The sequence below is a fragment of the Jejuia sp. G7-7 genome, from assembly GCF_055808955.1.
This window is the reverse complement of the sequence record NZ_JBVVSZ010000002.1, coordinates 173,015-230,685: the sequence shown is the minus strand read 5'-3', so window position 1 is coordinate 230,685 and position 57,671 is coordinate 173,015. Positions and strand designations below refer to the sequence as shown.

Sequence of the window (57,671 nt, the reverse complement as noted above, 5' to 3'; positions counted from 1 at the left end):
GATTTACAACATCCTGTGCTTTTACAGTATTTGTAAATAAGTGCAAAACTACACAGACTATGACAAGAATGGTTTTGTTTATATAATCCATTTGAGATAATTTATTAGATAAATGGTGTATTGGCTTTTGAAATTTTTAGACGTAATATTACGGTGTTGTCGTCATAAATTTAATAATAATTAGTCTTTTAGACTGTATTAATTGACATCTATCAATTTACCATTGTTTTTGTAGTGCAAATACCTTCTATTGATTTTTTAACCTTTCATTAACAACTTAATTTCTTTGTTAACTCGCTGTTAGTGTGAGGTAATTTTACAATGTTCAAACTAAAGTTATCAATTAAACTAAATTTTTATGAAACAAGTAATACCTATTTTCTTAAAAAATGCTAGAACTACATTTTTTAAGGTTTTCCTATTATTGATTGTTTTTGCATTCCAAAGTCATTTGAGTGCACAAACAACAATTAATGGAAAAGTAACTTCTGCAGATGACGGAATGCCACTTCCAGGAGTAACTATTGTTCAAGAAGGAACTAGCACAGGAGCAGTAACTGATTTTGATGGTAATTATACCATTAATGTATCTGGGCTAGATTCGAAACTTTCATTTTCTTATGTAGGATTTGAGAAGCAAACCATTGTAGTGGGTAACCGCTCAACAATTGATGTTGTATTGTCCGTAGATACCGAACAGCTAGATGAGGTTGTGGTTATCGGATATGGTGAGGTAAAACGGAAAGATGTAACGGGTTCCGTTGTCTCATTAAAAGCGGAAGATTTAAACCCTGTACAGGCTGTATCCTTTGAGCAAGGCCTTGTTGCTAAGGCTCCTGGGGTACAAATTACCACGTCACAAGGTGAGCCTGGTTCAGCATCTAAAATTCGAATACGAGGAGGCACCTCAATTAATGCTAGTAACGACCCTTTATATGTTATTGACGGGTTTCAGATATTAGGAGGAGGTAACTCTGCTAGTCTTGGTCTGGGAAACAGTTTTTCTAGCCCACTAAGTTCTATAGACCCTGCGGATATAGAATCTATTGATATATTAAAAGATGCATCAGCAACAGCCATTTACGGTGCAAGAGGAGCTAATGGTGTTATTATAATAACAACCAAGAAAGGTAAGGCTGGAAGGTCTGAATTAAATTTTGAAACCTTCTCGGGTGTATCTCATGTAGTTAGAAAAATTGATGTATTATCCGCTCAGGAATTTATTGACTGGAGGAATGAATTTTTTCCATACAATCCTGATGCTGAACCGAATGAATTTCCACTAGATTCTTTTAGAGATGAATTTGGAAATCCTTATGCTGCCAATGACGATAGAGTAATAGTTTCCGATTGGTTAGACGAAGTATTAAGGCCAGCAACAGTTAATAACTACAGGTTAAGTTTTAATGGAGGTAACGAAAAGACCAAATATAACGGTGCTGTAAGTTACCTAAATCAAAATGGTATAGTAGAAGGTTCTGATTTTGAAAGATTTTCTGCAAATGTGAGAGTAGATCAAAAAATAAAGGAAAAATTGAGTGCAGGTATATCAATAAATGCTGGTTTTACTAAACGAAACGGTGTTGTTTCAGCATCTAGCAATAATGGTAGTGGTCAAAACGGTTTATTAACCTCGGCTTTATTATTCTCTCCAGTACAAGGACCTTATAATGCAGAATTTATTGAAGGTGCAGAATTTGACGAAAGAGGACGAGTAATATCTTTGAGAAGTGGAGATATTGTTAGTCCCACAGTAAGACTATTTGGGGATTCTAATTTGCGCAAAGAATTCCAAACATTTGCACAATCGTATTTATCCTATAAAGTGGCCGATGGTTTAACTGCTAAAGCTACTCTAGGAGGTAGTTTATATTCTACTAGAGGCAAATCATACTACTCGGAGAAATTTGGTTGGGGAGCCAGTGCTGGTGGTAGAGCCTTTTATCAGCATTATCAAAGCACTAATATTATAGGAGATATTAATTTAACCTATAATAAAAGGTTTGGTGACCATAGTATAATAGCCACAGCTGTTCATGAACGTCAGTTTGCTGTTAATGAAGATTTAAGAGCAAGTTCTGATGGGTTCGATATTCCTGGTGTAAATATAGATGCGTTAGAATCCGCTTCGACTACCAATAGAACAAGAACTTCTAGAGGGGAACGTAGTGTGGTGTCTTATTTAGGGCGTTTAAATTACAAGTTCAAAGACAGATATTTACTTACAGTAAGCGGACGTTATGATGGGTCGTCTAATTTCATTGAAAAATGGGGTTTCTTCCCTTCTGCAGCCTTAGCTTGGAGGGTGAGTGAAGAGCCTTTTTTGAAAGATAATAAAACTATTAGTGATTTAAAATTGAGGGTAACATATGGAGAAACAGGAAATAATTCTTCACCCACTTATGGTGCCTTGGCTAGGGCGGTATTTGCTCCATATACGCTAGGCGGGAGTGATACTAGTGCAGGAGCAATATTAGATAACCTTCAATTTACCAACCTAACTTGGGAAGTAACACAACAGACAGACTTTGGGTTAAACATAGGGCTGTTTGATAATAGAATTAATATGGAGGCTACCTATTACAATAAAACCACAGATAATGTTATCCTACAAAAGCCAATCCCAGAAACATCAGGTTTTACCACCGCACTTGAAAATGCAGGAGCCATCAGTAATAAAGGTTTTGAGTTTTCTGTAAATACTGTAAATATTGATAAGCCTAATTTTAAATGGACTACCAATTTTAATATTAGTTTCAATAGAAATGAAATTAAAAGTTTAGCAGGGGTTGATGAATTGTTTTTCAACGGTTTTGGTAATAAAGCTACTTCTGATTTTATTTTGAGGGTTGGTGAACCACTCGGGTCATTCTTCGGTTATGAGAGAGATGGTGTGTATTCTTTTGATGATTTCGAAGAGTTTGATGGTCTTAGTAATCAGGATGCCGCTGCTTTAATGTATGCTAACGGTGGTGTGAACGGATGGTTTACTCAATTTTACACCCTTAAAGATGGCACTCGTGACGTCTGCTCCTTACAGCCAGTATAGGCCAGGTATGCCTAAATTTGTGGATCAAAATGGTGATGGTGTAATTGATGATTCTGACAGGGTTATTTTAGGAAATACACAGCCAGATCATTATGGTGGTTTAACCAATAACTTCAAGATACATAATTTTGATTTGGGAATTGTTATGAACTGGTCGTATGGTAACGAGGTATATAACAAGAATAGGCAAAAAGGTGGAGCGCAAACCATTCCTCAACTAAATAAATTGGGTTGGATTAGAGATAGATGGACACCAGATAACCCAGACAGCGATATTATGTCTATTCGTGGAGATGCTGACGGAGACTTTGGTTTCGCAGCAAACTCTACACAGGTTGAAGATGGAAGTTTTTTAAGGTTGGCTAATGTTACTCTGGGCTACAGTTTTTCTAAGGAAATTATGGACAAAATAGGATTTCGATCAATAAGATTGTATGCAGCAGGGGATAATCTTTTCCTACTTTCTAACTATACTGGATATGATCCCGATGTTAGTGTAGGTAACAACCAAATAACACCAGGGCAAGACGCAGATTCCTATCCAAGATCTAGACAATTTAGAATTGGTGTTCAGATAGGCTTTTAATATAAAAAATATAGATATGAAAATAAATAAATTTAAAAGTTATGCCATTGTAACATTGTTATCTCTAGTATCAGTGGCATGCGAAGATGAAAGTTTTTTGGCTGAAAAACCGACGACGTTTGCCAATCCAGGTTTGTTAGTTACAGATTTGCCAACGGCAGAGTTGTATTTAAACGGTGCTTACGATCTTACTAGAGATAATTTAAGCCATGGTTCCCAGAATTCCTTAGGAGGCACAGGTATGGCTAATCACTGGGGTATCTACGGTACAGATGAGATGGTGCCATATGTATGGGAAAAAGTATATGGGGAATTTCACCAACATATTATTTCTGCACAATCACCTGTTTTATACAGTCATTGGTCTAAGAGTTTTAAAGCTATTAACCAATGTAATAGTGTAATTGGTAAAGTAGGTGCTTTAAGCGATACGTCCATTGATTCTGATGAAAGAGCAAGGATTATTGGTGAAGCTAAGTTTTTAAGAGCGGCATTGTATTTTTGGGCGGTACAAGCTTGGGAAAATATTCCTTTGTTAACTCAGGAAACCGAAGGACTTGATAATATAAATGTAGAGCAAACAACACCAGATAAAATCTACGAGCAAATAGTGCAAGACTTAAAAGATGCGATTGATGTCTTAGAAGAAGAACAAGGCGGCGGACGTGCAACGAAAGGATCTTCTCAGGCGTTGTTGGCCAAGGTGTATTTACAAATGACGGGGTATCCTTTATTTGATAATTCTGGTTTTGCATTAGCTGAAACGCAATTAGATGCCGTTATTTCAAGTGGTATTTACAACCTTTTGGATGAATACAAATGGGTTTTCGATTTAAATCATGAACAGAGCGAAGAAATTGTTTTTGCTTGGGGAATGGATGGCCCTGGACTTCAATCAGGAGGAGGTCTTAGTACTTTTGCGGGGCCAAGAGGAGCCTTAGAAAACGGTGCTGGTTGGGGTTCTCATTTCGTAAATCCAACTTTAGAAGCGGCTTATGAAAGACAGGATGTACGTAGGTGGAATAATATTGCATACCACAATGCCAACGATTATACTCCAGAAGAAGCAGCAACTGATGACCCTGAAGTAGAACGTACTACAAACCCAGCACAATTTTTTGGATGGAAATGGCATGCAGAAAAACCAAATAATTATGCGAATGACACGCCGTTTGATAATCCATTTATAAGATATGCTGATGTATTATTATTGTATGCTGAAGCATTACACGGTCAAGGAAAATTAACCGCAGCAGTTTGGGATCAATCTGTTAATAGACTAAGAGATAGAGCAAATGCAACACCTGTTGATTTTGGTAGTTTGGCAGGGGCAGATGAAATTACAGATGCGCTTTTAAATGAACGAAGGCTTGAAGGCATGCTTGAGGGATGGAGAAAAGCAGATTTAATTCGTTTTGGAAAGATGGAAGAGGTTATATTGGGAATTGATGTACAAATAGGTGGAGCATTTCCTAATCCAGCACCTAATTGGGCATCTCACAAGTTACGGTGGCCAATACCTTTAAGTGCTTTAGATCGAAACCCTAAATTGAATCAGAATTCTGGGTATTAAACGAAATAATTTAAAATATTGTAACATGAAATTAAATAAATTGAAAATTAGAATTTTACAACAAATAGCATTATTAGGCTTGATGATTCTTGTGGCATTTAGTTGTGATGAAGGTAGTAATGCTTTTGATTTTAGAGAGACTACTTTTAAGCCAACTGCCGATAAAAGAATCACTACAGCAGGAAATCAATTAATTTTTATTGATTCATCTAAGGCGGTAGTTTCAAGGATGTGGACATTTGAGGGGGGTCTGTATCTTCATCAGATCAAGCTCAGGTTTCTGTAACCTATCCCAACCCGGGAACTTATCCTGTTGATATTGAAGTAACAGATGATTCTGGAGAAATAAACGAAAGACGATTTAATGTTAAAATTTGGAATCCAGTAGTTGCAAACTTTTCCCCAGACCAAACTACGGCAATGTTTGGAAGTACTATAAAATTCAACAATCTATCCAGAAGTCTAGATCACGCTGGAGCTGAAATGGATTTTGATAAATTTGAGTGGACATTTGAAGGTGGTGAGCCGGAAACAAGTACTCTAGAGGAGCCTAGTATATTTTATTCTAATGTAGGTAAATTTAATGTAACTCTTAAAGCCGTAAGAAGCTTTCCTCCAGATAGTATGACGATAACTAAGGAAGAGTTGATCAATATTGTTGATGTTCCAGTAATTAATCCAGTTTCGGCTAAACTTTCTAAAGTAGGAAAAGAAGTCCACTTAGTTTATGCAACGAATGTTGAAGCACTAGATACTAGTGATAAAGATGATTTTATGGTTACAGTAAATAGTCAAGAATATAGTTTGACCTCTGCTGAATTAGACCCAGCTGATGCTGCAAAAATAATCTTAACGTTAGACAACAATGTTATGGAAGGTAATATTGATATTGCAGTTAACTATAATGGAAATCTTGAAGCTGCCGATGGTTCAGCGGTATTAGGAGGCATATCTGGCTTACCAGTAGAAAACAATATCATTAATTTATTTGGTACCCGTGATGGTGTAGCATACAGCGGTTTTGAAAATGATGATGTGGGTGTTTTTCCTGCTGGTTGGGGTGCTTGGAATGGAACAGCTAACAGAGACGATTATGTAGTAGTTGATACTGAGGCTGTTTCAGGTAATAAGTCTTTAGAAATAAAGTTATTCAACGATGTAGGATTTGAAGGATGGGGAGTTGAAGCAAAAGGATGGTCTACTGCAGACGATGTACTTCCTGATGGTAAATATCAGGTTCAAGTTTGGGCAAAAAGTACTGTTGCTGGAAAAAGGTTAACTATTGGTACACTTGCTAATGGTTGGGCGCAAGCCGATGTTGGTAATGTATTTTTAACAACTGAATGGGCATTATATACTTATGATTTTGAGGTTGTTGATGCCTTACCGAGGTACTATTACCAACAATTAAGGGCAACAGAGGATTACACTGTATGGATTGACGATATAAAATTGTACAGAGCAGATTAATATTTTGTTTTTTTACTCATAAGTTTGAGTTAGTTAGTTTTAGTTTATAAGAAGCCCATTCATAACCTCAGATGGGCTTCTTTGTTTTAATTTATTTTTTTAATGAAAACAGTTCAGTTTTTCTTTGTTTGTTGCCTTATGGCGTGTACATCTAAAAAACCAGATGTTAAGGCTGGTATTGATGATAATATTGATATGACCTTATTTGAACTAATTGATGCGTCATACAGCAACGTTACCTTCAATAACCATGTTGAGGAAAATTTCACCAACTTTTTTGCGATTTTTCAAAATGTGTATAATGGTGGTGGAGTTGCTATTGGAGATATAAATAACGATGGACTATCAGATATCTACTTTACAGGAAATGAAGTGAAAAATAAACTGTATCTCAATAAAGGTGATTTCAAGTTTGAAGACATCACGGAAAAGGCTGGGGTCTCAGATGATGATGGCTGGTGCAATGGCGTTGTAATGGCCGATGTAAATGGCGATGGATTTCAAGATTTGTACATTAGTAAAGGCGGTCCAAAATCTGAAACTAAAAACAGAAGAAACAGCCTATTTATAAACAATGGAGATTTAACGTTTATGGAGAGAGGAAAAGCGTTTGGGCTTGACGACAATGGCTATTCCATGATGGCATCGTTTTTTGACATGGATAATGACAACGATTTGGATATGTATCTCATTAACCGCCCTGATGAATTCTTTTTAGGTTATAAAAAGGTGCTAAAGGGTAAAATCGAAGAAGATAATCTTTATAGGGACAAATTATTTGTTAATGATAATGGAGAATTTAAAGAAATTGGGCTTGAAGCTGGTATACGCAATAATTTTTCCTTTGGTCTAGGTATTGCCACATCTGATATTAACGGTGATGGATTAATAGATGTTTTAGTCTCAAATGATTATTTGGAAAACGATTATCTCTACATCAATCAAGGCAATAATAAATTTAAAGAAAGTATTAAAGACTATACTAACCATACGTCTTTTTATGCCATGGGTATTGACGTGGTTGACATCAATAATGATGGACTTGAGGACATTATAGAGCTTGATATGACTTCTGAGGATTATTACCGTTCTAAAACAACTATGGCTTCTATGGATATACCTCAATTCGAAAATTTGAAGAACAATGGTTTTCATACACAATATATGCACAATACTTTGCAACTAAACCAAGGCAACGGTTTTTTTAGCGAAATAGGTCAGTTAGCTGGTATAGACAAAACCGACTGGAGTTGGTCTTGTTTGGGAAGTGATTTTGATAACGATGGATACCGTGATTTACTGGTTACCAACGGATATAGACGAGATGTTTGGGATAAGGATGTTGATGCTTTCTTTAATAGGTATATGAAAAGTCAAACCATTAAGAAACGTTCCAATGAGGAAAATGCAGCATATATTATCAACCTTTATAAGCCTAATAAACTTCCTAATTACATTTTTAAAAATAATGGGGACTATACTTTTACAAAAAAAACGAAAGATTGGGGACTTAATACTGATAGTTTTTCAAACGGAGCTGCGGTAGCTGATTTAGATAATGATGGCGATTTGGATATTGTAATCAATAATTTAGAAGGGCAGGCATTTATATATAAAAACAAGGCAAACGAACTTGATAACAATTTTATTAAAATTAAGCTAAACGGGCCAAAAAGCAACATCACGGGTTTAGGGGCTAAAGTAAGTATACATTACAATGGTAAAACTCAGTTTCATGAATTTAAAACGGTTAGGGGCTATTTGTCTTCAGTAGAGCCAATTGTTCATTTTGGGGTGGGTAAATCCAAAAAGATAGACCATATTAAAGTGCAATGGAATGATGGCAAAATAAGCCAAAAACAATCCGTAGATGTCAATCAAACACTGGATATCAAATACACTGAAGCCATTCAGCCTATAGAAAATAAAGATAATAACGTTCAAAAAATACTATTTACTGAACAAACGAAGCAAGCCATAAAACAGCCCTTCAGACATGTAGAAAATGAATATGATGATTATAAAGACCAAATTTTATTACCCCACAAATTATCTCAAAGTGGTCCGTGCATTTCTGTTGCAGATGTTAACGGAGATGGACTAGATGATTTTTTTGTAGGAGGCGCTATGGGGCAAGCAGGAGTCATATACACACAAAATGAAACTGGTGTATTTGAAAAAACCAAGCAAACTATTTTTATTAATGATAAAAGACACGAAGATGTGGGAAGTGTGTTTTTTGATGTCGATGGGGATAACGATTTGGATTTATATGTAGTTAGTGGGGGCAATGAGTTAACAGATGTTCCTGATTATTTTCAAGACAGACTTTACCTCAATAACGGTCAAGGACATTATATTAAATCAGCTAACCTACCTATAGTTTCTAGTAGTGGTTCTTGTGCCATACCTCTAGATTATGATAATGATGGCGATTTGGATTTGTTCGTTGGAGGTAGAGTGGTACCCAATATATATCCATCTGCTCCCAAATCCTATATTTTAGAAAATAATAATGGAATATTTAAAGATGTAACACAAACTCTTGCTCAAGAATTAAGCAAAGTTGGGATGGTAACTTCGGCAACATGGACAGATATTAATGGTGATAAATACAATGAACTCATTGTTGTAGGAGAATGGATGCCTATTAGCATATTTAGATTTAATGGCAACAAATGGATAAATATTACAGACGAATACGGACTTTCTAAAACCAGCGGTTGGTGGAATAAAATAGAGCCCTTTGATTATGGTGGCGATGGGGATACCGATTATATTGTTGGAAATCTTGGGCTGAATTACAAATTCAATGCGTCAGAAAAAAAGCCTTTTTTAGTGTATGCGAATGATTTTGATAATAATGGGACTAACGATATTTTTCTCGCCAAATTTAATGAAGACAACGTAGTACCTATTAGGGGAATAGATTGTTCATCTCAACAAATACCTGGCTTAACTCAAAAATTTAGAAGCTATGATCAGTTTGCAAAATCTAATCTGCAAGAAATTTTAGGTAAGAAAAAAATAGATGAAGCTTTAAAATATGAAGCACACATGTTTGCCAGCATTATTTTAGAAAATAACAATGGAACATTGCAGATAAAGCCTTTGCCAATGGAAGCACAATTCTCTGTAATAAATGGCATTGTTTCAAAAGATTTTAACGGTGATGGGAATTTAGACATGTTATTGGCTGGAAATAAATTTGGTGCAGAGGTAGAAACAACTCGTGCTGATGCCTCACCAGGATTATTTATTAAAGGGAATGAGAATGGAGGGTTTGATGTGTTAAAGCCCTTTGAAAGCGGATTCTTTGTGCCCTATAATGTAAAGGATATTCAGTTGATAGAGCATACCAAAGACGGTGCTAAAGGTATATTAGTGGCTATTAATGATGGCGAGATTAAATATTTTAAAGTTGATAAAAAACCTGCCAAAGATTCGCTTTAGATTAAAAAAACAGTAATAATGAAAAGAACAATCTCCATATATAGTTTCTCTTTTTTCTCTTGTTAGCACTCGCACTCCTAATGGGGCAAGGGTTTGTAGAAATAGCAGAAACATCTGAAATTACAGCCTATGCCCATGATGAACGTATGATGAGTGGAGGTGTGGCGTTTATAGACTTTAATAATGATAATTATCAAGATATTTTCGTTATTGGTGGAGAATACAGCAATGCGCTTTATCAAAATAATTGGGATGGCACATTTACAGATATTACCCAAGAGGCGGGCTTGTTAACCACACATGTAGTATGTATGGGGGTTGTGGTAGGTGATTTTGACAATGACGGATATGATGATCTTTTTGTTACCACCAATGAAGCAGCTTCTAATTTATTGTACAGAAACAATGGAGATGGTACGTTTAATAATATCTCAAAGGATGCAGGAATTTTAGATATAGCTTGGAGTGCTTCTGCATCAGTAGGAGATTTTAATTTGGATGGCCTTCTCGATATTTATGTGGTTAATTACGTAGATTTTGTAAACCCACCATTTGATATGAATATTGAAAGGGGGCAAAAGAATTTCCTTTATCAAAACCTGGGAGATAATGTTTTTAAAGAAGTGGCGGAAATTTATGGTGTTGCTGATGCTGGCTGTGGGTTAGCTACCACATTTACTGATTGCGATGGTGATGGTGATCCTGATATTATGGTAGCAAACGATTTTGGATATAAGTTTCTGCCTAATGAACTTTATATTAATCAATACCCCATTCCTAATTTTAAAAAAATAGCTAAGGAAGCCAATGCCGATGCCAGCATTAATGCTATGGGTGTTGCCATTGGAGATTTTGATAAAGATTTAGATTTAGATTATTATATCACCAATATGAGTGACAATCCTTTTTACGAAAATACAGGAGGCGGTTTGTCCTATCAAGATATTAGTAATGATAAAAATTTAATTAACAAAGAAGGTACAAGCTGGGGTACCGTATTTTTTGATTATGATAATGATACTAATTTGGATTTGTTCGTTGCTAACGGAGAAATCCTGAAACTAACTAACCAAAACCAAGAAAACAAATTATATAAGAATACAGGTAATGGTAATTTTGAAGATGTCTCCGAAGCAATGAATGTAAATACTCCAAAAAATTGTAGAGGATTAGCTTGTGCGGACATAGATAACGATGGAGATTTAGATGTTTTATTAGGTAACGTGGCCAATGGTGAATCAATTGATCCGCGTACATTACTATACAGAAATGATATTCAAACAGATAATCATTTCCTAAAAGTAACGTTACAAGGTACTTCAACAAATATTAATGGAGCTGGCAGCCATATTTCTGCAGTACTAGATGGAGAAAAGCTAATCAGGGAAGTTGATGGCGGCTCTAGCTATCTATCTAGTCATGCCAATTCAACACACTTTGGTATTGGAGAAAATACAATTGTGGATGAGTTACAAGTGAATTGGTTGGGAGGTTTGCAAGACACCTATATCAACGTACCCACCAATATATCTATAAAACTAATTCAAGGTGAAAGTGATTGGATAGAATTAAGAAATGAATTAATAACCATTGAAGAAGGTGATAGTATAAGGGTTGGTGACCCTTTTAAAAAGAATGCTGGTATTTATAAAACGATTACTTACAATAGTAAAGGTAAGGACAGCATTCACCACTTTACTAAATTGGTAGTAAGTAAAAATAGAGAAGGTGATATAACAGATAAAAAGTTTGTTCAACCCATTCTATTCCCAAACCCTATTACAGATAAATCAGTTATTAAATTCAGTCTCGAAACCGATGCTGAAGTGGAAATTATGGCTACAGATATTTTAGGAAGAACACAGACTCTTTTTAAAGGAGTTAAACAGGGTGGAGAACATACTTTAGGGACGACTATTTTTAACAGATTAAATAAAAACCCGAGTATCTATTTTTTCAGAGTAAAAATAGCTAATAAGAATTTTTATCTAAAAGCGCTTTTGCCATAAATTAAACTATGCCATATTGTTTTTAGGTTTACTTAAAAAGTTATCGTTGCGGTCGAATTTCAAACAAATAAACAAGAGTTGTTCATATACCTGTGAGTTTTAATGTAAAATACCATTGTTTTGCGCGTAAGCAGTTGTTCATGGAATGTGTTTCTATATAAAAATAAAGACAGCAAAAAATATATTTACATAAATCAAACTCATATTAAACTTAAAAAAATAGTGTTTAGAACTATGTTATCTTCAAATAAAGTCAAAACTTCAATACATATTAAATTAGATTCTGCTTCCTTTTTGTTAAGTGTGATTTGTTTGCTCTTGCTTTCATCATGTTTCTCTAAAGCAAAAGAAAAAGTTGAGAACGATCTGGTTTTGGATAAAAAATTTGAACCCAATTGGGAGTCAATCAAGGCTAATTATAAAGATCCAGAATGGTTTAACGAACAAAAATTTGGCATATTTATTCATTGGGGCGCTTATTCTGTACCAGCATATGGCTCTGAATGGTATCCCAGATTAATGTATATGGACACGGCGACATTTTCAGCACAGTTGAAGCATCAGTCAGCTGGTCCTAGTGGTATTCATTCCCACCATAAAGAGCATTGGGGAAATCTTAAGAAATTTGGTTACAAAGATTTTATTCCAATGTTTAAGGGAGAAAACTTTAATGCTAATGAATGGATAGACTTATTTAAAAAGGCTGGGGCAAAATATGTAATCCCTGTTGCGGACCATCATGATGGGTTCGCTATGTATAAATCTAATACAACGCGTTGGAATGCAGCTGAAATGGGGCCTAAAAGAGATGTGTTAGGAGAATTGTTTAAAGCAGGTAGGAGTAAAGGAATGATAATGGGGGCTTCTTCCCATTATGCGTTTAATTGGTCATTCTACAATAAAAAGGATCATTTTGACACTTCGAACCCTGCTTATTCAGATCTATATAGTCCTAAAGGAAAGGATTTAACCGAACCGGTTTCAGAAGAATTTAAAGAAATGTGGTGGAAGCGAACAAAGGATGTTATAGATAATTATCAACCTGATATATTCTGGCTTGACTTTTATGTTGATATTCCTGATTTTGCGGAATACCGACCAAAACTAGCCGCCTACTATTACAATAAAGGTTTAGAATGGGGGAAAGAAGTAGTGCTGCAAGACAAGAACTTTTCTCATGAAGCGTTTCCTGAGGGGACTGTGATTTATGATCTTGAAAGAGGTAAATTACCTGGTATAAGAAAATTGCCATGGCAAACAGACACTTCCATAGGAAAGAATTCTTGGAGCTACGTGACCAATTGGGAGTCTAAAAATGCAGACGAATTAATTGATGATCTTATAGATATTGTTAGTAAAAATGGTTGCCTTTTACTTAATGTAGGTCCAAAATCAGATGGAACTATTCCACCGGACCAACAGGAAGTACTTCTTAAAATGGGTGATTGGTTGCATGTTAACGGCGAAGCCATTTATGCTACGAAATATTGGAAGACTTTTGGAGAAGGACCTACTAAGGTTGAAAACGGTCATCATTCTGAAGCAAACAACGGAAAATTAACATCAAAAGATATTCGCTTCACTTCTAAAGAAAATAAATTATATGCCTTTATTATGGATTGGCCAGAGAACAATCAAGTTAAAATTAAAAGCTTGGGTAAGTTGTCAAAATACGGTGCTATACATATAGAAAACTTGGAATTACTCGGGTTTACAGAAAAAATAAAATGGAAACAGGATGATGATGCTCTAGTTGTGGAATTGCCAAATATGAAGGTGGGCAACTTTGCCCATACACTAAAAATAAGTTTAAAGTCTCCGAAAAAATAAATTAAACTAATTTATTGTGGATATAGCTTATATATAAAATATTAAAATCATAAAAATGAGATGTAATATTACGGGAATTTCTTTTGTAGTTGTGATTCTATTTTTCGGATTAGAACTATACGCGCAACCACCAAAACCTCCCTTGGGTAAAAGATGGGTTATAAATGAAAAATTTTCTGATGAGTTTAACGGAGATGAGCTAGATTTAACTAAATGGTATAATTATCATCCAAATTGGGTTGGGAGGCCTCCTGGTATATTTTTGCCTTCTCAGGTAAGTGTTGAAAATGGTATGCTGGTATTAAAGGGGGCTAAGATGGCTAAAGATACTGTTGTGACCATGTGGAATGGAAATAAAGTAACTTATAATATTGCTTGTGGAGCGGTAGTTTCAAAATCAAATGAAGCTAGTTTTGGATACTATGAAAGTAAGATTAGGGTCTCAAAGACAACATTGTCAACAACGTTTTGGCTCTCTACTCATAATAATGTCTCATTAAATGAAACACCTTGCGATGATCAGTATGGTTTAGAATTGGATATCATGGAAATGATTGGTAGAACAGGCAATTTTTCAGGTTCTTATTTTGCTAATAGAATGAACTCCAATACGCATTTTTGGTATACAGACTGTACTGGAGATGTTAATGATTTACGTGGGGATGAAATTGTTCATGATATAGATGGAACCTTACCTTCAGATCAGTTTTATGTTTATGGGAGCTGGTGGCATGATGAAGAAAAAGCTACTTTTTATTTGGATGGAGAAACACCATTAGCGGTAGATTTTAATTCTACTGTAAAGAATAAACCTTTTGATCGCCCAATGAATTTACACATGGTAACAGAAACTTACCCTTTTCCATGGGTTTCACTTCCAACAGATGAAGAATTAGGGGATGACTCTAAAAATACAAGTTATTATGATTGGGTAAGATCATACAAATTAGTAAACGCCTTAGATGAGTATGTAGAAGATGAAGACAATGCCATTGTGAAAAATGGGGGATTTGAAACGGGGAATTTAAATAATTGGGGTGGTTGGCCTTCTCCATATAATCATGAGGTAATTTCAGATGGCTCTCATATAAATACAGGGAACTACGGACTTCATATAATTGGAGCAGGATCAGCGATTGCAAGTGGTTACACTAAAACCCAATACAGAGTACAAACTTAGTTGTTATGCAAAAATTGTTTCAGGGGAAATAATTCTTGGAGTTAAAGAAGGTGTAGTTGGAGGGCAATTATCCCTTGATATCACAAATCCAACATTTACTAAAAAAGAATTAGTTTTTACAACTGATGGCACGGGTAGTGCAAAAATATTTTTTATGCGCCTAATTTAATGGATGAAGGCTATGCTGATGATTTTATGGTGGAAGAGACCAATCCAGATCCAAACGATACTGAAAACAGTCCGGTAATTCAAATTTATAACGAGAAAATTCAAATTGATAAATCGACGTTTTCAATATCAAACTCAGGATTTCAATTTGAGATGTTTTACCAAACCAATGAAGATAGGGAGCTTTATTTTGAGTTAAAAGATGAATTGGGTAATATCCTTGACGTATCTACTATTTCGGCTTATGCGGGGCATGCTTATTTTAACAATGTATTTAGTTTAGGTACAAGTATAGAGCCAAATAAGAATTACTATTTTAAATTATATTTAAGACCAATAGGAGGAGATGGTTCTAATACTATCGATCAACAAGAATTGGTGATTAGAAATGGAGCTATTCTTTCAATTGATAAAAGAACTCAAATAGAAAATGAGTTAAGTATTTATCCCAATCCAGTAAACGATTTATTACATGTTTCTGATGAAAAGCTTAATGGTCTTGTTTATTCCATATATAGAGTTGATGGTGCTGAAATTGAAAAAGGTTACGTGGTAAACGAATCTATCTTAATAAACCGACTCAAACAAGGTTTGTATTTTATCCAATTTGAAAATAAAAAAACTTTGAAATTTGTTAAGATTTAGTATGGTCAATTCTATTAAAAAAATCTCTAAAGCATTTGTGAAATAGCTGATAGGTTAGTCAACAAGTGTTACATCAAAGGGAGAACATTTTATTAACTTATTTCAGAATAGGAAGATATAAATCTCAAATATTAAATTACAGCTATTTAAAGGTAAAACACATTGCCTTAAAAGGCAACTTCAAATACACTTTGCAAATTTTGCACTTAATGGTTAAGAATATTGCATTTTTGGACATCCCATTAAAAATGTCACGAATTAATAAGAATTAGCACCTAATTTTATTAAATTGACCGAAAATGTTTGTTTGTTAAATTGAAAGAGGAAAGTCTAAAATATAGAAAGGGTAAACTTAAGGAGACCAAAGCTATCGCTATCCTAGATGCAGCCGAAGATTTAATACTTGAGGGCGGTCTAAGCTCCCTAAGTATTAACAAAGTGGCGTCAAGAGCTAATATCGCTAAAGGAACTGTCTATCTCTATTTCCAAGATAAAGAGGAAATAATAGGCACTATCGCGATTCGGGCTAGAAAGTTATTTCTAGACTATTTTAAAAGGTATACAGAAGACAAAGAAGACCCAATTGAAAAAGTTAAAGGAATATTTTGGGCTGATTATCATTTTTCTCAGGAGCAAGAAAGATATCACCAGTTGATTACGTTTTATGAGCAAAATACTGGCTTGAATGAAACTGGAGAGTTGGCAAAAATGGGAAATAAAATTTCAATTTATATAAAAAGTATTGTTGACCAGGCAATAGAAAAGAAAGCAATCCGTCAAGATTTAGATAGCGCATCATTAACATTTATGATGTGGGGTATGTCAGTAGGAATAATGCAACTCGTACAGACTAGAAAGGAGCAATTGGGCTATGCCTTAAACAAAACCCCTGAAGAGTTTTTTGAATTTTTTGTTTCTACAATTATGGATAGCTTAAAATAGCATCGGGTAATTCTCACTCAGTTTTTCTTGTACCTATTTTTAGATAACTGTTTCCAATACTAAATGGAAACAAGGGTGCAAAAACCACATTTATAGTTAACAGTCAGAACATATAAAGATTTTCTATAGTTTTATTTTGTTTAACTATAATGAAATTAAATTAAACATTTAACTTTTTGTTAACATATTAATGACCATCGGTCACATATATTTGCATTCAGAATGACCGATGGTCATATTTTTTTAATCAATAACTGACCAGTGGTCATAAATAAAATTACAATGGAAACAAAAAAGAAATTTGCAGACCGATTTGCTTCTTTTATTGAGAAACGTAAATGGGTCGTATTAATTGCTACCATTATACTCGGACTAGCAGTTGGTGGCGGTGCAAAAAGCCTCAAATTTGATGGCGACTATCACGCCTACTTTAGTGAAACTAATCCACAGCTTGAGGCTTTTGACAATTTACAAGAGAAGTACACTAAAGATGAAAGTGTTATTATCTCATTAACACCTGAGAATGGTAATCTGTTTACAAATGAAAATCTCTCTGCTATTGAAAAGATGACAGCAGATGCGTGGCAGATTCCTTATAATTCACGTGTAGATGCCTTGACCAATTTTCAACATACAAGGGCGGACAATGACGACCTATATGTTTCTGACCTTGTTGAAGATGCTAGTTCGTTAACAGCAGCAGAATTAGGCAATATTAAGTCTATCGCACTTTCAGAGCCGTTATTGGTAGACAGACTTATTAATAAAGAAGGTTCTGTAACAGCCATTAACATCAACATTAAATTACCTGGAGATTCGGATGCTGAACAAGCGGAGGTATCTGAAGCAGTAAGGGCGATGCTAGCCAAGTGGAAAGAAAATCACCCAACATTTGAATATCATACTACTGGGATTGTACCAATGAATACTGCATTTTTTGAATCCGCCTCTGGAGACAGTATGACATTAATTCCAATAATGTTTCTAGTAGTACTCATTTTGATAGCCGTATTAACCCGAAGCGTAACAGGGACATTTGCGAGTCTATTGGTTATAGTACTTTCTATTTCTATGGGAGCCGGATTTGCGGGACTAGCTGGTATTAAACTGACTCCACCATCATCACAATTTTCAATTATTATTCTAACACTTGCTGTTGCCGATAGTGTGCATATTCTTATGACCATCATTAATAAAATGAAGGAGGGATATGATAAGAAATCAGCAATTACTGAAAGTTTGAAGCTAAATATAATGCCTGTTGCTATAACCAGTATAACAACCATTATTGGATTTTTAAGTATGAATTTTGGTGATGTACCTCCTTATTGGGATTTAGGTAATATTACGGCGGTTGGTATGTTAGGGGCGCTTATATTCTCTTTAGCCACGCTTCCAGCACTAATACATATTTTACCATTCAAAGTAAAGAAAGTTGAAGGATATACTTCAAAAATCACATTCTATGAAAAAATAGGTATTTGGGTTTCTAACTATCCAAAACAAATTGTAGGAGGTCTTGCCGTATTTATGATTGCAATGGGATTCCTGGCAAGTAAAAATGTGCTGAATGACGAAGCTATCAAGTATTTCGATGAGTCTTTAACTTTTAGACAAGATTCAGATTACATCGGTGAAAACCTTACAGGAATGTACAATATAGAATACTCTGTTGGTTCTGGAGAATCTGGTGGAATTTCTAACCCAGAATACTTATCAAACCTTGCAAAATTTGAAAATTGGTTAAAAGAGCAACCAGAAGTGATTCACGTTAATAGCTATGCCGAAATAGCCAGACGTGTCAATAAATCTATGCACGGGGATGAAGAACAATATTACACCGTTCCCCAAGAAAGAAATGAAGCTGCGCAGTATTTATTACTCTATGAGATGTCCTTGCCATTTGGTCTGGATTTAAATAATCAATTGAACGTCGATAAAAGTGAAACCAGGGTGACTGTTACTACAGAAAATATGCCTTCACAATCTATGATTGCTCTAAACAATCGTATAGAAAGTTGGCTAGCTAATAACACACCGGAATATATGCATTCATTAGGGTCAAGTACCACATTAATGTTTGCTTATTTGGGGGAACGACAATCCAATAGTATCACAAAAGGAAATATTATTGCTTTGTTTTTAATCTCTCTACTGCTCATCATCGTATTACGCAATGTGAAACTTGGCTTGTTGAGTATTATCCCAAATGTAGCACCCGTAATTATTGGGTTTGGATTCTGGTACTTCTTTTCTGGAATGGTAAATACAGGTATGATTGTCGTGTTCGGTATGACTTTAGGTATCGTGGTAGATGATACTGTTCACTTCCTTACAAAATATCTACGAGGTAGAAGAGAACTGGGCTACAATAGCAAAGATGCCGTTGTATATGCCTTCTCTGCAGTTGGAAAGGCATTAATGATAACAACAGTCATATTGGTAGTTGGCTTTATGGTATTGGGGCAATCAACCTTTTTATTGAATAGTTCTATGGCTCAAATTGCAGTAATCGTAATGATTTCAGCATTATTAATTGATTTCCTTTTACTACCGGCAATGCTGATTTTAATAGATGGTAAAAAGGGTGAGAAGCTTACAGAAGCACATTTAACACATTAATTAATAGAAAAGAGTACGCTTTCGCGAAATCGAGTTTACGAGATTAATAACCGTAGGGAAAGCGAAGCGGTAAAGCGTACTCAAATCAAATATTTAAATATAAAAACACGTAAAAAAGAGAAATTATGAAACATTTATTTTTAATCGTAATCGCGGTATTTATGATTACTAGCATTACAGCACAGAACAAAGGATTAGAAGTTGCTAAGGCAGCAGATAAAGCAGATTTAGGATTTGGTGGATATGAGGTCGACCTCAAAATGATACTGAAAAATGCTAATGGACAAGAGAGTACCAGAGAAATAGCGTCCAAGATTTTAGAGGTCGAAGGTGATGGTGATAAGTCATTAATCACCTTTGAGAACCCAAGAGATGTAAAAGGAACGGCAATGTTGACCTTTTCACATAAATCAGATTCAGACGACCAGTGGCTGTTTTTACCTTCAATTAAGAGAGTAAAAAGGATAAGTTCAAGCAACAAATCTGGACCTTTTATGGGTAGTGAACTGTCATATGAAGATTTAGGGTCGCAAGAAGTTGAAAAATACACGTACAAATACATTGAAGAATCAACACTTAATGGAGCAAAAGTAGCTGTCGTGGAACGTTATCCTGTTGATGAAAAATCGGGTTACTCCAAGCACGTGGCATATTACAATTTGGACCAATCTTACCGTATCGAGAAAGTAGAATATTATGATAGAAAGGGGACATTGCTCAAAACAATGCAACACCTAGATTACAAGAAGTTCAAAGGAAAATATTGGAGACCCGGAGAGCTTTATGTAGTAAACCATCAGTCTAATAAGGAGACAAGATTACTGTTCAGCAACTTTGACTTTGAAGCTACTGTAACTGAAGAAGATTTTACACAGAACAGCCTTAAAAGAGCAAGTAAGTAAAAATGAAAAATCTAGTTTATATAGCGGTAACAATGGTGGTGTTTTTTGCAGCATCACCATTGTTTGCGCAAACAGAAAAGGACGGAGGTAATTTTAATTTCGATTTAGAACTTGGACTAGATTTTACCTCCTTCTTTGAAGAAGGCGCATTTAATGGGCAGAAACAATTTTACCATGGACTATTTGTAAGACCAAAATTCACGTGCGATTGGGACGAGGGAAAAAGTAATATCATTTTCGAAGGCTTTGCTAGGTGGGATATTAATGGCGATAGCAGAACGCATTGGGATGTTAGGGAACTATATTACCAATACTATAGTGGTAACTGGGAGTTTAATGCAGGTGTGAAAAAAGTATTTTGGGGGAAGACAGAAGGTGTTCATCTGGTAGATGTCATTAATCAAGTTGATTTCTTAGAGGGTATTGATGGTGAAGAAAAATTGGGTCAACCAATGGTACAAGTTTCTTACACAAGTGATATTGGAACTTTCAGCTGCATTTGCACTCCCCTACACAAGAACACTAGAGTTTGGTAATGAATCTGGTAGGCTTCGTCCAGAAAAAATCCCAACAGATGAGCAAATTTCATTTGAGTCTGATAATGAAGAATGGCATCCATCATTTGCATTCCGCTGGTCGCATTACATTGGTGATGCAGATTTAGGTTTTCATTACTTCTATGGAAATGCTCGTGAGCCTGTTGTTGTTTTTGATGAAAATGGATTTGGATTAGAATATCCTGTGGTCAATCAGATTGGGGTAGATTATCAACACATTGTTGGTAATGCACTTTTTAAGCTAGAGTCGGTTTACAGAGTAGGAGATTACACCAATATAGATAATATTTTTGCGATGACAGGTGGTGTAGAATATACTTTTGGAAACGTAAATGGCAAAGGACTGAATATAGGTGTACTTGGTGAATATGTCTATGATAATAGACGAGAACTATCTTTCTCTTCTTTAGATAACGATTTCTTTATTGCCAGTAGATTAGAGTTTAATAATGTAGCTGGAACAGAGCTTCTCTTTGGTGTATTTCAAGATTTGAGCAAATCCACAAAATCAATTCGGTTAGAATATTGTCAACGTTTAGGAGAAAGCTTTAAAATTGAAGCGACTGGGCAAGGCTTTTTAAGTGCGGACAACAGAGAGTTCGTAAGTCAATTTCAACAAGATTCCTTCTTTGAGATTGCCTTAATAAAATATTTTTAAAACTATAGAAACTATGAATATAAATGGAAAACAATACGTCTGGGACTTCTTTGAAGATTTAAAGAAAAACAATTCAAAAGAGTGGATGGATGAGAATAGAAAACGCTATCATACAGCAAAACAATATTGGTTAGATGAAGTTGAGGCTATTTTGGAGCGTCTATCTCAGCACGACCCATTCTTTAAGCAATTTGGCCCTAAGGATGTCATTATGAGAATAACGAATAACAGGATGTTTCATAAGGATAAGCCTATTTATAGAACCAATTTTTCCTGTGCACCTTTCACACGAGAAGAGAAAATATCTAAAATTTTCTTTGCCTTTGGTCCAGAATTTACTGTTATGGGCAGTGGTTTGTATCGTCCAGAAAAAGAGGTGTTGCAGAGTGTTCGTGAAGCAATAGACTATGATGCCCAAGAACTTTTAGATATTCTATCTGAAAAGAAATTTCAGACATTATTTGGTGGGTTAGCACCAGACGAACATCAACTTAAGAGAGCACCAAAAGGTTTCCCTGTAGACCACCCGAATGTTGACTTGTTACGCAGAAAAAGTTTTAACGCTCATATAAAACCAGACCCGAAAAAACTAATCAAGGGTAATCTTCCTGATATAGTGGAAGAAGCATTTATAACCGCCCAACCGCTTGTAAAGTGGTTAGAAAAAGCAACGAGTGTATAAACATATAACAACACCATAATCTAATAAACCTAATAGTGATGAAAATGAAGAGAGAAAAATACAGGCAAGAAAAGTACAATACTATACTTAATGCAGCAGATAGCATTATGCAAGAGAAAGGTTTGGAGTCTTTAAGCATAAGTAAGGTTGCGAAAAAGGCAAAGGTTGCTAAGGGAACGGTATACTTATACTTTGAGGATAAGGAGGAAATCATCGGTAATCTAGCAATTAGAGCCCGTAAATTAATGTTGGAATATTTTAAAAAATATATAGAAGGTCAAGAACATTCAATCGACAAAATCAAAGGAATATTTTTAGCTGACTTCTATTATTTCAAAGAACAACAGCCATATCATCAACTTATTACTTTTTATGAGCAAAACACTGGTTTAAAAGAATCTGGGGAATTAGCAGATACAGGACAAGCCATATCAAGGTACATAAATAAGGTAGTTGAAGAAGCTATTGAAAGTAAAGCGATTAGGCAAAATGTTGATAGCAATGCCTTAACATTTATGTTTTGGGGTATGGCAATCGGAATTATTCAATTGGTAGAAACTAGAAAACAGCAATTGGAGGCTTACCTAGGGAAAACAGGTAAAGAGTTTTATGATGAATTTATAAACACAACCGTTGAAGGTTTAACAATTTAAAAAATAGAATTATGTTTAAAATATTAAAAGGAACAAAGTTATATAGTATATTGACAGGGAGTTGTCCGGTATGCCAATCAGAATCTATGTATAAGGATAAGAACCCTTATCATTTGGAAAATGTATTTAAAATGAATGAACGAGTGTTCGCATTGTCAGCAGAAATATAAAATTGAACCCTCATTTTTCTTTGGAGCAATGTATGTGAGTTATGGTTTAGGAGTATTATTGAGTATTTTAGTTTTTACCCTTGCTCATTTTCTTTTGGGTATAGGTCTTTTCGGATCTTTTGTACTCATTACGACTTCATTATTCTCACTTTATCCCATTGTCGCTCGAACAGGAAGAAATATTTGGATAAATCTATTTTTGAAGTATAGAAAGGAAGCGTCCGTAAACCCAGTTTTGAAAAATTAATACGGCTAATTAGCTTCGGTTTGGTAAATATTGATTTAATTTAAAACTAAAAGTAACTAATAGTTAAAGTGGCAGAAATTGAAGATATAGGATTTACTAGATTTATAAATCAACCTATTGATTTTGAGATTATATCTATTGCGGAGTTATACGATAGATGTAGGCTAAGTAATTTTGACATCTCTTTAAGTCATAGAATTCAATTTCACGCTTTAATTATTGTGACTGAGGGTCAAGGATTGCATAATGTTGATTTTAATGAGCTTATCTTATCGCCCGGAGTCATTGTTCCTTTAGTAAAAAATCAGGTCAACTTTTTCAAAAAGAACAAAAGGTCAAAGGATATGTTATCTCTTTTAAAGAGTCGTTTATCATTGATAATATTGGAGAAAAGGACCTGTTTCACTTTTTGCATTTATTTAATACGCAAAGTTTACTCGCTGGTGAAGAAAATATTTCTGCACTACTACCTTTTATTCAACTTCTAGAAAATATGCAAGCAAGCAGCAATCAAAACTTGAAATCAGATTTTGCAAAAAACATATTTTTATCACTACTAATACAAATAAAACGCTTCACGGTTTATCAACATGAGGTGTTCGAGAGTAAGCGATTTAAACACTTTATTCAATTTAAACAGTTAATAAGTTTGCATTATCAAGATAGTCATGATGCTAAGTTTTATGCTAAAAAAATGTTTGTGTCCTATAAATATCTGAATGAAATTTGTAAAGAACTTGGTAATGTTACTGCTAAAAAATTTATTGATAGCTGGCTGCTTTTAGAAATAAAGCGAAACCTATCTGAGAAAAAATATACTACACAAGAAATAGCATTTAAAGTAGGTTTCCAAGAACCTTCAAACTTCATACGCTTTTTCAAAAAATATGAAGGTGTTACACCGAGTAAGTTTTAGGGTGGTTTTATAAAGTTACATATTGACTATTTTAAAGTTTAAATAGAATATTCCATTCCTTAGTGCTGCTCGTATTTTTGTGTCATAAAATAATTCATTATGACATTACAAGAACAATTACATCAAATTAGCGAAGCAGGCTTTGCTAGAATGCCTAAACAAATAGCAACAGTATTGCTAGATGGCATAGACGAAATCGCGAGTGAGTGATTTAAAAAACAATGCCACTAAAGTTGGCGAAAAAATTAACAACGCAACGCTTATTGACATCAATGGAAATGAGAAGCAAATAAGTGATTATCTGCAGCATAATTATTTGGTACTTAATTTTTATAGAGGTGGCTGGTGTCCCTATTGCAATATGGAGTTAAGAGCCTACGAGCAATTAGTGTCAAAATTTAATGATTTGAATACTTCTATTGTAGCTATTAGTGCAGAGATACCAGACAACAACACTAGGACATTTGATAAAAATAATTTGTCCTTTCCTGTCTTAAGCGATGTGGACGCTAAATTTATGAAGTCCTTAGGTATCGTGTTTACATTAAACGATGATTTGAAACGTGAGTATGCCAACTTTGGCATTGACTTAAAGCAGTTTCACGGCAACTTAAACTTTGAATTACCTGTGCCAGGTGTTTACGTGGTTAACAATAATTTTGAGGTTGTTTTTAAACACTTAGAAGAAAATTATATGACTAGGTTCGAACCATCCGAGCTATTAAATATTTTAAAAGAAAAAACAGTAACAGTATAATAAAATAATTATGAAAAAAAATAAAATTATTTACCGCATTGCCACAATAATAATGAGTCTAGTGTTTACATTTTCGGCAGGAATGTACTTTTTGAATTATGATAGAGTCTCTGGATTCTTTGATAATCTTGGGTTTCCTACTTGGGTTATCTATCCGCTGGCTATATTAAAAATACTTGGTTTAATTGCCATATGGACACGAAAGAGTGATATATTAAAAGAGTGGGCTTACGCTGGTTTCTTTTTCGATGCTACACTAGCATTTTTTGCTCACTATATGGTAGCAGATGGCGAGTGGCTTCTTTCTGTAATCGCAATTATTACAATCATTATTTCTAGAATTTATGAGGATAAGGTTTTTCCTAAAAAACAGTATCAGAAAGCAGACTAAATACAAACTAAGTATCATATTGACTATTATAAGTAAAACATAGATTATTAAAAACAATAGGTTCAATAGTAATTTTGAACTATCAAATTATAAACAATAAAAAATGAAAACAATTAACGAAACTCACAGTAGCGATACCGTTAAAAAGGTAATCGAAGATTTAATACAAACAGCAACAAGTTATGATGTTGATGTATTGGATAAGATATATCACAACGACTTAAATGTTGTAATGATAGACACAGAAGACAACCTAAATACGGCGAACAAAGAAGCTTTTAAAGGGCTTTTTCAGAGTAAGAAAGATGCTGGAGACCCACCTATGAATACCTGGGCGAAATTTCACAAAATTGAGGTGAATGGAGACAATGCGCACGTTTTGTTATCTAGGAAAAATGATTTAAGTGGTCAAGAACAAATCTTACTATTAAGCATTGATTTAGTATTTGAAGATAACCGTTGGCAGGTAACACGTGAGGTTATTTTTTTAAGACCTGATGAAAACTAAAAAAGGCATTTTAAAATATATATTATGGAATTCAAATTTAATCCAGATAAGGCAGTAACACTTATAGTCGATATGGAGCGACTGTTTACAGAACCAACAAGTCCATATAAAAATGATGCAGCGGCATTAGTAGAGCCTATTAACACATTAACAGCTAAAAGTAGAGAATTAGGCATTCCTGTAATCCATTCAACCTATGCCTTCAAAAATAGTAAAGAAGACGCTGGTCTCATTAGCGACTGGCCAGAGGTAGAACAAGGCTACTATGAAGAAAGTTCACCTTGGACTGATTGGGACTCTCGTCTTACTCAAGGTCCAAGTACAATTTATCACACCCGTAACAGACCAGGTGCTTTTTGGGACGGTTCTTTAGATGTACTCTTAAAAGGTTTAGGAAAGGAGCAAATCATTCTTGGGGGTGTTAGTATCAACAATGCCATAAGTTTTACGGCTCACGAAGCATTTTCCAGAAATTTACCTGTATTCATTGTTAAAGAAACTACTAGTCCTGCACCTTTTGAAAATAAAGAGGCTCAAGATGATTATCTGCAGGTCATTGGCACCTGGTCTGCTGAAGTAGTTTCTCTCGAAGATTTTATGAAGCGAATGAATAATAAAGAATAATTAAGGACTTATAAAATTTTAAGATGATGATAACTGAAAATAAGGTGCCAGCAAAAAAAAATCATAGCTCTGTTAAGCTGATTAATAAAGGGAAAATGATTGCTGTTTTAAACCAACAACTTGCTGATACACTTGATTTAAACAATCAAGTGAAACAAGCACATTGGAATGTAAAGGGTATAAACTTTTACTCACTTCACCAGATGTTTGATGATTTTGCAGCAGAAACCCTTGAATTCGTTGATATAATAGCTGAGCGAATTACTGCTCTGGGAGGCGAAGCCGAAGGAGGATTGATTACAGCGGTTCAAAAACAAGACTTAAACCTAGTCCTGAAACTTTTCCAACAGGAGAATACGTCGTGAAAGACTTAAGTGTCAAATATCAACAATTGGGTTCTTCTAACGAGAGGCAATTACTTTATCTGAAGACTTAGGAGATGTAGCTACCGCTGATTTATTTACAGAAATCGTGAGAGGATTAGACAAAACCCTTTGGATGCTAGAAGCTCACTTACAATAAAAAAGACTTGAAAGCTCCTACAGTTGAGCATATTTGAAATCGATAAATAACCATAATCTATTTATCAGAAGATAATAGTGATTTAAAATATTTTATAATGGAACACCTAATCAATGAAATAGTACATAATGGTAAGCTTACCAAACAAGTGAATCTCGAAGGTATCAAGAATATTGATGCTTTACCATTCTCAATTCGGATTTTACTTGAAAATATCATACGAAATTACGATGGTTCTATCATAACAAAATCACATTTTGAGACTTTGGTAAACTGGGGTTCTCGTACTTCTGATAATGAAATACCTTATAAGCCAGCAAGAGTTTTGATGCAAGATTTTACCGGCGTCCCTGCGATAGTTGATATCGCTGCCATTCGTTCTGAAATGATTCGAAGAGGTAAAGACGGTATGAAAGTCAACCCTACAATACCAGTTGATTTAGTGGTAGACCACTCGGTACAAGTAGATTTTTATGGAGATAAAGATGCCTATCAAAAAAATGTAGCTAAAGAATATGAACGCAATGCAGAAAGGTATGAAGTTTTAAAGTGGGCACAGAACGCGTTTAATAATTTTAGAGTAGTTCCCCCAGGTATGGGAATCTGTCATCAAGTAAACCTTGAGAATTTAGCTCAAGGAGTGGTAATAAGAGATGGCTGGCTATTTCCAGACACACTTGTTGGTACGGACTCGCATACCCCAATGGTTAATGGTATTGGAGTTATTGGGTGGGGTGTAGGAGGCATAGAGGCGGAAGCAGCTATTTTAGGGGAACCTATTTTTCTCACTGCTCCTGATGTAATCGGTTTAAAACTTACTGGTAAATTACCAATAGGAACTACCACTACGGATATGGTATTGACCATAACTAAATTACTACGAGACTATGGTGTAGTTGGTAAGTTTGTTGAGGTTTATGGAGATGGTTTGGATAGTTTAACCGTCCCAGATAGAGCAACAATTGCAAATATGTCACCTGAGTTTGGAAGTACGGTTACGTATTTTCCCATTGACGAGCAAACCATCGAATATATGCGCTTCAAAGGTAGGTCAGAAGATATTTTACGTCGTGTAGAAACTTATGCACGGAGCAATAAATTATGGCGAACAGGTAAAGAAACAATCACTTATACAGGTACTATACATTTAGATTTAAATTCTATTGTTCCAACGGTTTCTGGACCGAAACGTCCTCAAGACAAAATAGAGGTAAGAAATCTGAAATCAAAATTTCCAGAGGTACTCACTCGAAGTTGGCGCTGATTCTAAAAAAGATAAAAGTTCAAGTACAAGAAGATGATGAAAACTTTGTGTTAATGGATGGAGCCGTTACAATTGCAGCAATTACTAGTTGTACCAATACCTCTAATCCTAATGTGATGGTTGGTGCTGGTTTATTGGCGAGAAAAGCAAGAGAACTAGGGCTAAATACAAAACCGTGGGTTAAAACGAGTTTAGCCCCTGGTAGTAAAGTAGTCACAAATTATTTGACAAGGTCAGGTTTGCAAGATGATTTAGAAGCTCTTAATTTTTACACTCGTAGGATATGGCTGTACAAGTTGTATTGGCAATAGTGGGCCACTTCATCCTAGTATAGAAGAAGCAATATCTAATAACGAGATTAATGTTGCAGCCGTTTTGTCATCCAATAGAAACTTTGAAGCGCGGATACACCCATCGGTGAAGCTAAATTTTTAGCATCACCACTTCTAGTTGTGGCTTATGCTATTGCAGGTACAATTAATATTGACCTCACTACAGAGCCTTTAGGAAAAGGTGATAATGGTAAATCCATTTACTTAAAGGATATATGGCCAAGTGATGAAGAAATACAAAGTGTAGTTACCCAAGCCATTAAGAAGAAAGACTTTGAGAATGCTTATGATGTTATTTTTGAAGGTGAGGAACAATGGAAACAGTTAAAATTTGTGCCTTCTGATGATTATAATTGGAAAGAAGACAGTACTTACATAAAAGAAGCTCCGTTTTTCAAAAATCTTCCTCAAAACTTAGGTGCCTTAAAAAACAAAACTAAAGCAAGAGTTTTATTAAAATTAGATGATTCTATTACCACAGACCACATTTCTCCTGCTGGTGCTTTTTTCAATCTTCGTCCGCTGGAATGTATTTAAAATCGAAAGGTGTAGATGTAAGAGCATTCAATTCTTATGGTTCTCGACGAGGAAATCACCAAGTAATGATGCGAGGTACTTTTGCCAATGTCAGGATAAAAAACCAGCTCGTAAATCGCGAAGGTGGTTATACGAACTATTTTCCAACTAATGAGACCGAAACAATCTTTGATGCTTCAATGAAGTGTCAAGAATCTGGAACTACTAATAATTCATGGGGCTATAAATCGTATGACGATGACTGGAAATCTGTAAAAGAATTATTATTTTGGCTTACAGAGATTGTATCCAAAGGAGGAAACTATATGCTAAATATTGGTCCAAAAAAGCTTCTGGAGAAGTTCCTCAAGAATCTATCACTAATTTATTAGCTGTGGGTAAATGGTTAAATGTTAACGGTGAAGCTATTTTTAATACAAGAAAGTGGAAAGTAACGCACGAGGGACCAACTAAAATAGATGTGTCTGGGACAAAGGATAGAGAAGAAAACGGTTTTAAGGCCGAATTTACGCCGCAAGATTTTTGGTTTACTCAGAAAGAAAACTATGTATATGCCATAGCTTTTGAATACCCAGAAAATAAAATACTTATTAAGAGTTTAAACAAAGAATCTGTTGGGGAAATAAGTTCTGTAAAAATGTTGGGTATTGATGCCGATATAGAATGGAATCAAACTACTGAAAATTTAGAAGTTGCTATTGGAAATAATATAGGAAATGAAAATGGATATGCACTTAAAATTGGTCTTTAATTATTGTATTTCTAGAATAAAATATTCATTTTAATTTTAGTATGTTTCTGACTTCTTATGGACAGGAATGTTTTGCTCATAAAAGGATAATATTGTAATAAAAATGATAAGCATCAGAATACAATAGAGCGGTGCAAATCCCAAAGAACTTTTAGAATAAACTGTCCCTTATAAGGGAATACCATTTAAATGAATATAGATTTCTTAAATTTAAAGAAAAGACACATTATTTAGAAGGTTTTTTGCAAGTGTTACATGTGCTGTATCATTAATACCTAAAGAATGAGTTTAATAATATAAAAACGAAATCATTTATGGATTCATGATGATATTTTCTATATCAAAAAAAAGTGCTGATGTCAATAAATAAAAGTGATGGCATAGAAAATCGAAAGCGCCATTTCATCCTCTTTGTTATGACAATTAAAGAACTAAATCCAAAAATAATGTTCAATATCATATAACTTTAGAAGGATATTATAGATAAGCTAGGATGTATGTCACAAGTTTTTGGTTCCAAAATCAAGCTAAGAGCATGAAAAAATAACATGAACATACGGTACTTTTATAGGGGTTTCCTTATCATTCCATTCAGCACATTTCCTTCCATTCCGTAAAAACTTCATTCCAGAAAAAGAGCTTCATTATCAAAGTCTTGAACCTAATCCACACTTTTGACTTTTCATTCCGTTAACCCTTTCCGTTTCTCTGGAAAGGAACACTTCATTCCCTAGTAAAAAGCGTGAATCAAGTCCGCCAAATAGGATAAAAATGTAATATGCATTTTGTTCCACTTCCTATAGATTTTGTATTTCACAAAGACTTTAGAATCACTTCCGTAATCCAACACCGTCATACCTTTTTGACAGCAAAATAACAACATTCAGCTTTGAACGACAGCATAACCAGGCTCGTGCCTCGCACTTTTTATATGTCTAAACAAAGCTGAATATCGAAAGCACTAAGCAACAAAAAGAAGGTAACAGCGTCGGCGCTATGGGAAGTAAATCTAAAATGAATCTTATGAAATCTTACAAAAATCAATAAAAAGGAAGCGGAACAAAAAGTTAAAAAACAAAAAAAGGAAAACGCTCTGGATATAATAAGTAAATCAATAACAAAGCCTTTCTGAATCGTTCAGATAGGTCAATATTAATCTTTAAATTTTTTAATTATGAGTACTCTAAGAAACAAAGTACAGTTAATTGGCAACGTAGGAAACGAGCCAGAAATCGCAAACCTTGAAAGCGGAAAGAAAGTTGCAAAATTTTCAATCGCAACCAATGAATCTTATAAGGATTCTAAGGGAGAAAAAGTGACAAATACCCAATGGAACAATATTGTAGCATGGGGAAAGATTGCCGAAATTGTTGAGAAATATGTAGGTAAAGGAAAAGAAGTAGCACTAGAGGGAAAATTGACCTCACGCTCTTATGAAACCAAAGAGGGAGAAAAGAGATATGTTACTGAAGTGGTAATTGATGAAATTCTGCTTTTGGGAATTAAAGGCGAGGATAACGCTACTGAATAATTGAAATTAAAAGAGGGCGTTCCTGTGGAAAGATGCGCCCTCTTTTTTATTCTCACTATAACTAATAATAGAAACAATGAAGAACAAAGTTAATGAAATAAAAATTATCTACAAAGGCGGTTTAAAATCATCAATGTGGCAAAAAATAAACAGTTCTCAAGATGCAGCCGAATTGTTGTTTGAGGATTGGGATAAAGATACTATTGCACTACACGAAGTATTTAAAATTGTACTTCTAAACAATAGCAATAAGGTAAAAGGCGTATATCAAATTTCACAAGGTGGAATTGTCGGAACGTTGGTAGATTTAAGAATTTTATTTGCGGTCATTTTAAAATCGCTATCGGTAGCAATCATTTTAACACACAATCATCCAAGTGGAAAATTGATGCCTAGTGAAGCTGATAAAAACCTTACGAAGAAGATTAAGAACGCTGCAAAATTATTTGACATTAAGCTTCTAGACCATTTGATTTTTGCACCTGATGGAGATTATTATAGTTTTTCAGATAACGGAATTTTATAAAACTAAAAGCTATGATTTATATAAATTTTACCGATTTGAGTGAAGAAGCGCAAGAGCGTTTGCTTAACAATTCTAAAGAAGATGTTAAGCATAAATATGGAAAGGACATTATCGAATATGCATCTGCTAATAATCAAAATTTGGACAAGATGCTAGACGAAGAAGCAATAAGAAATTTGTATAGTTACACATACGTGTTTAATATATAAATGCTCTTAAAAATTGTAAGACCTTTGAAAATTTCAGAGATCTTTTTTATGCCCATATTTTATATTCTGCAACAAAAAGAGTGGTTTGTTAAAGATACTTTTAAACTTCAATAATAACACTCTTAAAAAATCTAATTTCAATTCGTATTACAGAAAAAGCCATTACATTTTTGGATGTAATGGTATTTTTTGTCCAGCGAGCTGGACGAAAAGGAATAGCAAGAGGGTAACACGCTAGCGCGATGTTTCGATTTTCAGTTTTTCAAAACCCTAGTAAAATCAACACCTTTCGGCGATTGATTGTTTTGATTTTAGAATTTGTAACATCTTTTTTCACGGAAAAACGCTGTCAGCCCAATAAAAACAACAAATTTTTCACGGAAAAATGGATGAAGGATATGAAAAAGAACGATTTGAAAGCTTAAGTATTAAAACTTCGGTGGCTAAAAAATTTAATGGCTTTTGTAAAAAAATGTCGCTTTCAAAATCTATGACACTTTTATTAATGCTAGACTTTTTTGAGAATAATGGCATTTCGCCAAATGAAACTTTGGGACCTAACATGCAAACATTGGAGAGTGAAATTAAGAAGCGAATCAATGCGGTAATCGCCATTATAAAAGACATAGAAAAGAATCATGATAAACCTACAACTGCGATGTTGGAATCCTTGTTTATGGGATTCGAACCAAAACAAAAGAAACTCATTTTAGCTAAAGAAATAAAAGAAGTAAAAGTTCAGTCTGTCGAAAAGAAAGATTTAAATAATCAATTATAAAATTATGTACATCACAATTACAGCTCAAAAATTAGAGGAGATTATTCACAAAGTTCTGCTGATTTTGCTGAGTATCTGGAGAAGGAAAATCAAGGTTTGGAGCAAGAAGATATAGAGCATTTTTTTAATCAATATGGCGATGAAATTGAAGCTAAAGACGTGGTAAAAGAAATTGATGGTAATACGGCAAAACTCAAAAGAAAGAACCAAAATTTTATTCAATTACAGTTAGTCCTAGTAAATATGAATTGAGAAAATTGCAAAACAATTCTGAAGATTTAAAAAAATATACCAGAGCCATAATGAACGATTATGCAACGTCCTTCAATCGAGACATTAATGGCAAACTAATAACCGTTGACAACATAAAATATTTTGCAAAAATTGAACATCAACGCACTTTTAAAGGCACAGATAAACAGGTAAAAGAAAACCAACCTTTTGCTACTAAAATACTTCAGCTAAAAAATGATATTCGGAAAATTGAACATCAACAGTTAGATGGGGATATCAAGAAAATGAAATTCGAAATCACCAAACTCGAAGCCGAAGCACCACACCAGCAACATGGAAAACGGATAGTTCAAGGCATGAAAAAAGATGGTAATCAAAGTCATATTCATATCATCGTGAGCCGAAAGGATGCATCAAATGCTGTGAGTTTATCGCCAGGATCTAAATACAAAGCTTCAGAAGTTATGATGAACGGAAAATTAGTAAAACGTGGATTCGACAGAGATGCGTTTTTTACAAAAGCTGAAAGCACTTTTGATAAAACATTTGGATACAAACGCAACTATGCAGAATCCTATAAATCGAAGAAAGATTTTATTAAAAATCCAAAGTTCTACTTCAAAACATTATTAGGATTGCCAGCAAGTGAGAAAGCAATAGCTTTTAAATTGCTTGCTAAATCTGGAGTACCCATTGCGAGTATTCCAACAAATCAAGTGCAGTTAGCGCTTAAAACTATAAGGTATTTAAAACGAGGTGTAGACGTGGCAATTAAATCAGGTTCAATAGGTATATAAGATGGAAATACAAGGAATCACATTTACGATTGGGTTATTATTTGGAATGAGCTTGGTGTTTTATAGCCTTTTCAAAATGACACGATATGCCTTTTTTATAAATCTCATATTGACCGTATTTTGTTTAGGATTACTTTTTAAATTGAGCCATTATGTAACGCAATGGTCAATACAGTTGCTTTATATTGGATGTCCGCTTTTGCTCATCAATACAGTTCTGTATGTATTTCTTCACAAGGAGAATGATACTTTCGATTCTAACAATAAAAATCAAGTCAGTTTTAAAGTCAAGCGTGGAAGTTTTAAAATTAATAACATCAAACGAGGAGTTTCAATTATTGGTTCTGCAGGAAGTGGAAAGACTGAAAGTGTCGTTTTTAATTTCCTTCAACATTTCAGTAAACATAAATTTTCAGGAGTCATACACGATTATAAGAATTTTGAAATCACAGAAATGGCATTTCCCTTATTTGAAAAAAATGAGATTGATTTTAAAGTGATTTCATTTGATAATATTTATGATCGTGTGAATCCAATAGCACCAAGATACATGACCAATGAAGAAAGTGTAAACGAGGTTGCAAGAGTACTAATTGAAAACTTATTAGAACAAAGAGAATCCGGAAGTATAGGAACAACAAAATTTTTCAATGATGCAGCTGAAGGATTAATTGGTGGTTTGATTTGGATGCTGAGAACCTCATATCCGCACCTGTGTACATTGCCACATCTAATAGCCATTTATCAATTTCTGGACACAGACAGTCTGATTGCTTTTTTAAGTTCTAACACAACATCGAGAGCGATGGCAGATGCGTTTATTAGTGGTAAGGATTCTGATAGACAAACCGCTGGTGTAAAAAGTACTTTGGCCAATGCACTAAAGAAAATAAGTACGCAGCGTATTTTCATGACCTTATCCGCAGATGATGTACCATTAGATATAAATAACCAGAACAAACCTTTAGTGATTTCAGTAGTTAATAATCCGAAATATGAGACTGCATATTCGCCAATCATAACTACTATTATTCACACTATTACAAAGCAAATGAGCGTGCGAAATTCAAATGCTTCTTTTTTGTTGATGGAAGAAGCACCAACCATTAGACTATTGAATATGCACAGAATTCCAGCCACATTGCGTAGTTATGATATTGCCACGATTTACGTGATGCAAGACAAAATTCAAAATGATATGATGTATGGAGATAAGGCGAGCAAAGCCATTCTAAGTAATTTATCGTATCAATTCTTCGGAAAGGTAAATGATCCTGACACAGCAAAATATTACGAACGCTTTTTTGAAATTGTAAAGAAAGAAACCACAAGCGTAAATCGAGGACACAATCTCAATTTTGATACCCGAATTACTACAGGAGAGCGTGAGGTTGCTAAAATTAGAGCTGATGTGTTTTTTAGACTTAAAGAGGGAGAGTTTATTACGTTTGCTGATGGAAAGGATAGGAAAGTACAATTTAGACTTCCTAAAATTGAAAAGCGATTACCAACGAAACAACAGGACTATTCTGAGGCTGACTTGCAAGCTAATTTTGATAGAGTTTATGAAGAAGTAAAGTCTATATTCAAAAATTAATATCAGTATCTTTATAGCTTAATTAGACCATTTCAATTTTCATGACCGAAACCAATCGTATAGAATACAAACAAGAGCTTACTGATGGATTAGAAAAAGAAGTCATCGCTTTTCTGAATTATCGTGAAGGTGGCATTATATATAGGTATCGATAAAGCTGGGAATACTTATGGTTTGGCAGATTCTGATGGCGACCAATTAAAGATAAAGGATCGGTTGAAGAACAATATTAAACCATCGGCATTAGGATTATTTGATATTGTTAGTGAAGAAAGAGAAGGCAAGGATATCATAAAGATCATTGTGGCAAGTGGACCAGAAAAACCATATCATATAAGAAAATATGGTATGAGTGAAAAGGGTTGCTTTATCCGTATTGGAACTGCTGCAGAACCCATGCCTCAAAAAATGATTGATGCGCTATTTTCTAAACGTACTCGAAATTCCATAAGTAAAATTAAAGCAGCTACACAAGATTTATCTTTTAGCCAACTGAAAATATATTATGAAGAATCAGGCTATAAACTCGGTAGCACATTTGCTAAAAATTTAGAGCTACTTACTGAAGATGGTGCATATAATTATGCAGCTTATCTCTTGGCAGATAAGAATAGCACCTCTATTAAAGTTGCTAAATATTCTGGTACTAACAGGACAGATTTAATAGAAAGCAATGAATATGGTAATGAGTGTTTGGCTAAGGCAACTAAACAAGTCATAGATAAAATTGCTGTAGAAAACAGAACGGCTACAAAAATTACTTCAAAGGAGCGAGAACAAAGCCATCTTTGGAATCCTATTGCATTACGTGAAGCCATTATTAATGCTTTTGTACATAACGATTATACCAATGAAGTGCCGCCTAAGTTTGAAATTTTTTCAGATAGAATCGAAATTACATCTGCTGGAGGTTTGCCTGAAGGATTAAGTCAGCAAGAGTTTTTTGAAGGATTTTCAGTCCCTCGTAACAAAGAACTAATGCGCATATTTAAAGACCTGGAGTTAGTAGAACAATTGGGTTCTGGTATTCCACGTATTTTAGATCACTATGGTAAAGAGAGTTTTAATTTTTCTGAAAACTTTCTTAGAATGACTTTTGTTATTAAAGAACTTACTGCTAAAGTTGATGATAAAGTAGACAATGAAGAAGGTGGTCAAGAAGGTGGTCTAATAGGTGGTCTAATAGGTGGTCAAATAGGTAGTGTAATTGATGAAGAAAGAAATAATGAAATAGATGCTTTAGAAGAATTAACTCTTAGACAAAAAGAAATTCTTAAAATGATAGCATCTGATAGTAGAATAAGTCGTTCTGGTATTGCTGAAGTTCTACATATTAATGAATCAGCTATTCAAAAACACCTTAATAATCTTAAAGAAAAAGGGTTTCTAGAACGTATCGGTGGAACTAGAGGTTATTGGGAAATAAAGTTGTGAAAACCATAAAAACTATTTAAAAAGGCGCTTTTTCCTTAGGATCTCTAACCGTAACCTTCCACACGCCATCCTGCTTTACCAATTTAAAAATTCCTGGTGTTTTATCATAAGAGGTCGAGTATTTTACTCCAAGCGACATCGCCTTCAGTAACTTCATCGATAAGTTTAAAATTAGATTCTGAGCCTTTGGGTTTGGCAAACATTTTTTGAAGGTTGGAAAATGTGGCAAAACCTTCAGGTGTTGTATGCTTTTTAAGTGTGGCTTCTTTACCTTGATAAAAGCTTTCTGCAACGATTTCTGCTACCGATGCAGGAGTTGAAGTTGTTCCAGCACAAGAAATAAATAAGACTACAAGTGAGTAAATGGCTATTTTTTTCATGATGTTATTAATTTGGGTTATTGATATATTTATGTGATACTTTCATTTCAATATTTCGTTCGCCATCTTTCTCGTTTAATTCTAAAATGACCCTTCTGTCATTAGATAACGAAAATTTAGGCATAACATATATAAGTCTTACCGTTTCATTTACCACAATTTTAGAAGGCAGATGATGTTTAAAAATAGGCTCTTTATACAAACGTTGTAAAGATTTTCGTTTCCCTTTTTGTCGCGTTTCAACGGAAAGGTTCAAGAAATCCAAATCATAATCCAAAGTAGAATTATTCCTAATTTGAATAACGAAGTAGAGCTCTTCTTTATCAAAAACAATATTTTCAAGTCTCATGACAATACCATTATTTCGTCTTGTATGTCTTCCAAGATATTGTCTTCCATCAAGAAGATAAGAGCAGAATTTTTGATAATAATACGAGCTGTTATCAATACTTTTTTCAAAAATTTCAGGCTGAATCGAGTCTTTAAATTTCGGTTTTTCATTCCCAATACTACTTGTCATCGGGATAAAATAATTAAGTTTTGAAAGGTGCGCTTTATACCTTACAATATACGAAAAAATCGAACCATTTATATTGATTACCAGTAGATTACTTTCTTTTCCTTGTTTGGCTTGCAGTAAACCGAAATATTGCTCTTTTTCTCGATTGTAAGTGAATACAAAATTTTCTGAACCCGTTATGCCTTGACGAATAGGCTCAGGAAAAAAGAGCGCAACATTTTTAGTGTCGTTTGCATAAATAGTATCAAGTGAGATTGTTGTTTGCGCATTCATAGAAGCGGAAACAATAATTAAAGTCAAAATGTTGATATACTTTTTCATAAGAGTGCGTTTTTAAGTACCCATTATGGGTCATAATTTTGGTTTTAGAATAAGTTTATAATTGTTTAGTACAGTAACCTTTACATTTCGATTACTACGCCTAAATACTTTTGTAATTCCACCTACTTGCGGAACTGTCGGGATATTGATATCGCCAATAACATCGTCCAGAACTTCACTCGTTGCTTCAGCTCTAAAGTTGTTTTCTACATAAATACCTTCGCTACCATCTTGTAAATCGAAAGCTTTGAGTTTTGTGGGATGATGATTAATATTCTCAATTTCAATTAATGCGCGATTAGGTTGAAAGCTTATGAACCCGAATAAAAATGTATTCTTTGGCATTTGTTTACCGTTAATTGTTGCAGCTTTAGTAAGGCGCATTCTCAGTCTAGTATTAGCCTTTACAATTTGGTCGCCATCAACAACCACGTAAATAGTAGCATCCGTATTACCGATAATTGAAAGTTCATTGGGTTTTGGTGCAGCTGCAAAAACAGTTGATGTTCCAAGCCCAATTCTTTGGCTTGAATCTTTAGTTCTCTTTTGATTTCGGATGAATCAATTTCTACAGGTTGCTTCTTTTTAACTTTCTTCTGTCCGAAGTTTTGATATTTTTTATCAGAGTATTGAATTTTACCTGCATTATAAATACTATCTACAATACGTTTCCTTTCACGTTCTGGAAGATCTGGATCGTAATAGCCTAAAGAATCAATTAATTTTTCATCATAGATGCTAGGTGCATTGTTCTCACGCACTTCCTTTAAATCATTAAGAGCGTCCAACTTAGAATCATACTCTTTTTGATTTTCTTCCAAATCTGGTATCAAGGTCTGTTCAAGGTTGTCATTCTCGCTTTCATCGCCGCCCATTACCATCACGGAATAGGAAATCAGGAATAGGAAAACAATAGCCAATACTGCTATAAATACTATTTTGTTTTTTTCAATTTTCATCATTCAATTTTTTTAGAGTGTTTTCGAAATAATTTGTAATTAACAATCCGTGCGGATTGTTTGGGAAGTTTCGGTCAACCATAATTAGGTTTCCGGTGGAAACCAATTCATAGGTATCAATTATAGAACCTCTATTGATTTCAAAAATGGTAGTCGTGGTAAAACCATACGAACCACTATTTTCTTTTATTTGAGAATCGATGCTCAGTACCTTTTGTACTAAAGAATATTGCAATAATCGATTATAGACACCATCAGCTTTTTTCTGGCGATATAGATTATCAACAGAACTATTACCTAACCAAAGCGCCTTTTTCAGGTTCTTTTCATAATTGCTTGCATCGATATTATAGAAGTAATTGTGAAACAGTTCTAAATGCGCCAAAGCTTCAACTTTAAAATTTTCTTTTTGATTAACGAGCTTCAGCGGAATGATGCTACCATCTGTATTAATAGCGAATGCACTATTCATCGCATTTTTATTTGTATTAAAATGCCATCCAAACCGAAAAAGTACTAGATAGCAATGCGCAAACGACTACTGCCAAAACAATAAATCGATTCAGTTTTAGTACGTTGTAAATATTTTTGTATGGTGTTTTCATTATGAGTTGAATTAGCTGGTAAACAATCTTAGTGTAAAGGATGTGGCGCGTTTATATAATTTGAATTTTAGGAATACAATAAAGCCTACCGAACCCAATTGCACAACTGGCGCAAAGAAGCCTTGGCCAAAGTCCGTTCCAAACAGGTTGGTCCAGAAGTTGGTGTTTATTTCAGTATAGATGGCATTGACAAATACATTGACAAGGAAAAATGCTGGGACTAACATATAGACAGCGGCGTAGAGTTTGAAAAACGTGTAGGCAAGTGAGCGGAATTTTTCAAATACGGCCAGACTTATTACCAATGGGAAAAATGCTTGCATAATTCCTAAAAGGAAGAAACGTTCCGCCAAAAACAGAGGATAGATAAATAAGTCAAGAATCCACAATATAGTACTGAGTATAAAGGCTATTATCTTGAATCCATAAAGTGGAGTTACCAAAGCTTCATAAGAAGTGTCATAGCCATACTTGCCGCATCTAAAAGGCCAACATCTTCTTCAAGTGGTATATCCTGTAATTGCAAAGGTAATAACGCAGGTGCTGTCCCTCGATATTGTCCTTCAATGGCCACTAATATGCCATCAAAAAACCTAACACCTGCGTTGAAAATATGACCAAGAGAACCGCTAAAATTCTTCGCTAGTTCTCCAGGGCTCAATCCCCAAGAATAACCATCTTTATCTGCAATGACCTTCATTATATTTTTTTAGAATATTGATTAAGAAAAACAATACAGCAAGCGTCTTCATTCCGGCAATAGTATATTGTGAGAAACTGCTATTCTGTATGGTTTGAAATACTGTATCGATATACTCTAGCCCAATTCCTAAAATGATGGTTGCGGTCATTTTTAATAGTTTGTTTCGCGATTATTGACTTTATCTTGCATTTTTCTAAAGGAAATAATATCCTTATACCGTTTGGTTTTCGTATTGATATTTGAAACCATTTCTTTAGATTCCTGTTCCTTCTGTTTAAGGACTTCCGCACGTTCGGCATCGGTCATTTTAAGATTATCGCTAGATAGGATTTCATCAATAAAGTCTATGGTGTCTAAAGAGTTTTGTACTATAGCATCAAAGGATTCCGCAACCCTAGACACTTCTACGGGTTTTATATAAGGCGAAGTTCAAAATGTCTTGCAGATCATTCTGCATGACTTGAATAAGTTGCTGATTGTTTCGCGCAATTTCTTGAACCGCTTTGAGTTGTCTAACTACACTAGATACTTTTTCTATGGCTTCTTTTGCATCCTTCATGAATTTCACAGACTTAATAAGTTGAGAGGTCTGTTTCCCGGATTCTACAAGTTGTTTTACCAAACTGATGAAATTAGTGTTATCATAAGTTGGCATGCCTTGGCTTGTTGTCTTTGATGGGATTAATAGCATTAATGCTACTACCATTACTAAAATTCTGATTTTCTTTTTACTCATTGTAAAAAATTTGTTTTGGTATTCGTGAATCTTCGATTTCATAATATTATGTTTTAGATGTGAATTGAATTATTGCTTTTTGCATATCATGGTGCTCGTCGTAGAGCTTCATAATCTCCTCGTTTTCTTGTCCATCGGTTAAATAAGCTGCGTACACATCTTTCGGAACTTCAAGACGGAAAATATTGCTTTCCTTTCCAATTTTGATAAACATTTCGGTGTACTTCCTTGGGCCAGAAAGATTGTTTTTAATGGATTTTAATTGGTTTAAGTCATGGCTAGATAGGTTGAGTCTTTTGACTAATTCGTCATATCCTTTTTCATTGTTTAGACTATAAATGACTTGGGTATTCTCTAAGATACTTGCTGATGTGGAATTATTAGGCAATTGATTAATTGATTGTAAAATAATACCAATGGCGCCATTTTGTTTTCGAATGGCTTGGTAATAGAATTCTACACTTTCCAATACGTTTTCAAACTTCAGTTGTTTAGCAAACTCATCGAATAAGATGATACCTTTTTCAGCTCTGTTTTTCCAAATGGTTCTTTGAATGGCAGACTTGATGAGTTTCAACATTACGGATAAATTTCCTTGTTATCCTTCACTTCATCCAGTTCAAAAACAATCAATCTCTTGTCTTCTATTTTATAGGTTTGGTCTTCGCTAACCTCAAATAGAAAACTGTATAGACCATCGCCAACATACTCAGACATCACATGCAAAAAGCTTGTAACATTAAAGTAGTCGGGATGGATTTTTAAGGAGCCTAAAAGGTTTTCCTGATTCTGTTCTATATGATTGTAGAAGCCTTCTAGTGAATGATTTTCAGAAGTGCTATTGTAATAGTGACGCAGAATCTTTTTAATTGAAACCGATTGCGCTTTGGTCACTTTCAAATCCGAAGCAAACAATTCAAAAAGAAATACAGATAAATCTTCTAACCGTTCTGGTGTTAAGTCATTTTTATTACTGATGTAAAAAGGATTGATGCCTAAGTTCTTTTCCGCTTTCGTATCGTAAGACGGTGTGTTTTCAGGATAGAGTTTGGCAAATTTGGTATAAGAACCACCCAAATCTATAATGACCAGACGGACGCCACTTTCAAAATATTGGCGCAGAATGTTATTCGCCAAAAATGATTTGCCTTCACCTGTAGGCGCAAAAATGGCAAAGTTTCTAGCCTTGATGCGTTTCTTTTTTTTCGTCCCAGACATCTTTTAAGACAGGAATATTATGTTCTCTGTCATTAAAGATAATGCCCGTTTTATCCGATTTGTAATTGGTATTATTGATGAATAAACAAAGTGCGTGCTTTAAGTCCGTTACATATAAATCGTTGTTTGAAAAATTAGAAGAGAAGCAACAGTAACTATTCAGGATGTAATTCTTGCGTTCTTCACCTCTTGGATAGTAAGGTATGATATCCAATTCCTTAAATTCCGTTTTAATTTTAGAAGTTATTTTGTTCAGTTCTTTAGCATCTTTCGACCAGTAGATAATATTGAGATGACCACGTATAATTCGTGAATTATCATCTGCATTAATTTGGTCTAAAATGTGCTGAATTTTGCCAAGTACCACTTTGTTTTGTGAACCAAAATTGGAACTCTTATTAAGTTCCTCTATTTTCTTATCAAGTAGTTTGCGCCACTTTTGTTTATCATCTAAATAAAGAATTTGGTTAACTATGTGATTTTCATTAAGCGTTAGCCCCTAAACCATCAATAAACCCTTGATGAAACACAAAATCATCCGAAGTAAATTTTTCATTAGTTTTACTACTTTGTACGCTTTCGCCAAAACATAATTCGCTGTTGATAGCAAGCGCATCAAAATGGTTTTCGCCAATATTGATGCTTTTCTTCCCACCTTGGCGGGCAGGTTCCAGCAGAATATCGGTATCGAATCCTTCATTGAAACCATTAAAATAGCCACGTGTTAATTGCTGAATATCTTCTTGCTTTATGGGAACAAATGCCATTTTTCGACTGTTATTTATGAAGGAAACCGAATCGGATACCGAATTGACGAAGCTTTTATATTATCATCTAATTCCTGAACAATTCCTTTTGAAATTTTTCTGAAAGGGTTAACGTATTTCGGATTGTTAAGTGCCTTATTTTTGGTTAAAATGAAGAATAAATAACATTTATGCTCTATGTGTCCACGACCTTTAAAATGTGCATGGGTGGCTTTTTCCAAAAAAGTGGTGTTTGGAAGCTGTGCTGAAGAATAGGATTTTTTAAGATAGATGTCCTGTTTGTGAACTACAGTTCCAATGGGTAATGATTTCAAAGCTTGAAACCATGCTCCATGCATATCCTCAAAATCTTTTTCGGACAAGGAATAGATTTCAGGCAGATTCCCTTCATAGCATAAAATCACATTGCCATTGTTGGCAAATACGATATGGTCTTGAATATCTACAATGGGTTGATATGCCGAAAGGTTAATCTTGCTCATAGTCAAAGCCGGAATTTCTTTTGTTGCTTATAATTCTTGGGAAGGTTTTTGCCACCTGAAAAAGTTGTGGATTGTTGGTTATGCTGGTCAAGGCAACATATAATGCAGAATTGAAAACCAGAATGCCAATTATCAATCCGAAGCTAAACGAGAAAATGATGATTAAAAGTGATGCCAAAATAGATGTCATCATTAAAGCAAATAGGGAAATAGGCAATCCAAAAATGACTGCCCGTTTCCTTATGTTTTTATAAACTTCGTACTTCTTCATACAGCTTTTTTAATAGAGCCCTCAATGAGGGTCATTATACCACGATGCTTATGAGATAAGTAAAGATGCCTACAACTGCACCGGCAATCAGAACAAATACAAGAACACGCGTAATTCCTTTTTTAAGGTCTGCATTTTCGCCAAAGAAATGACCCGCGTTAAACAAGAACCCGATGAGGAAAATAACACCCAGAATGATTGGGAAAATGGTTCTGATGGTATCTGAAACATCATTTACCGAGTCTTCAATGCCACCAATTTGGGCAAAGGTTTGAGATGTTACAGAAAGCAATAAAGTAAGCGCAATAATTGATTTTTTCATAAAGAATAGATTTAGCCTTTGGTGGCAGTTATTTGAAATTTTTGCGAAATCTATTGCTGTATTTAGGCTGTGAATGAAATAAGATAAAATTTAACGCTATGGCCTGTTAAATTTTTGAAGATTCTTATGGAAAGCATAAAATCATTGCATTTTGCTTAACCTAAAAATAGGGTTATGAAGAAGACATGTTATTTGCTCGTACTATTGTTTTGTGTTTGGTTTTCTAAAAGGTTATATGCACAAGAAGAACAATCAAAAGTTAATATACCAATTGTAATCATTGACCCAGGACATGGTGGGGTAGATGCTGGTGCAATTGGTATAAATGGTATCAAAGAGAAGGATATAGTTTTAAGTATAGCATTAAAAATGTTAAAGCTAAACCGCAGTTTTTATAAAAATAAAATGGAGCTGTACTTAACTAGGTATACGGATAGTTTAATTGATTTACAAGATAGAACATACTTAAGCAAAACATTAGAAGCGGATGTTTTTATCTCGATACATTGTAATCAAGCTAGCAATCCTAATGCTAAGGGAGCGGAAGTTTTTCTTTACCCTAAGAGAAGCGGATTTGGATAATTCGGTGTTTTTAGGATTTAACATACTAAAAGGGTTAGCTGATGTATTGGGCATCAAGAATAGAGGTGTAAAGTTGGGTGATTTTCAAGTGTTACGGGATGAAAGAAACGGGGCTGCAACTATTCTTCTTGAACTTGGGTTTTTATCTCAAACGGATGAAGCGATGTACTTATCTAAAGAAACTTCGCACTATGCTATTGCATTAGTGATATTCCAATCAACACTTAAAATTTTGGGGTTATGAAGGAGTTGTATAACGAAGTTTATAAGTGTTTGAGGGAGTTGATAGTAAGCTTTTTAAAATGCTCATATTAATGTTTAATTGAATCTCAATTTGAATATTGCTTCAATTGAGTTAGTTTTTTTCCGTTGAAATATCCAACATATAAACCTTTACGCCCGACTATTACCATCAAAAGGAAATCCTCGTTAATCAAATTTTTTTGAATTGATTTTTAATCATTTTGATATCAGTAGCCGATGGCGAAGGGTAATTCTCAGGGTGGGTGTGCCATTCTCCAATATAAATAGTCTTACCGAGGCTATTTAGAAATTCGTAATTAATAAATAATTGCGCCGACCTTTTATCTCTGTTAAAGTTATATTTCCTGCTTTTATCGAACATTGTAGGTGTTGAGGCCTTTGTTACAATAATCTTATTATCTTCTAAACGCTGTCCTAAGAGTATCCCGCCTTTTTCATATTTATTGCCCGTTTGTTTATAATGGCTAAATAAATTCAAGACTCCTTCATCAAATGATACAGAGATGTTTCCATGAGAATAGGTCATAAAGTGTTTTCTATTAATTGATACTTATCAAACGACTCATTAGTCAGCTTCACATTTAGTTTTTTTGCTATTTCTGTATCGCCAATCCAAGAGTAAAATAAGCTTTGATTATTTTTATTTTCAATAATTTCTACTATTTTAATATAAGCACTGGACAAGAAAAGGGATAAATGGGTAGATGAATATGGAGAATAGGTAGTTTGACAGCCACTCTCCTTAAGGGCAAATAAATCTCTTTTTTTTCAAACTCTTCAGACGCAATTACTGAAAATTTGTATTTGTAAATATCAGTAAATAAATCATCTAGTTCAGGCAAGTGGTCAGGATGAAAATATAATAATTGGGCACCGATTAAGTAGGGTTCGACCCAAAGGATAAAAACAGGTTTTTTTAACTCCCCTTGCTGCATCTCTTGTATAAACCATTTTTCCAAATTTAATTTTCCTAAACAAAGGAATATATAATCTTGTTCATTAACTTTTTGTTTGTTGTGATTGTAAAAATCAAATATTGAAGATTCACTGATTTGAACCTTTTGACTTGGAAGTTTATGTTTCAAATAAGTTTTTACTGCAAGTGCTTTGTTCTGATTTAAGTAATGAAACCCTAGTAAATGGCGTTTAATATTTTCCGAACTTAGCTTGTCGTTATCAATTAGTGCAAATTCTGGATTGTTAAGATTATTTAAAATTCCTACTAGATTTGATCCAACGCTCCCGATACTCGGCAACAAGAAATTTATAGTTATTTGGCACTAGAATTTCTGATGCAGTTCTTTTAATCAATCTTTGTTCACTAAGACTGTCCGAAGAGAAACGTTTTACATTCTTTATATGACCAGGAAAACCTTTCTTGAAAGTAATATTATATGGTGTGAGCTGGCTTTGTCGAAACCCTTTTATTTTAGATCTAATATCGGGATAGCTCCATCCAAAATATTTTTTTCGCCATTAATGGTCTTTCCAAAGACTAAAATTCGGATTGAACTTTTATTAAAATAATTTCTAAAGTTTTTTTGATTCTCTTCCTTGATAAATTTCAGACTGTCAAAACAATTAAGGTCGAATGGTGGTCTAGTAAGTGGTATTTCATCATTAACAAAAAACACTTCATATTCTTGTGGCGAGTAATCTAGATTTTCGAAATACTGTTTATAGGGTTGAATTAAATCCTCTTCTTTATTATACAGAATGCCAGCTGATAATTTGTCTTTTTCTGATGATTTAATCTCATACGTAAGTAAAGACAGAGAGTCATAATTTTTAGGTTCTTTATCTATAATGGAATAAATAGATTCACTTAGTAATTTATCTTTATAATTCGCTGATGTATTCCAATAGGCAACGAATTCATCTTCAAAATCTTCTAAATTTTCACCTTTCAAACCTTCAATTAAAGTTTTTTTTGCTTTATTAAGTTGATCTAGTAGAATTCCCGTTGGGTTTGATTGGTCTACAATTACAAATTCATCATATACACATACATCATTTCTCAAAAATGAAGAATGCGGTATGTGCCCTAATTTCTCAAAATCATTTTTATCGTAGTATATTTTAGCAGGCTCTAAAGGAAATAATGAACTAAGAGCTATGTACATAGTAAGTTCATCAATAATCCATAAAGATTTTGCATCATCATATAATCCAGTTTTTACCTCCCAGACCTCAGAGTAATCACCTGATTCTAGAAAGTTAGCATCCTTTGGATTGGTAAGTATAGTTATTTCGTCATCGCTAATGCTAGCAAGTTCGGTGTATGCATCTTTTCTTATTTGCTCAAAACAATCTGACATTAAGCAGCTGGTAGCATTTACATTAATGACTGCAGGTGCAGCATAAGACTTCGACTCATTTTTGGATGAATCTTCTACATTCGAACAAGTAAATCTATCACCTAAGTATTTTTGCCATTTTTTACACCCTTCCTTTGGATTACTGTGCGCTATAGCGGCATCACCCGCACTTATGAGCTTTGATAATCTGTCCATAAAATGAGTTTCACATGTATTTTTGAAGTAAGTCTTCGCCCTCCTTTGTAGTAGGACGTTCACATTTAAAATCATCTTCTAATTCTGATTGAATTGCTTTCAAAGTATCTCGGAAAGAAATATCATCACGGTCATTTGATACAAAGTGATTTGTAGCGAGAATGGTCAATATCAAGCCACTTGGCATTTTTGTACTATAAGATTTATTTTGCTTATCTCTCCAAGCTTTTAAATAGCGCACTATTCTCTTCAATTGGTCATTGGCCTCAGTATTAAACCATTTATAAAATTCTCTAGGGTCACTATCCGTAAAACCTTCAGATTTATGTGCAAGCTGCGGAATAGTTTTATCACCATCTGATTCTATTTCTTTAAAGTAGATAGGCAGGTCAATATTGTGACCATCAGAATACAAAACACGAATACAAGTATTTTTCTTGAGCGCTCCTTTTGAGGTATGGTTTTTGACTGCATCATAAATCCAATTGTGATAGGTGGTTACTGATTTTCTATTGTCTATTTCATCAATAAAGTAAACACCGTCATCTAAGTCATAAGGATATAAAGTCTTTTCATTACCATCATCATCTGTCTCGTAAGTTGGAATGGGATTTACAATTGTGTGCATCATAAAAGACCCTTTGGGCAGAATATTTTGGTTTGGTCTCATTCTCCTTATTGTTTTTAAAATAGTCAGTTATTTTTTCTTAAAGCATCTCTATTTTTCCTTAGTTCATTCTTTTTGAGGAATCAAGGGAAACAGTTGTATTAAATTCTATGAATTGTTCGTGATTATTCGCCATTATATATGTTTTAATTCTGTTGTTTGAAAATCTACGCTAATAGTTCCACCATTACCTTTTGAAAGGCTATGTTTGGAAAAATAGCCTCCTTCTAATCTCTTTATATCCCCATCTTCCTTAAGGGTTAAGGTGTTAAAGCCATCTTTTATCGGAATAGAACTATTACCTTTATTCTGATAGTAAAAAAAGCAATTGATATAGACCGTTATCTTTTCGGATTAAATCTTCAACAATGCTTTCAGATTTAGTTTGAGTACTTGATATCTTCTTTCCATTTTGGTCTTCATCCCAGAAATAACAATCTATCTTAATATCTGATGTAGTCTGATAAATTATGAGTTTGCGAGTGCTTATATCCTTGTTCTCCTTGGTAGTTATAGTTTACCATTCCTTTATAAGTGCCTCTAATCGGCGGTACTTTTATGAGTAGCTTCCATAAAAAAGAATTTTATGTAAATGTTTATTAAACACCCAAAAAACGACAGCTAATAATGCAGTTGCAGGATAGAATCTATGATATTCGAAGTTATAAGCTTTTAATAAATTGATTATTAAACTTACCAATGCTTCTGAACTTATGTAAAGAAGTATTACAAGTAATATTAGTTTAGATTCGTTATAATATTTAAAGTTAAAATCTGGTTTCATATATCTTTATTCTAAAGGCTTCATTATCAAAAAGTAATCCATTTTTAGAAAAAATTAACAAATGTTTTTATATGGCTAAATGCAAGACAAAATGTCATTTAAACACGAGGACTTCTTTTAAGAAGTCCACATGTTTAAGCTTCTAGTTTGATTGCTCTAACATCGAAGCGATACCCCTTATAACAATAAGTGTTGCTATACCAAAGACTATAGCTTTTGCTATATCGCCTCTAATATTTACACAATTGTTCTTATGACATACTCTAAGCTCTCCCTTGGAGAAATTAATGCTATTCATAAATGAATTATTTAAATTAGACATTTCTCCATTCAGAGCTGTGGAGTTCCGCTCATTACTTGCCTTTACTATCCTTTCGGTTGCTTCTAATATGTTCTTTTACTGTAATTGTTTTTCCTCCAACTTTTCTTTTGTGTTCGGGTATTCTATTGAATTTTTTCCTGATGAATCTTTTGCCATAATTTCATTTTTAATTTTAAGGGAATTTTCTATATTTGGATACTCCCTATAGTTATTAGCACCTAATTTTATTGTTTAATCCAAAGGTTTGTGAGCACCTTTCACTCATATACCATAATAGATATATCCGTTTTGGTATATAGATGAATACTAATACGAAACAAGACATAGAATTTGCAAAAACGCCTAGTATTGAACTGCTGGAGTACATATCTTTTAAAGATGAATTCCCTGCCGAGGCTCAAGCTTTGTAGAATTCTGTTATCGTTTTGAGAAAGATTTGAAACGTAAATCAGAGATTATTGTAACAAGTATGGATCTGAGTGAGGTGGTAGCTTTGGAAATCGCAAATTGTACTTTTTCAAGAGTATGGAAGTATCAACTTTTAAAAGGAGAAATCAAGTCTAAAAATTTAGACAAGGGTATACTTATTTGGATGTGTCGTATTCTCTACACACAGTTAATAAAATACGGCGAGCTCAATACCTGTGCAAGAGCCTACCGCAGAAGAGGTTTAAGCCTCGTTAATGACGCAGATGAACTTTTAGAAGATTTGATGCTCCAGATATTGAGGCAGAGGGAGGTTAGGGCTAAACTTCAAACTATAGAAAGAGCTTTGACGCAATTATCGGAAAAACACAAGATTATTTATTTTACCTATCGCGCTTATCAAAAAGAAGGTAAAAAAGTACCTCGTACCATCACTAAACTGTTGAGAGAAAAATTGGGATTAACTCAAAAATCGGTTAACACTTACTATGGTGATGCGCATAGACACGTTACTAACTATTTAAACATTATGAATGGCCAAGCCTAAAAAAATAGAACTGATTGAAGTTGGAGTTTTGGACAGTTGGTTAGGTTCAACGGGCTTCCTGTTTCCTAGTAATGAACTTGAACTTGATAGGTTTAATAAGTTATATGAAGATTATGATTATAAGTTAGATGATGTATCAATTGATCCTCTTGCTATTATCAATAATACATTTCATAAGGAGCCTAAAGTACTTACGATGTTTGAAAACGATATCGCTTCTGATGAAATGGAAAGCTTAAGAATGGTAGCGCGAAAGGGTAAAAAAGATTTACCGCAGCATATTATTGATAAAATGAGGAGAAAGCACAATCAAGATTCTAGTGACGAGGAATAGAAATAGTATAAAAAAGTTAGCTGAAGCAATAGCTTTAGAATATGAAGAAAAAATCACTCCTTTGGATAAGATTGTTGAAGATGAAGGCTTGTCAGTATTTTATGATAGTTATGGGAGAGATACTTTCGATGGAATGACTATTTATGAGAACGGACAGTTTTATATTCACATAAATACAGATTTGGGTAATAAGAAGGATTCACCAAGGGGTCGATTTACACTATCCCACGAGCTTGGTCACTACTATATAGACTCTCATCGATTAGGACTTAAAAAAGGACTACTGGAACCTCACCCTTCGCGAACAAATCGAAAGCAATTTAATCAAATTGAAAGAGAGGCAGATTTTTTTGCATCTTGCTTATTGATGCCAGAAGAAAGGTTCTCCAAAGATTTTTACAGGGAAGCCTTTTGATATAACGTTAATTGATTTTTTGAAAGATGAATATAACGTTAGCCGAACGGCTTGTGCATTTAGATTTGCTGATATAGGGAATCATTCAATTATGATAGTTTATGCTGAAGATGGAGTTGTGAAGTGGTACAATTGCGGTGAGGATTTTCCTTATAAATTTCTTCTTCACGAAAAAATAGTCGCTCCAAATACTGTAATGGGAGAATTCTTTAAAGATGTTACTAATGACATTTTTAAAACAGAAGAAATTTGGGCAGTAGATGTGTTCAAGTATGTTAAAGATAATGATGTAAATAATAAGTTCTTTGAGCATTGTATTACCTATAAAAATAGAGCTCTAAGTATTATTTGGGAGACTAAACTTCAATCTCTCCCCAAACCAAAGGATGCTCACTACCAGCATTATATTTACTGGTTACTGTTTTATAAGTAGACCATTGCGGTCGCTTTTTAGGCCATACCGCTTGACGGTTTAGTCCGCTATCTTTCATCTTTTCAAATAAAGCTGGAGAGAACAACAAATAGTCTTTTTGTTTGATATTCACACCCATTCTATAAGCGCCTAAACGGAAGTAAGTGGCATCGGTGCCATCGTCTGTTTCCACTTCAAAAGAGAAATGTTTTGTGATGTCTCTTATATCAGTATCTTGAAACAATGGGGATAAAGAGTTACAATAGGAAGCCGTGTTGAATGTGCCGGCAATAATTACATTTTTCTTCCCTTGTTCTATAAGGTTTTTATAAATTTTGGCAACATTCTGAATTTGACTTTTTCGTATAACGTCTGAGGTATCAACATCGCTGGCGTGCTTGCTTAAATAAGTAGATAAAACATGAATTTTTTCCGAGGCGGGCGTACAAATTTCATATTCAATTAAGTTTTGAAACAAGTCACTATATCCACCAATTATATGTGTGGTTATAGTTTCTAACTTATAGCCTTCCCGGAGTAGAATTGCAATTTCTAGACCTTTCATGTCGTTGCATTGAATAACGAAAGACTGCTCATAGGGTTTACAGTCGAATTTTGGTAAAATGTTTCGATTAAATTCTTCCAAAGAGCCTCTGTCTTCAACTTCTTGCAATAGTAAAATATCGGCATTAACATCGGCAATCACTTTCGCTTTATTATCAGTTGCGGTTGGTGCAATTGGGGTAGTTTGTAATTCTATCCAACCGTTCCAGTTGGTTAAATGACTGGCTTTTGCTTCTGCTGAATGATGAATGCCTTTCAAATACAACAATCCAGCTTTCCTGCGCATCACAGCATAAGGTCTTGGATAGGTTTTCTCAAAACCAAGTAGAAAAGACAATTCTCTGATCCTATCCTGATCTTTTAGTGAAGCACTAGATTTGCGCATCAAAGTATCAAGTTCATGCATCCAATCAGCTAGATTTTTTCCAATTGTTTTTTCCACGAGACTTTTATCGCGATGGAATAAGTTTTGAATGTTGAAAGTTGCAATTTTCATGGTTTTATTTTCGTTTGTCTTTGGCGCTTTTATCAAATGCAATAAGATTGAATAGTTCTCGCATTCTACTTCTTACTCGATTTCCATATAAATCCTCAAGTTCATCTGCATTAAGGTTTGTTGTAGCATGGGTTTTAATGTGTTGTTTCAAAAACATCTCGTAGCGTGATAACATAATCTCACCCATTACATTACAGTCTTTACCATAATGCCTTCCTATGGGTTCAACACCCAAATCGTCGAAACAAAAAAACTGACTGCTTCCATAATCTTCAATTACTTTATAGCCAACATGATTAAACCCAAAAACAATATTTCTAGAAGGTATTATGGTATATGGTTTTTGTAGTGGTACTATATATTTTAAAAGCCTCATTAAACTGGTTTTGCCACAACCAACAGGGCCTGAAAGAAGAATGCCTTTATCCGGGTCAATGCCATGTTTATTGCAGTTGTTGTAGTCTTTAATAAAATAGTTGCACAACTTGAAAATAATCGCTCTGTCTTCATCATAAATTTTGAAATGCTTTCCAAAGAGCAACTTGCCTTTGGCATCGAGATAAATCAATATTTTATCAAAATCGTAAACCATCGATTTGCCATCAAACGTGCCGATGGAGTATACCACACCGCCTTCTTTTATTTTAGAGGGGTTGATCATAATTCTTGTTGTTAGTAGTTTTCAAGTTGTCCTTATTTTGAGACACCTCTTGAGTAGTTTCAATTTCATTTGATTTTAGCATCCAGTTTTTGGCGGAAGCTTTCCAATTCACAATTTTAATTTTACCTCCAATTTTCCAGCCTATGGATTGATAGTGATTGTAAAATTTTTTCGCTTCTAGCTCTGACCAATTGTTTTTTTTAAAGAAGCTAATAACTTCATTTTCATTTTTTGGTAGCTTAGTTTTAATAGGGTTTTCTTTATGTTTATTAAGGTTTATATTAGGTACTAAAGCTTGTTCATTACTTGTTTCAAGCTCGTTTATCGGTGGTTCAGTACTTGTACCGAAAATGAGCATCTTAATTTGGCTTCCTTTAAGTGGGTTATGGGACGGTAAATAATTTATGTATTTCATGTTATGGAGTTGCCTTAAACATCTGTGATAAGTAGCTTTGGAACCAATTTTAGATAATTGCATAACTTCTTGACGATTAATGAAAAACACTTCTGGAAAGCGATTGAGATTCCAAAATTGAAACAAGGCCATATACAGACTTATGTGTGTGGAATTCAGTTTTTCTTCGCCATAAAAGTTTTGGAAAACCGCATTGAGATGTTTTATATAATTCATGCATCATCTATCAGTTTTTATTATTGACTCTATTGGCAGTCATTACTTTTTGAATTTCGTCGGCTTCATAGAAAATGATATTTCCCATTTTAGTATAGGGTAATGTGCCATTAAGCCGGAAATTTTGAAGCGTTCCTGGGCTTATGTTTAATAGATCCATCACTTCTGAAGATTTTAGATACCGCTTTAATCCAGAACCTGAATGTTTTATCAAGATTTTTTTAATGTCATCGAGAAGTTCCATTTTAAAATCTCTCAAATCATCGGTTGTTATAATACTTGTTGGCATAATTCAATTTTTTAGAAAAGGACTACCATAGTAATTGTGTTGAAATGATAGCCCTTAACTTGATTTGACTTTCGTTATGCAAAGTTGAGAGGTTTCAAGAAGATGATTTCACAAGCTATACCCGACTACGGTAAAAAAAATGGATACTAATATTTAGTGCCATTTGATTTAAAATGAAGCGTTAGTTTGATTCAAAATTGAAGAAATATCATTGAATTTAAAAAAACAGGAGGAACACCTGATGTGGAGTTTTACTGAACCTTATTCCTCAGCGTTTTCCATTTGAGTAATAAGTCCATCAGATAGGTCACTTAAAAACTTAGCTCTTTTAATTTTTCTTGACTTAATTTCTGAAAAGATTTTATAGACATCGCCAAGGTTAAGGTTGAATACATTTTGCAGAACCAAAGCTACTTGTTTTATGTCTGCATTACCGTTATTAATTGCGCCATAATAATGTAGTGCGTATATCAATTCTGTTAGGGCAGTTTTTGAAGCAGTCCATTTGAGGTTTGACTTGTATAATTCTTCTTTCCCTTTTGCAGAATTCAGATTGTTCAGTTTCTTCTTCAAGTATGTCATCAGTAACTTATAGCCCTTATGTTTCCCCAATAGCATATCACGGGGTGTACTGAAATCTGGGTCTTGAAAATAGAATTTAGAGGATGTAATTGGTAAAAAATCTAAATGGTCTCTAGTAAAATAGTGTTTGTCAAAATGAGTATGGCCAGCTTCTATATATTGAATGAAATCAATATTGTACAAGTAAAATCGATTAAGTTTTCTTAGTTTTTTCTTTATGGATTTCTGCTGAAGTAGTTTATCAGCTTTAGGGTATTGCAGTTCAAACGATCTAACTTCAGAATAAAATATCAATTGCTCTAAAGGTATTTGTTTAACGCTTTTGAAAAACAAAATTTCTTCGGCTCCTGTCTCGAATTTATTTTTTATAACCTCCTTTTTCAGACCATATAAAGTATTTCTTGAAAGTAATATTATCTCCTGGCTTCTAGATTCAATTGTATTTGTAGAATTGTTAATCTTGTAAAGACTACTTTTAAAATCGTCAACTATTGCGTCATAATCCATAATCCAACTATATCATCTAAGATTCGAGCTATTTGCCCAATCCTGAAAAATTAATTTTGGTTGGTGAAGTTTGGTTAAGTTTAAACAAATATGCCTTAGATAAATCTAAAATGAGAATATAAACTGTGTAGTTTGTGCGTATTTTAAATGTGAACTTTTATACGCACATTAGAATTACAAATTATTTGATTTTTTTAATAAATTCTTCTCTACTTGAAGAATTGGTCTTTGTGTAAATATTAGAAGCATGCTTTCTAACCGTACCATATGTAATGAACATGTTCTCGGCTATATTTTTATAACTATCTCCTTTAATAATTTGTAAAGCGATTTCATTTTCTCTGTTCGTTAGATTGTATTTTCCACCGATATCTTCTTTGAATCTGTATGTGTTTTTTAGCCTATATAAATAGCTGTTTATTTCCATGACGGTAACAAAGAAGAAAGAAGATGTAACAATGGTATGGGTGATTGGTTGAAAATCCCCAAAGTAGGTTAGGGCAGGTAGTAAAACCGGTGAGAAAATAGAACAGAGCCCTAAGTAAGTTTGGATTTTAAAATAGCGTTGCCGATTTGTTTTCTTTTTTAGAATTCTAAAGAAATATATTATAAAAATAATGGATAGTATAGTTGGGAATACTAAAAACAAACTTCTCGCAAAGTTGAGTGATTCAGTAATATAATAGGGAATTACAAAAAGTAAAACAAAGCATGTGGTCAGAATTAGTGTTAGATTTTTTATCTTAAAAAATGTGCTTGGTGTCTTTATGTTAAATTCTATATACAAATACCAAACAAGATAAATACAGGTTATGATTGATATTGAATAGGTAATTGTATACTGTATAATTTCCGAAGACGGAAATTTATCACTTGGGAGTAGCCCATTTAGTAAATTATATAAAAGGAAGAGAATTGCAAGTATTAAATATTTATATTTAGAACTCTTGTTTTTATTCTTACCTAGCCATATATTGAAAAGTTGGTAGGTTATAATTATTCCAATAGTAATACACAGGAATAAAACTACCCAATGCATGGAGGAAGCATATGTATACACGGCTGTGTATTTGTATTCCTGAGATTGAAGTTGCATATAAGTAGCTGTTATTCAATTTTATAATGTAAATTTGAGAGGCAACTAAAGATACTGAATTTTAGTAAGTACTAAAAATCCCCCAAATGTTAGACAATAAATACAATTTAGGTTTTTTTCCAACTCCACTAGAAAGATTGGATAATTTGTCCAAGAAATACCCTAATTATAATTTATGGATTAAGCGAGATGACAATACAGGTTTGGCCACAGGAGGTAATAAAACTAGAAAGTTGCAATATTTCATTTATGATGTGCTAAAAAAGAAATATGACACTGTTATTACAGCTGGCGCACAACAATCTAATCATTGTAGACAGACAGCAGCGGCATGTGCAAAGGCTGGTTTAGAGTGCCATTTGTTATTAGGAGGGAAAGAACCCGAAAACTATAACGGTAATCTACTTTTGTCGAAATTACTCGGTGCCAAAATTCATTTTACGGGAGATAATAGAAAAGGAGAAGATTTGAAAAGAGTAAAAAGTGATTTAGAAACTGCTAATAGGAAAGTTTATGAAATACCATATGGCGGTTCTAATGCCCTTGGGGCATTGGGTTTTGTAGATGCGGTAAGAGAATTGAAAGAACAGCTTAAAGAGAAAGACGCAAAGATTGACTATATATTTTTTGCATCTAGTTCTGGGGGGACACAAGCTGGACTTAAACTTGGGGTGGATTTATATAATCTTGATGTCAAGTTGATGCCGATTAGTATTGATAAAATTGGTATTGAAAATCAAACATTAGATAATGTGGTTTTAGAAATTTTGAAAGAAGGTTCAAGGTTCTTAAATATTAAGACAACATATGGTCCAGCTGACTCAGCTTTGATATATGGCTATGATGAAGCAGGATATGGAGTTATTACAGATAATGAAAGAAATGCAATTCAAGAATTAGCCCAATCTGAAGGTGTATTATTGGATCCTGTATATTCAGGAAGAGCATTTTACGGTATGGTAGATTATCTTAAGAACAATAGATTAGAGAAGGGAGCAAATGTTCTTTTTTGGCATACGGGTGGTTTACCGGCTAATTTTTATTATTCTGAAGAACTGTTATGAAACTATTAAAAATCAATTACATTTTCCAGAGCTTCATCTGCCTCTTTGTGAATAAAATTTGCTTGATAATTGATTGTTGTTTTGAGGTCTGAATGACGATATAGTTTTTGAAGCATTAAAGGATGAA

General features: G+C 34.1%; 61 protein-coding genes and 7 pseudogenes (2 of these 68 running past the window's edge). 42 read left to right on the top strand and 26 right to left on the bottom strand.

Going from position 1 to position 57,671, the window contains the following annotated elements; genetic code table 11:
- Window positions 1-91 carry the beginning of a ligand-binding sensor domain-containing protein gene (locus tag AC0L5U_RS11175; RefSeq protein WP_473416494.1) on the bottom strand. Its footprint begins 1,256 nt before the window's first position, so only the first 91 of its 1,347 coding nucleotides appear in the window; it begins with the start codon at window positions 89-91; its stop codon lies beyond the left edge, outside the window.
- Window positions 92-358: 267 nt separating this feature from the next.
- Here AC0L5U_RS11175 and AC0L5U_RS11170 point away from each other — a divergent pair, with 267 nt between their 5' ends.
- The 35 genes and pseudogenes from AC0L5U_RS11170 to AC0L5U_RS11000 all read left to right on the top strand — a co-directional run bounded on the left by AC0L5U_RS11170 (window position 359) and on the right by AC0L5U_RS11000 (window position 37,104).
- Window positions 359-3,049, top strand: a complete 2,691-nt coding sequence (locus tag AC0L5U_RS11170) for a SusC/RagA family TonB-linked outer membrane protein (RefSeq protein ID WP_473416493.1) — start codon at window positions 359-361, stop codon at window positions 3,047-3,049.
- Window positions 3,012-3,635: a hypothetical protein gene (locus AC0L5U_RS11165; RefSeq protein WP_473416492.1), complete on the top strand. Its 624-nt coding sequence runs from the start codon at window positions 3,012-3,014 to the stop codon at window positions 3,633-3,635. The genes AC0L5U_RS11170 and AC0L5U_RS11165 overlap by 38 nt, the downstream gene beginning before the upstream one ends.
- A gap of 16 nt (window positions 3,636-3,651) precedes the next feature.
- Complete coding sequence (locus AC0L5U_RS11160; RefSeq protein WP_473416491.1) at window positions 3,652-5,208, top strand: RagB/SusD family nutrient uptake outer membrane protein; 1,557 nt, start codon at window positions 3,652-3,654, stop codon at window positions 5,206-5,208.
- Window positions 5,209-5,233: 25 nt separating this feature from the next.
- Complete coding sequence (locus AC0L5U_RS11155) at window positions 5,234-5,494, top strand: hypothetical protein (protein ID WP_473416490.1); 261 nt, start codon at window positions 5,234-5,236, stop codon at window positions 5,492-5,494.
- A gap of 134 nt (window positions 5,495-5,628) precedes the next feature.
- Window positions 5,629-6,678 carry a hypothetical protein gene (locus AC0L5U_RS11150; protein ID WP_473416489.1) on the top strand — a complete coding sequence of 350 codons (1,050 nt, stop codon included), beginning with the start codon at window positions 5,629-5,631 and terminating at the stop codon, window positions 6,676-6,678.
- 102 nt (window positions 6,679-6,780) lie between these two features.
- Window positions 6,781-10,131: a VCBS repeat-containing protein gene (locus AC0L5U_RS11145; protein ID WP_473416488.1), complete on the top strand. Its 3,351-nt coding sequence runs from the start codon at window positions 6,781-6,783 to the stop codon at window positions 10,129-10,131.
- Window positions 10,132-10,211: 80 nt separating this feature from the next.
- Complete coding sequence (locus AC0L5U_RS11140) at window positions 10,212-12,140, top strand: CRTAC1 family protein (RefSeq protein WP_473416487.1); 1,929 nt, start codon at window positions 10,212-10,214, stop codon at window positions 12,138-12,140.
- Window positions 12,141-12,374: 234 nt separating this feature from the next.
- Window positions 12,375-13,970 (top strand): alpha-L-fucosidase, encoded by a 1,596-nt coding sequence (locus AC0L5U_RS11135; RefSeq protein ID WP_473416486.1) that lies wholly within the window; start codon window positions 12,375-12,377, stop codon window positions 13,968-13,970.
- 55 nt (window positions 13,971-14,025) lie between these two features.
- Window positions 14,026-15,150 carry a family 16 glycosylhydrolase gene (locus AC0L5U_RS11130; protein ID WP_473416485.1) on the top strand — a complete coding sequence of 375 codons (1,125 nt, stop codon included), beginning with the start codon at window positions 14,026-14,028 and terminating at the stop codon, window positions 15,148-15,150.
- Complete coding sequence (locus AC0L5U_RS11125) at window positions 15,113-15,319, top strand: hypothetical protein (RefSeq protein ID WP_473416484.1); 207 nt, start codon at window positions 15,113-15,115, stop codon at window positions 15,317-15,319. Before AC0L5U_RS11130 ends, AC0L5U_RS11125 begins: the two co-directional genes overlap by 38 nt.
- Window positions 15,319-15,963, top strand: a complete 645-nt coding sequence (locus AC0L5U_RS11120; protein WP_473416483.1) for a T9SS type A sorting domain-containing protein — start codon at window positions 15,319-15,321, stop codon at window positions 15,961-15,963. Before AC0L5U_RS11125 ends, AC0L5U_RS11120 begins: the two co-directional genes overlap by 1 nt.
- Before the next feature lie 315 nt (window positions 15,964-16,278).
- Window positions 16,279-16,905 (top strand): TetR/AcrR family transcriptional regulator, encoded by a 627-nt coding sequence (locus AC0L5U_RS11115; RefSeq protein ID WP_473416481.1) that lies wholly within the window; start codon window positions 16,279-16,281, stop codon window positions 16,903-16,905.
- Between the two features lie 282 nt (window positions 16,906-17,187).
- Window positions 17,188-19,527 carry an efflux RND transporter permease subunit gene (locus AC0L5U_RS11110; protein ID WP_473416480.1) on the top strand — a complete coding sequence of 780 codons (2,340 nt, stop codon included), beginning with the start codon at window positions 17,188-17,190 and terminating at the stop codon, window positions 19,525-19,527.
- A 125-nt stretch (window positions 19,528-19,652) separates the two neighbouring features.
- Complete coding sequence (locus AC0L5U_RS11105) at window positions 19,653-20,429, top strand: outer membrane lipoprotein-sorting protein (RefSeq protein WP_473416479.1); 777 nt, start codon at window positions 19,653-19,655, stop codon at window positions 20,427-20,429.
- Window positions 20,430-20,431: 2 nt separating this feature from the next.
- A complete protein-coding gene (locus AC0L5U_RS11100; protein ID WP_473416478.1) occupies window positions 20,432-20,965 on the top strand; it encodes a hypothetical protein in 534 nt (177 codons plus the stop codon).
- Entirely contained in the window at window positions 20,910-21,644 is a 735-nt protein-coding gene (locus tag AC0L5U_RS11095) for a hypothetical protein (RefSeq protein ID WP_473416477.1), read from the top strand. Before AC0L5U_RS11100 ends, AC0L5U_RS11095 begins: the two co-directional genes overlap by 56 nt.
- Before the next feature lie 13 nt (window positions 21,645-21,657).
- The gene (locus tag AC0L5U_RS11090) at window positions 21,658-22,326 is read left to right on the top strand and encodes a DUF2461 domain-containing protein (RefSeq protein ID WP_473416476.1); all 669 of its coding nucleotides are present in this window, start codon (window positions 21,658-21,660) and stop codon (window positions 22,324-22,326) included.
- Between the two features lie 44 nt (window positions 22,327-22,370).
- A complete protein-coding gene (locus tag AC0L5U_RS11085) occupies window positions 22,371-22,979 on the top strand; it encodes a TetR/AcrR family transcriptional regulator (protein ID WP_473416475.1) in 609 nt (202 codons plus the stop codon).
- Window positions 22,980-23,114: 135 nt separating this feature from the next.
- The gene (locus AC0L5U_RS11080; RefSeq protein WP_473416474.1) at window positions 23,115-23,396 is read left to right on the top strand and encodes a DUF983 domain-containing protein; all 282 of its coding nucleotides are present in this window, start codon (window positions 23,115-23,117) and stop codon (window positions 23,394-23,396) included.
- 409 nt (window positions 23,397-23,805) lie between these two features.
- Window positions 23,806-24,312: a helix-turn-helix domain-containing protein gene (locus tag AC0L5U_RS11075; protein ID WP_473416473.1), complete on the top strand. Its 507-nt coding sequence runs from the start codon at window positions 23,806-23,808 to the stop codon at window positions 24,310-24,312.
- A 202-nt stretch (window positions 24,313-24,514) separates the two neighbouring features.
- On the top strand, window positions 24,515-25,069 hold the full coding sequence (locus AC0L5U_RS11070) for a peroxiredoxin-like family protein (protein WP_473416472.1): 555 nt from the start codon (window positions 24,515-24,517) through the stop codon (window positions 25,067-25,069).
- Between the two features lie 10 nt (window positions 25,070-25,079).
- Window positions 25,080-25,460 (top strand): DoxX family protein, encoded by a 381-nt coding sequence (locus AC0L5U_RS11065; protein WP_473416471.1) that lies wholly within the window; start codon window positions 25,080-25,082, stop codon window positions 25,458-25,460.
- Window positions 25,461-25,563: 103 nt separating this feature from the next.
- On the top strand, window positions 25,564-25,968 hold the full coding sequence (locus tag AC0L5U_RS11060; RefSeq protein WP_473416470.1) for a nuclear transport factor 2 family protein: 405 nt from the start codon (window positions 25,564-25,566) through the stop codon (window positions 25,966-25,968).
- Between the two features lie 24 nt (window positions 25,969-25,992).
- Entirely contained in the window at window positions 25,993-26,592 is a 600-nt protein-coding gene (locus tag AC0L5U_RS11055; protein WP_473416469.1) for a cysteine hydrolase family protein, read from the top strand.
- 23 nt (window positions 26,593-26,615) lie between these two features.
- Window positions 26,616-26,957 (top strand): ferritin-like domain-containing protein, encoded by a 342-nt coding sequence (locus AC0L5U_RS11050; RefSeq protein WP_473416468.1) that lies wholly within the window; start codon window positions 26,616-26,618, stop codon window positions 26,955-26,957.
- Between the two features lie 49 nt (window positions 26,958-27,006).
- A complete protein-coding gene (locus tag AC0L5U_RS11045; protein WP_473418270.1) occupies window positions 27,007-27,114 on the top strand; it encodes a ferritin-like domain-containing protein in 108 nt (35 codons plus the stop codon).
- Between the two features lie 97 nt (window positions 27,115-27,211).
- Window positions 27,212-29,585 (top strand): annotated as a pseudogene (gene acnA, locus AC0L5U_RS11040) (aconitate hydratase AcnA); the annotation flags it as partial.
- A gap of 35 nt (window positions 29,586-29,620) precedes the next feature.
- Window positions 29,621-29,998 (top strand): alpha-L-fucosidase C-terminal domain-containing protein, encoded by a 378-nt coding sequence (locus AC0L5U_RS11035; RefSeq protein ID WP_473416467.1) that lies wholly within the window; start codon window positions 29,621-29,623, stop codon window positions 29,996-29,998.
- 1,174 nt (window positions 29,999-31,172) lie between these two features.
- The gene (locus AC0L5U_RS11030) at window positions 31,173-31,529 is read left to right on the top strand and encodes a single-stranded DNA-binding protein (RefSeq protein WP_473416466.1); all 357 of its coding nucleotides are present in this window, start codon (window positions 31,173-31,175) and stop codon (window positions 31,527-31,529) included.
- Window positions 31,530-31,605: 76 nt separating this feature from the next.
- A complete protein-coding gene (locus AC0L5U_RS11025; protein WP_473416465.1) occupies window positions 31,606-32,055 on the top strand; it encodes a JAB domain-containing protein in 450 nt (149 codons plus the stop codon).
- A gap of 11 nt (window positions 32,056-32,066) precedes the next feature.
- Complete coding sequence (locus AC0L5U_RS11020; RefSeq protein WP_069831866.1) at window positions 32,067-32,264, top strand: hypothetical protein; 198 nt, start codon at window positions 32,067-32,069, stop codon at window positions 32,262-32,264.
- A 385-nt stretch (window positions 32,265-32,649) separates the two neighbouring features.
- Window positions 32,650-33,042 (top strand): BfmA/BtgA family mobilization protein, encoded by a 393-nt coding sequence (locus tag AC0L5U_RS11015; RefSeq protein ID WP_473416464.1) that lies wholly within the window; start codon window positions 32,650-32,652, stop codon window positions 33,040-33,042.
- Between the two features lie 30 nt (window positions 33,043-33,072).
- Window positions 33,073-34,073 (top strand): annotated as a pseudogene (gene mobB, locus AC0L5U_RS11010) (MobB family relaxase).
- A 1-nt stretch (window position 34,074) separates the two neighbouring features.
- Window positions 34,075-35,670 carry a type IV secretory system conjugative DNA transfer family protein gene (locus AC0L5U_RS11005; protein ID WP_473416462.1) on the top strand — a complete coding sequence of 532 codons (1,596 nt, stop codon included), beginning with the start codon at window positions 34,075-34,077 and terminating at the stop codon, window positions 35,668-35,670.
- A 41-nt stretch (window positions 35,671-35,711) separates the two neighbouring features.
- Window positions 35,712-37,104 (top strand): annotated as a pseudogene (locus AC0L5U_RS11000) (RNA-binding domain-containing protein).
- Window positions 37,105-37,208: 104 nt separating this feature from the next.
- Here AC0L5U_RS11000 and AC0L5U_RS10995 read toward each other — a convergent pair.
- From AC0L5U_RS10995 to AC0L5U_RS10935, 13 genes and pseudogenes are all read right to left on the bottom strand, one after another.
- Window positions 37,209-37,484, bottom strand: coding sequence for a hypothetical protein (locus tag AC0L5U_RS10995; protein ID WP_473416461.1), 276 nt, complete (start codon window positions 37,482-37,484; stop codon window positions 37,209-37,211).
- Window positions 37,485-37,491: 7 nt separating this feature from the next.
- The gene (locus AC0L5U_RS10990) at window positions 37,492-38,325 is read right to left on the bottom strand and encodes a DUF4138 domain-containing protein (protein WP_473416460.1); all 834 of its coding nucleotides are present in this window, start codon (window positions 38,323-38,325) and stop codon (window positions 37,492-37,494) included.
- Window positions 38,326-38,355: 30 nt separating this feature from the next.
- Window positions 38,356-39,284 (bottom strand): annotated as a pseudogene (traM, locus tag AC0L5U_RS10985) (conjugative transposon protein TraM).
- Window positions 39,274-39,889, bottom strand: a pseudogene (locus tag AC0L5U_RS10980) (conjugal transfer protein TraK). The pseudogenes traM and AC0L5U_RS10980 overlap by 11 nt, the downstream one beginning before the upstream one ends.
- Before the next feature lie 11 nt (window positions 39,890-39,900).
- Window positions 39,901-40,740, bottom strand: a pseudogene (locus AC0L5U_RS10975) (hypothetical protein).
- Window positions 40,741-40,742: 2 nt separating this feature from the next.
- A pseudogene (locus tag AC0L5U_RS10970) lies at window positions 40,743-41,298 on the bottom strand (conjugal transfer protein).
- Between the two features lie 76 nt (window positions 41,299-41,374).
- A complete protein-coding gene (locus tag AC0L5U_RS10965; protein ID WP_473416459.1) occupies window positions 41,375-41,908 on the bottom strand; it encodes a TraG/VirB4 family ATPase in 534 nt (177 codons plus the stop codon).
- A complete protein-coding gene (locus AC0L5U_RS10960; protein ID WP_473416458.1) occupies window positions 41,908-42,546 on the bottom strand; it encodes a TraG/VirB4 family ATPase in 639 nt (212 codons plus the stop codon). The genes AC0L5U_RS10965 and AC0L5U_RS10960 overlap by 1 nt, the downstream gene beginning before the upstream one ends.
- Window positions 42,509-42,913, bottom strand: a complete 405-nt coding sequence (locus tag AC0L5U_RS10955) for a hypothetical protein (RefSeq protein WP_473416457.1) — start codon at window positions 42,911-42,913, stop codon at window positions 42,509-42,511. The genes AC0L5U_RS10960 and AC0L5U_RS10955 overlap by 38 nt, the downstream gene beginning before the upstream one ends.
- Before the next feature lie 118 nt (window positions 42,914-43,031).
- Window positions 43,032-43,313 (bottom strand): hypothetical protein, encoded by a 282-nt coding sequence (locus AC0L5U_RS10950; RefSeq protein ID WP_473416456.1) that lies wholly within the window; start codon window positions 43,311-43,313, stop codon window positions 43,032-43,034.
- Between the two features lie 14 nt (window positions 43,314-43,327).
- The gene (locus AC0L5U_RS10945; RefSeq protein ID WP_473416455.1) at window positions 43,328-43,795 is read right to left on the bottom strand and encodes a DUF3875 domain-containing protein; all 468 of its coding nucleotides are present in this window, start codon (window positions 43,793-43,795) and stop codon (window positions 43,328-43,330) included.
- Window positions 43,782-44,066 (bottom strand): hypothetical protein, encoded by a 285-nt coding sequence (locus tag AC0L5U_RS10940; protein ID WP_473416454.1) that lies wholly within the window; start codon window positions 44,064-44,066, stop codon window positions 43,782-43,784. The genes AC0L5U_RS10945 and AC0L5U_RS10940 overlap by 14 nt, the downstream gene beginning before the upstream one ends.
- Window positions 44,067-44,100: 34 nt before the next feature.
- Window positions 44,101-44,388 (bottom strand): hypothetical protein, encoded by a 288-nt coding sequence (locus AC0L5U_RS10935; RefSeq protein ID WP_473416453.1) that lies wholly within the window; start codon window positions 44,386-44,388, stop codon window positions 44,101-44,103.
- 174 nt (window positions 44,389-44,562) lie between these two features.
- On the opposite strand from AC0L5U_RS10935, the gene AC0L5U_RS10930 reads away from it, so the two are divergent.
- Together AC0L5U_RS10930 and AC0L5U_RS10925 are read left to right on the top strand one after the other, a co-directional pair.
- Window positions 44,563-44,970: an N-acetylmuramoyl-L-alanine amidase family protein gene (locus AC0L5U_RS10930; RefSeq protein WP_473416452.1), complete on the top strand. Its 408-nt coding sequence runs from the start codon at window positions 44,563-44,565 to the stop codon at window positions 44,968-44,970.
- Window positions 44,963-45,214 carry an N-acetylmuramoyl-L-alanine amidase gene (locus AC0L5U_RS10925; protein WP_473416451.1) on the top strand — a complete coding sequence of 84 codons (252 nt, stop codon included), beginning with the start codon at window positions 44,963-44,965 and terminating at the stop codon, window positions 45,212-45,214. Before AC0L5U_RS10930 ends, AC0L5U_RS10925 begins: the two co-directional genes overlap by 8 nt.
- Before the next feature lie 189 nt (window positions 45,215-45,403).
- On the opposite strand, the gene AC0L5U_RS10920 is transcribed toward AC0L5U_RS10925, so the two are convergent.
- From AC0L5U_RS10920 to AC0L5U_RS10900, 5 genes are all read right to left on the bottom strand, one after another.
- The gene (locus AC0L5U_RS10920; protein WP_473416450.1) at window positions 45,404-45,760 is read right to left on the bottom strand and encodes a Mov34/MPN/PAD-1 family protein; all 357 of its coding nucleotides are present in this window, start codon (window positions 45,758-45,760) and stop codon (window positions 45,404-45,406) included.
- A gap of 133 nt (window positions 45,761-45,893) precedes the next feature.
- Window positions 45,894-46,493 carry a ThiF family adenylyltransferase gene (locus AC0L5U_RS10915; protein WP_473416449.1) on the bottom strand — a complete coding sequence of 200 codons (600 nt, stop codon included), beginning with the start codon at window positions 46,491-46,493 and terminating at the stop codon, window positions 45,894-45,896.
- A gap of 165 nt (window positions 46,494-46,658) precedes the next feature.
- Window positions 46,659-47,747, bottom strand: a complete 1,089-nt coding sequence (locus tag AC0L5U_RS10910) for an E2/UBC family protein (protein ID WP_473416448.1) — start codon at window positions 47,745-47,747, stop codon at window positions 46,659-46,661.
- A 10-nt stretch (window positions 47,748-47,757) separates the two neighbouring features.
- Window positions 47,758-48,417 carry a CBASS cGAMP synthase gene (locus AC0L5U_RS10905; protein WP_473416447.1) on the bottom strand — a complete coding sequence of 220 codons (660 nt, stop codon included), beginning with the start codon at window positions 48,415-48,417 and terminating at the stop codon, window positions 47,758-47,760.
- Between the two features lie 923 nt (window positions 48,418-49,340).
- Complete coding sequence (locus AC0L5U_RS10900) at window positions 49,341-49,496, bottom strand: hypothetical protein (protein ID WP_473416446.1); 156 nt, start codon at window positions 49,494-49,496, stop codon at window positions 49,341-49,343.
- 460 nt (window positions 49,497-49,956) lie between these two features.
- Between AC0L5U_RS10900 and AC0L5U_RS10895 the strand changes: the two genes are divergently transcribed.
- Genes AC0L5U_RS10895 through AC0L5U_RS10880 form a run of 4 tightly spaced genes read left to right on the top strand, consistent with a single transcriptional unit; the run spans window position 49,957 to window position 51,675 of the window.
- Window positions 49,957-50,493, top strand: coding sequence for an RNA polymerase subunit sigma (locus AC0L5U_RS10895; protein WP_473416445.1), 537 nt, complete (start codon window positions 49,957-49,959; stop codon window positions 50,491-50,493).
- Entirely contained in the window at window positions 50,480-50,827 is a 348-nt protein-coding gene (locus AC0L5U_RS10890) for a hypothetical protein (protein WP_473416444.1), read from the top strand. The genes AC0L5U_RS10895 and AC0L5U_RS10890 overlap by 14 nt, the downstream gene beginning before the upstream one ends.
- Window positions 50,814-51,242 (top strand): ImmA/IrrE family metallo-endopeptidase, encoded by a 429-nt coding sequence (locus AC0L5U_RS10885; RefSeq protein ID WP_473416443.1) that lies wholly within the window; start codon window positions 50,814-50,816, stop codon window positions 51,240-51,242. Before AC0L5U_RS10890 ends, AC0L5U_RS10885 begins: the two co-directional genes overlap by 14 nt.
- Window positions 51,243-51,261: 19 nt before the next feature.
- Window positions 51,262-51,675 (top strand): hypothetical protein, encoded by a 414-nt coding sequence (locus AC0L5U_RS10880; protein ID WP_473416442.1) that lies wholly within the window; start codon window positions 51,262-51,264, stop codon window positions 51,673-51,675.
- Here the strand turns inward: AC0L5U_RS10880 and AC0L5U_RS10875 are convergent.
- From AC0L5U_RS10875 to AC0L5U_RS10850, 6 genes are all read right to left on the bottom strand, one after another.
- Window positions 51,599-52,714 carry a hypothetical protein gene (locus AC0L5U_RS10875; protein WP_473416441.1) on the bottom strand — a complete coding sequence of 372 codons (1,116 nt, stop codon included), beginning with the start codon at window positions 52,712-52,714 and terminating at the stop codon, window positions 51,599-51,601. The genes AC0L5U_RS10880 and AC0L5U_RS10875 overlap by 77 nt on opposite strands.
- A gap of 4 nt (window positions 52,715-52,718) precedes the next feature.
- Complete coding sequence (locus tag AC0L5U_RS10870; protein WP_473416440.1) at window positions 52,719-53,375, bottom strand: ATPase; 657 nt, start codon at window positions 53,373-53,375, stop codon at window positions 52,719-52,721.
- Window positions 53,359-54,006: a hypothetical protein gene (locus tag AC0L5U_RS10865; RefSeq protein WP_473416439.1), complete on the bottom strand. Its 648-nt coding sequence runs from the start codon at window positions 54,004-54,006 to the stop codon at window positions 53,359-53,361. The genes AC0L5U_RS10870 and AC0L5U_RS10865 overlap by 17 nt, the downstream gene beginning before the upstream one ends.
- Window positions 54,007-54,016: 10 nt before the next feature.
- The gene (locus AC0L5U_RS10860; RefSeq protein WP_473416438.1) at window positions 54,017-54,295 is read right to left on the bottom strand and encodes a helix-turn-helix domain-containing protein; all 279 of its coding nucleotides are present in this window, start codon (window positions 54,293-54,295) and stop codon (window positions 54,017-54,019) included.
- Window positions 54,296-54,556: 261 nt separating this feature from the next.
- Window positions 54,557-55,384: an RteC domain-containing protein gene (locus AC0L5U_RS10855; protein ID WP_473416437.1), complete on the bottom strand. Its 828-nt coding sequence runs from the start codon at window positions 55,382-55,384 to the stop codon at window positions 54,557-54,559.
- A gap of 181 nt (window positions 55,385-55,565) precedes the next feature.
- Window positions 55,566-55,811 (bottom strand): helix-turn-helix transcriptional regulator, encoded by a 246-nt coding sequence (locus AC0L5U_RS10850; protein WP_473416436.1) that lies wholly within the window; start codon window positions 55,809-55,811, stop codon window positions 55,566-55,568.
- 755 nt (window positions 55,812-56,566) lie between these two features.
- Here AC0L5U_RS10850 and AC0L5U_RS10845 point away from each other — a divergent pair.
- Window positions 56,567-57,544, top strand: coding sequence for a D-cysteine desulfhydrase family protein (locus AC0L5U_RS10845; RefSeq protein WP_473416435.1), 978 nt, complete (start codon window positions 56,567-56,569; stop codon window positions 57,542-57,544).
- A gap of 5 nt (window positions 57,545-57,549) precedes the next feature.
- Here the strand turns inward: AC0L5U_RS10845 and AC0L5U_RS10840 are convergent, their stop codons facing one another.
- Window positions 57,550-57,671, bottom strand: the 3' portion of a protein-coding gene (locus tag AC0L5U_RS10840) for a hypothetical protein (RefSeq protein ID WP_473416434.1). 46 nt of this gene lie beyond the right edge of the window; the window shows 122 of its 168 coding nt (coding positions 47-168); its start codon lies beyond the right edge, outside the window — the gene reads right to left on this strand; its stop codon occupies window positions 57,550-57,552.

Bases quoted from the DNA above. Each gene is read 5' to 3' on its own strand.
- AC0L5U_RS11170 (WP_473416493.1), top strand. From the start codon at position 359: ATGAAACAAGTAATACCTATTTTCTTAAAAAATGCTAGAACTACATTT.
- AC0L5U_RS11165 (WP_473416492.1), top strand. From the start codon at position 3,012: ATGGCACTCGTGACGTCTGCTCCTTACAGCCAGTATAGGCCAGGTATG.
- AC0L5U_RS11160 (WP_473416491.1), top strand. From the start codon at position 3,652: ATGAAAATAAATAAATTTAAAAGTTATGCCATTGTAACATTGTTATCT.
- AC0L5U_RS11155 (WP_473416490.1), top strand. From the start codon at position 5,234: ATGAAATTAAATAAATTGAAAATTAGAATTTTACAACAAATAGCATTA.
- AC0L5U_RS11150 (WP_473416489.1), top strand. From the start codon at position 5,629: ATGTTTGGAAGTACTATAAAATTCAACAATCTATCCAGAAGTCTAGAT.
- AC0L5U_RS11145 (WP_473416488.1), top strand. From the start codon at position 6,781: ATGAAAACAGTTCAGTTTTTCTTTGTTTGTTGCCTTATGGCGTGTACA.
- AC0L5U_RS11140 (WP_473416487.1), top strand. From the start codon at position 10,212: ATGGGGCAAGGGTTTGTAGAAATAGCAGAAACATCTGAAATTACAGCC.
- AC0L5U_RS11135 (WP_473416486.1), top strand. From the start codon at position 12,375: ATGTTATCTTCAAATAAAGTCAAAACTTCAATACATATTAAATTAGAT.
- AC0L5U_RS11130 (WP_473416485.1), top strand. From the start codon at position 14,026: ATGAGATGTAATATTACGGGAATTTCTTTTGTAGTTGTGATTCTATTT.
- AC0L5U_RS11120 (WP_473416483.1), top strand. From the start codon at position 15,319: ATGGATGAAGGCTATGCTGATGATTTTATGGTGGAAGAGACCAATCCA.
- AC0L5U_RS11110 (WP_473416480.1), top strand. From the start codon at position 17,188: ATGGAAACAAAAAAGAAATTTGCAGACCGATTTGCTTCTTTTATTGAG.
- AC0L5U_RS11105 (WP_473416479.1), top strand. From the start codon at position 19,653: ATGAAACATTTATTTTTAATCGTAATCGCGGTATTTATGATTACTAGC.
- AC0L5U_RS11100 (WP_473416478.1), top strand. From the start codon at position 20,432: ATGAAAAATCTAGTTTATATAGCGGTAACAATGGTGGTGTTTTTTGCA.
- AC0L5U_RS11090 (WP_473416476.1), top strand. From the start codon at position 21,658: ATGAATATAAATGGAAAACAATACGTCTGGGACTTCTTTGAAGATTTA.
- AC0L5U_RS11085 (WP_473416475.1), top strand. From the start codon at position 22,371: ATGAAGAGAGAAAAATACAGGCAAGAAAAGTACAATACTATACTTAAT.
- AC0L5U_RS11080 (WP_473416474.1), top strand. From the start codon at position 23,115: ATGAACGAGTGTTCGCATTGTCAGCAGAAATATAAAATTGAACCCTCA.
- AC0L5U_RS11065 (WP_473416471.1), top strand. From the start codon at position 25,080: ATGAAAAAAAATAAAATTATTTACCGCATTGCCACAATAATAATGAGT.
- AC0L5U_RS11060 (WP_473416470.1), top strand. From the start codon at position 25,564: ATGAAAACAATTAACGAAACTCACAGTAGCGATACCGTTAAAAAGGTA.
- AC0L5U_RS11055 (WP_473416469.1), top strand. From the start codon at position 25,993: ATGGAATTCAAATTTAATCCAGATAAGGCAGTAACACTTATAGTCGAT.
- AC0L5U_RS11050 (WP_473416468.1), top strand. From the start codon at position 26,616: ATGATGATAACTGAAAATAAGGTGCCAGCAAAAAAAAATCATAGCTCT.
- AC0L5U_RS11030 (WP_473416466.1), top strand. From the start codon at position 31,173: ATGAGTACTCTAAGAAACAAAGTACAGTTAATTGGCAACGTAGGAAAC.
- AC0L5U_RS11025 (WP_473416465.1), top strand. From the start codon at position 31,606: ATGAAGAACAAAGTTAATGAAATAAAAATTATCTACAAAGGCGGTTTA.
- AC0L5U_RS11020 (WP_069831866.1), top strand. From the start codon at position 32,067: ATGATTTATATAAATTTTACCGATTTGAGTGAAGAAGCGCAAGAGCGT.
- AC0L5U_RS11015 (WP_473416464.1), top strand. From the start codon at position 32,650: ATGGATGAAGGATATGAAAAAGAACGATTTGAAAGCTTAAGTATTAAA.
- AC0L5U_RS11005 (WP_473416462.1), top strand. From the start codon at position 34,075: ATGGAAATACAAGGAATCACATTTACGATTGGGTTATTATTTGGAATG.
- AC0L5U_RS10995 (WP_473416461.1), bottom strand. From the start codon at position 37,484: ATGAAAAAAATAGCCATTTACTCACTTGTAGTCTTATTTATTTCTTGT.
- AC0L5U_RS10990 (WP_473416460.1), bottom strand. From the start codon at position 38,325: ATGAAAAAGTATATCAACATTTTGACTTTAATTATTGTTTCCGCTTCT.
- AC0L5U_RS10965 (WP_473416459.1), bottom strand. From the start codon at position 41,908: ATGTTGAAACTCATCAAGTCTGCCATTCAAAGAACCATTTGGAAAAAC.
- AC0L5U_RS10960 (WP_473416458.1), bottom strand. From the start codon at position 42,546: ATGTCTGGGACGAAAAAAAAGAAACGCATCAAGGCTAGAAACTTTGCC.
- AC0L5U_RS10950 (WP_473416456.1), bottom strand. From the start codon at position 43,313: ATGGCATTTGTTCCCATAAAGCAAGAAGATATTCAGCAATTAACACGT.
- AC0L5U_RS10945 (WP_473416455.1), bottom strand. From the start codon at position 43,795: ATGAGCAAGATTAACCTTTCGGCATATCAACCCATTGTAGATATTCAA.
- AC0L5U_RS10940 (WP_473416454.1), bottom strand. From the start codon at position 44,066: ATGAAGAAGTACGAAGTTTATAAAAACATAAGGAAACGGGCAGTCATT.
- AC0L5U_RS10935 (WP_473416453.1), bottom strand. From the start codon at position 44,388: ATGAAAAAATCAATTATTGCGCTTACTTTATTGCTTTCTGTAACATCT.
- AC0L5U_RS10930 (WP_473416452.1), top strand. From the start codon at position 44,563: ATGAAGAAGACATGTTATTTGCTCGTACTATTGTTTTGTGTTTGGTTT.
- AC0L5U_RS10920 (WP_473416450.1), bottom strand. From the start codon at position 45,760: ATGACCTATTCTCATGGAAACATCTCTGTATCATTTGATGAAGGAGTC.
- AC0L5U_RS10910 (WP_473416448.1), bottom strand. From the start codon at position 47,747: ATGGACAGATTATCAAAGCTCATAAGTGCGGGTGATGCCGCTATAGCG.
- AC0L5U_RS10905 (WP_473416447.1), bottom strand. From the start codon at position 48,417: ATGAGACCAAACCAAAATATTCTGCCCAAAGGGTCTTTTATGATGCAC.
- AC0L5U_RS10900 (WP_473416446.1), bottom strand. From the start codon at position 49,496: ATGAATAGCATTAATTTCTCCAAGGGAGAGCTTAGAGTATGTCATAAG.
- AC0L5U_RS10890 (WP_473416444.1), top strand. From the start codon at position 50,480: ATGGCCAAGCCTAAAAAAATAGAACTGATTGAAGTTGGAGTTTTGGAC.
- AC0L5U_RS10875 (WP_473416441.1), bottom strand. From the start codon at position 52,714: ATGAAAATTGCAACTTTCAACATTCAAAACTTATTCCATCGCGATAAA.
- AC0L5U_RS10870 (WP_473416440.1), bottom strand. From the start codon at position 53,375: ATGATCAACCCCTCTAAAATAAAAGAAGGCGGTGTGGTATACTCCATC.
- AC0L5U_RS10865 (WP_473416439.1), bottom strand. From the start codon at position 54,006: ATGAATTATATAAAACATCTCAATGCGGTTTTCCAAAACTTTTATGGC.
- AC0L5U_RS10860 (WP_473416438.1), bottom strand. From the start codon at position 54,295: ATGCCAACAAGTATTATAACAACCGATGATTTGAGAGATTTTAAAATG.
- AC0L5U_RS10855 (WP_473416437.1), bottom strand. From the start codon at position 55,384: ATGGATTATGACGCAATAGTTGACGATTTTAAAAGTAGTCTTTACAAG.
- AC0L5U_RS10850 (WP_473416436.1), bottom strand. From the start codon at position 55,811: ATGGAAATAAACAGCTATTTATATAGGCTAAAAAACACATACAGATTC.
- AC0L5U_RS10845 (WP_473416435.1), top strand. From the start codon at position 56,567: ATGTTAGACAATAAATACAATTTAGGTTTTTTTCCAACTCCACTAGAA.